Consider the following 45,365-nt stretch of genomic DNA (forward strand, 5'->3'; position numbering starts at 1 on the left):
ATGCGTCGGCATGGCTTGCCGCCGCGTAGGCGTAGGCGCAATTCACTTGCGCCGTCAACGCCGGAGCGGGCGTCTTAAAAGCAATCTGCTCTAAAGAGACGGTGAGTAATGGCCAGAACCGAGAAAGAAAAGATGTTGGCGGGTGATCTTTATTATGGCGGCGATGAAGAGTTGGTCGGGGAAAGAGATTATGCTCGAAATTTAACGTTTGAGTTTAATCATGCAAGACCAACTGAAAAAGAAAAAAAGCAGACTATTCTAAAACAGCTTATAAACGCCAAGGGTGCCTTTTATATCGAAGCACCTTTCAATTGCGATTATGGCTATAACATCCAGGTTGGTGAAAACTTCTATGCCAACTTCGGATGTACCATACTTGACGTGAATATGGTTACAATCGGCGACAATGTCCTGCTAGCGCCAAATGTCCAAATCTATACCGCTTCTCATCCTGTTGACCCCATGGAACGACTTACGGGAAAGGAATTCGCTAAGCCGATTGTCATAGGCAACAATGTCTGGATTGGGGGTGGCGCAATAATCTGTCCTGGGGTGACAATCGGAGATAACGTGACGATAGGTGCAGGGAGCGTCGTGATAAAGGATATACCCGCCAATGTAGTCGCCGCGGGCAATCCGTGCAGAGTCATTAAGAATCTATAGGTTGGGCCTGTTAACACTGGAAGCCATCTCATAGATACCGTCGGAGGAGGACCAGGGCACAGGCGAGGTGGACCAAGCCTTGAAGTTGTCGGCGTGGTACTCCTTCTCGCCTCTGGACCCTCCGCGGCGAGTATCGTATTCCATTGGCCTGGCAGCCAAACCCCTTGAATTCACGGACCCGGAAACTAGGCGGACCCACATGACCCACGGATTCTTCGAAGTCGTCTCCACGGCCCGCTTTCGAGAGATACTGACCTCTTTCCCACCTCTAGGCGCGGAGCATGCCGAGCTTTCAGCCGCCCATGGCCGGGTGCTGGCCAAGGACGTCGCGGCCCGCGAGGATTTGCCTTTGGCGGACCGGTCGTCCATGGACGGCTACGCCGTGCGCGCGGCTGACACCTTCGGCGCGTCCGAGGGCAACCCGGCTTATCTGGAGAGCGCGGGCAGTTTACGCATCGACGCCGTTCCCGATTTTTCCATCCAGTCGGGTGAATGCGCGGCCATCACCACCGGCGGCATCCTGCCCGAGGGCGCCGATGCCGTGGTCATGATCGAGCATACCCAGGAGCTGGGCAGCGGAACCATCGAGATCCGCAAGTCCCTGGCCCCGCACGACAACGTCATGCTGCGCGGCGAGGACGCCAAGGCGGGCGAGACGGCCCTGGCGCGCGGCACGCGTCTGCGCGCCCAGGAGATCGGCTTTCTGGCGGCCTTGGGGATCGATGCGGCCCTGGTGCACCGCAGGCCGCGCGTGGCCGTGCTGTCCACTGGCGACGAGCTGGTGGACATTAGCGCCACGCCGCGAGTGGGTCAGGTGCGCGACGTGAACACCGTCGCGGTCTGCGCCCTGGTGGCCGAGGCCGGAGCCGAACCCGTGGCCCTGGAACGTGTGCCCGACCGGTTGGATGTCATCGTGGATGCACTGCGGCGCGGACTGGCCGAATGCGACATGCTCTTCCTCTCGGGCGGCAGTTCCGTAGGCACGCGCGACCTTACTGTGGAGGCCATCGGCAAACTCCCGAACAGCCAAATCCTCGCGCACGGCGTGCAGGTCAGCCCCGGCAAGCCGACCATCCTGGCCAGCGTGGCCGGCAAGCCCATCTGGGGTCTGCCCGGACAGGTCACCTCGGCCCAGGTGGTCATGCACGCCTTCGGCATGCCTTTCCTGCGTCATCTGGCCGGCGACCCGGCGGCCTTCGACCCAGCGCGCCGCCCCATGCGCCAAGCCGAGCTGGCCCGCAACGTGGCTTCCAAGGCCGGCCGCGAGGACTACCTGCGCGTTAGCCTCCAGCAGCGTCCCGGACAGCCGCCCCTGGCATTGCCAAGGCTGGGCAAGTCCGGCCTGCTCAAGACCATGCTCCAGGCCGAAGGGCTCATCGTCATGGATGCCCGGCTGGAAGGCCTCAAGGCCGGCAGTCTCGTGGACGTCTGGCTGCTGTAGCAGAAAGGCTAAGAGAATCGGGGAGGGCTTTGCCCTCCCCGAACCCCACCCACCAGGGAGCGCGGCCCCCTGGACCCCATATTTCTAAATTGCACCGCGCTCCGCGCCAGCCGGGCGGCAGACGTCCGAGCTTGCGAATAATAGCTTATCTTGGATGAATGCCGGGCCTTGCGGGCATTCATCCAAACATCGCGGGTCCAGGGGGGCGTCACCCCTGGCGGGGTTTCCAAAGGGCCTATCCAGATAAAAGGCCCCTTTGGCCGCCGGAGGCATATCCAGTAAGCTTGCCGCTACAGCACCTTGCAAATTAAATGAAAAATGGGGGTGCAGGGAGCGCCGCTCCCTGCCGGGAGAGAGCCTGAGAGAGGGCAGCGCCCTCTCTCAGTTCAAACGCAAATTGCTCTAAACGGGAAAGCCCCGCCGGATTCTTATCCGGCGGGGCTTTCCGTTATCGGGAGAGGCTTTGCGGTGCGTATTCAGCTAGGCCACGGCCTGCGCGCCCAGGATGGCTTCCAGGTCCTGGTCCGGGGTCGTGATGGGCTTGATGTTGTAGTTCTGCACCAGGAAGTCGACCACGTTGGGCGTAAGGAAGGCCGGCAGCGTGGGCCCGAGCCTGATGTTCGTGATGCCCAGGTGCAGCAGGGTCAGCAAGATGGCCACTGCCTTTTGCTCGTACCAGGACAGGACCATGGACAGGGGCAGCTCGTTGACGCCCACGCCGAAGGCCTTGGACAGGGCCACGGCGATCTGGATGGCCGAGTAGGCGTCGTTGCACTGGCCGATGTCGAGCAGCCTCGGCAGGCCGCCGATGGTGCCCAGGTCCTTGTCGAAGAAGCGGAACTTGCCGCAGGCCAGGGTCAGGATGACCGTATCCTTGGGGGCCTTCTCCACGAACTCGGTGTAGTAGTTGCGGCCGGGCTTGGCGCCGTCGCAGCCGGCCACGAGGAAGAAGTGCCTGATGGCTCCGGACTTGACCGCCTCGATGACCTTGTCGGCCACGCCGAGCACGGCGTTGCGCGCGAAGCCGACCATGACGCCGCCCTTGTCCTGGTCGTCAGTGAAGCCGGGCATTTCCTGGGCGCGCCGGATGACATCCGAGAAATCCTTGTCGCCGCGCGCGTCGGCCGGCACGCTCGGCACGCCGGGCCAGCCCACCAGGCCGGTGGTGAAGATGTTCTTTTCGTATGCGCCCTGCGGCTTCTGGATGCAGTTCGTGGTCATGACAATGGGGCCAGGGAAGGTCGGGAACTCCTTGTGTTGGTTCTGCCAGGCCGTGCCGAAGTGGCCATAGAAGTGCTCGTATTTCTTCAGCTCGGGGTAGCCGTGGGTGGGCAGCATCTCGCCGTGGGTGTAGATGTCGATGCCCTTGCCCTTGGTCTGCTCAAGAAGCATGTGCAGGTCCTTGAGGTCGTGACCCGAGACGAGAATGCACTTGTTCTTGCGGTGGCCGAGCGGGACTTTGGTGGGCGTAGGGTGGCCGTAGGTCCCGGTGTTGCCCGCATCAAGCAGCTCCATGGCCTTGAGGTTGTACTCGCCGACCTTGAGGGACAGGCCGACCCATGCGCCGAGGTCGCGCTGAACGCCGTCCCAGCCTGCTGCCAGAGCTTCGTGCAGGAAGGCGTACAGCCCTTCGTCGCACTGGCCCAGAATCTGGGCGTGGTCGGCGTAGGCGGCCACGCCGCGGATGCCGAAGAGCACCGTGTGCATGAGCGAGGCGATGTCCGCGTTGTCCGTGGGGTAGGACTTGAGGCCGGCGAACTTCTCGCCGTCGGCGACCATGGAAGCGATGCCGCTGGGCAGGGTGTAGGCTGCCGGGCCGCGCTCGAACTTCCCGCCGGCGGTATCGCCGTTGCCGGTCAGCTTGGCGATGCCGTTCTTGAGCATGCCGACCACGCCCGAAGGCGCGAGTTTGGCCTTGAGGCTCTCGCGCTCGCGGATGATGTCGCTGGCGAGATGCTCGAAGTACTCGGGATCGAAATTCACATTGGTCAGGGTCGCGAAGAGGCCCTTGACCGCAAGTTCATCGGCTTCGCGGGTGGGCACACCGGCCTTGCGGGCCTCCACGGCCACGAGGGCCAGGCCGCGCAAACACCAGATCACGAGATCCTGCAAGGCCGCCACGTCGGGCTGTTTGCCGCACACGCCGATCTTGGTGCATCCTTCGCCCTTGGCAGCCTGCTCGCACTGATAACAGAACATGGACATTGGGTCGCTCCTTAAGTTGAAAATCGGGTAGGCCCGCCGGGCCTTTTTTGAGGGCGGGATGCCCGTTCGATTTCGTCGTTGGGTCGACAGTATATTCGGGAGCCTTCCCGGTCCGTGATGCACGTCAAAAAAGGAAGAAAATTGAGCTGAAACGGATAAATTAATTGCCGCCCGCCAGGGAACGGAAAACCCCATCGGATTTTATCCGACGGGGTTTTCCGTTATTCGGGAGAGGACTTAGCCCTCTCTTGTGCGTTTACGGCTAGGCAGCCTTATTGCCCAGGATGGCTTCCAGGTCCTGATCCGGGGTGCTGATGGGCTTGATGTCGTAGTTCTGCACCAGGAAGTTGAGCACGTTGGGAGTGATGAACGCCGGCAGCGAGGGTCCGAGGCGGATGTTCTTGATGCCCAGGGCCAGCAGGGTCAGCAGGATGGCCACGGCCTTCTGCTCGTACCAGGACAGGATCATGGACAGAGGCAACTCGTTGACACCCACGTTGAAGGCCTTGGACAGGGCCACGGCGATCTGGATGGCCGAGTAGGAGTCGTTGCACTGGCCGATGTCGATGAGCCGCGGCAGGCCTCCGATGGTGCCCAGGTCCTTGTCGTAGAAGCGGTACTTGCCGCAGGCCAAGGTCAGGATGACCGTATCCTTGGGGGCCTTCTCCACGAACTCGGTGTAGTAGTTGCGGCCTGGTTTGGCGCCGTCGCAGCCGCCCACCAGGAAGAAGTGCTTGATGGCCCCGGACTTGACCGCGTCGATGATCTTGTCCGCCACGCCGAGCACAGCATCGTGGCCGAAGCCGACCATGACATGGCCGCGATCCTCGTCCTCGGTGAAGCCGGGCAGCTCCAGGGCGCGGTTGATGACCGGCGAGAAGTCCTTGTAGCCCGTGCTATCGGCTTCGATGTGCGTCACGCTGGGCCAGCCCACCAGGCCGGTGGTGAACAGGTTGTGCTCGTAGCTCTGCTGGGCGCGCTGCAGGCAGTTGGTGGTCATGAGGATCGCGCCGGGGAAGGTCGGGAATTCCTTCTGCTGGTTTTGCCAGGCCGTTCCCCAGTTGCCGTAGAAGTGATCAAACTTCTTCAACTCGGGGTAGCCGTGGGTGGGCAGCATCTCGCCGTGGGTATAGATGTCGATGCCCTTGCCCTTGGTCTGCTCCAGCAGCATGTGCAGGTCGCGCAGGTCGTGGCCCGAGATGAGGATGGCCTTGTTCTTGCGGTGGCCTAGCGGCACCTGCGTCGGCACGGGGTTGCCGTAGGCGCCGGTGTTGGCCTTGTCCAGCAGCTCCATGGCCTTGAGGTTCAGCTCGCCGACCTTGAGGGCCAGGCCGACCCACTCCTGAAGCCCGCGCTCCTTGCCGTCCCAGCCTGCGGCCAGGGCCTCGTGGAAGTTCTTGTAGTGCTCCTCGTCCTTCACGCCGAGGATCTGAGCATGGTCGGTGTAGGCTGCCACGCCCTTGAGGCCGAAAAGCACGGTGTGCATGAGCGAGGCGATGTCGGGGTCGTTGGTGGGGTAGTTCTTGAGCCCCTTGCCCTGAGCCTGCCGAATGACGCCTTCGCTGTCCGCAGCAGGCTCGAAAGTGGCCGGTCCTTCGGGCAGCTGCAGGTCGCGGCCCGTGTTTTCGATCATGGCGCGCAGTTCGTCCCGGTAGCGTACGATCTGCCTGATGGCGTTGACGAAGTACTCGGGATCGAAGTTAACGTTGGTCAGCGTGGAAAAGAGCAGTGCCACGGTATACTGGTCGGCCTCGGCAACCACGTTGCCGGTCTTGCGGCCTTCCAGGGCCACAAGGGACAGGCCGCGCAGGACATAGGCCGTAAGGTCCTGCAGATCCGCGACTTCCGGCTGCTTGCCACATACACCGATCTTGGTGCATCCTTCGCCTTTGGCCGCCTGCTCACATTGGTAACAAAACATAAAGGTCGCTCCTTTGGTTGGAAGTCCGGTTGGCCCGCCGGGCCGTCTTTCTCCCCCTTGCGGGGAGGCTCGTTCGATCCCGTCGTTGAGACGACCGTACAGTCGGGAGTCCTCCCAGTCCGTGATGCATATCAAAGAAAGGAGCCAATAGTGAACCAGGACGAAAAAACTCTCCAGCCGCCCGCCGAATTCCCCGTGGGCATGCCGCCACTGGTGGTGATTTTCTTTCTGCTGTTCGCCGTTCTGGTGGGCGGTGTCACGACCTGGTTCTTCCGGGGCGGCATGTATACCTCCGGCGTGGTCATGCTCATCATGTTCATCCCGCTCCTGCTCATCAGCCACTACGTGCTCTATGTGGTGCCGGGTCGGGCGCGGATCATGGCCGGAACCGACGGCGTGCTGGCCATGGCCGATCCTTTCGTGCACAAGGCCATGCTCGCCCAGGAGGTCAAGCAGGCCTTCCTCTCGAATCTCAAGCGCGACCAGGACGTTGCTTTGGTGGAGAAGCAGAGCGGCATGAGCTTCGGCCCCTACCGCGCAGGTCAGTACCTCCTGCCCACGGGCGCCACGGCCATGGTGCTCACTCGGCAGCATCGCGTGCTCTGCCTGTATGACGGCGACACATACCTGATAGTGGGGCCGGCGGACCTGGACGGCCTGGTGGCCAAGGTCGAGGAGATCCTGGGCAGGCCCGTTGCCGAGGTCGGTTGATTGCCCAGGTCAGGGGGCAGTGCTGTTGAGGCAGACTGACCTGTTAACCTGCTGTGAATACCGACCAGAAAACCATGAGAGCCACTAGCCGCTATTACCACAAATTGCCGGCCGCCTTGGGCCTGCTGCCGCTAGTGCTCGTCTGCGTCTGCGCCTCCTGTACCAGGGGTGCCTACACCTACACCCCCCCAGTCCCTCCGGCGGATCTGTCCCCACTATCCATTGTGGTCGCGCACGGCCCGGACGCGACTTGGGAAGCCACCGTGGCCTACCTGTCCGGAAAGTCCTACGACCTTGGCATCGTGGCCAGGGATTCCCGCGTCATTCACGCCAGCTTCACCCCTGCTCAGCCCGACGCGCTCATCGACTGCGGATCGGTGCAGAGCTGGGTGCAGGAATACTGGACCCGGTGCGAATACGATTTCAAGGCGTCGACTAGTCACGTGAAGTACGAGACCATGGACAACAAAAAACTCACCCGCTCCGAACGCACCGCTCAGCTGACTGGCAAGGCGACCGTACTGCTCACGCCCCTGGAAGACGGCCGGACCAGAATAACCGCCTCGGCCTCGTATCAGCTCACGCGTGACTTCTTGCGCAGACAGCAGAAAGATAGCGAGTGGCTGACGACGCTGCTCTCCTAGGCCCGCCTTGAGTTCACCAGCTCCATGGGGGCCAAGGACATCTTAGGCTTTCAGTGCTTCCCCACGCACGCCTTGGAGAGCGAGATACTCGCGGGCATATGCGCCAAGCTCGACTGAAGAAGAGTTGAAGGCACGGGCGCGCCTTGGACGCGCAATTCATTGGCGCACAGCCAAGGCATCTTGAATAGGAGCCGAGAAGGCCTTAGCCCGCCCTGGCCTCGCAAGTCCTTGGCGGTTAGAGAGCGCGCACGCAATGTGCGATGCCTGCTCAACCCCTCATGCGCAAGGGCTTGCGGGCAATTGGGTTTGTTTCGTGATTTCGGGTCCGATGCAGGCCCGGACCTCTCCAAAGATTCTCATCAACAATCCACGCATGACTCCCGCCTTAGCCTCAGAAGCCGGGCGGCGTCTTTTCCCACGGGTAACCCTTCGCCGACATGTCGAAACCGGTCCGGAACAACGCGCGCATGTACTCGGTGTCAAAATTTTCCTGGTGCGGCGCATCGAAGCTCGCCGGGATGAACGCGAGATTGTAGTCCACGCCGTCGCGCTTGCTGGTCAGGTAGATCGTGTACAGATCCCCAATCCCCTGGGTGTGGATGAGCGAGGAGATGGCCCGTTCGCCGATGGTCATGGTCCTGCGCTCGACCGAGGCCCACTCGGGGTCAAGGCGGGCATTGCGGATCACGTAGAGCTTGCGCTCGCGGACCACGTGGTATTTATCGCTTGTCTCCCCCACACGAAGGGAGGGCGGATAGACGAAGACCTGCGACATGGTGCCGCCGTCCACGTGCATCTCCTGGTATTCGTGGCCGTGGGCCTCGACGTCGATCATCACCGGCGGGAAGGCGACAGGGATCGCGGCGGAGGCGATCAGGATGGAACGGAACAGGTCGAGCGCCTTGGAATCGCGACTTGCTGCGATTTTCGTCATGTTCCAAAGCACGGATTGGCGGGCGTCCAGATCCACGGTGGCGACCAGGAGCAGCCTGCCTTTTTCGTACTCTACGGCGATGGCATCCAGCAGCGCCTGGTCCACCGCATTTTCCACAAGCTTCCAGAGCGGTGCATTGTCGGTCAGGGCGTCGCTGGTTATCGCGGCCAGGAACCAGCGTCGAATTGCGACGTCCGAGGGCGATACGGTCGTGTAGAACCGCTTGAGTTCGTCGTCGTATGCCGGCCCAAGGAATGCGAACGGAGCGATGAGCGCTCCGGTGCTTACGCCGGTCACAAGCTTGAATTCCGGCCGGTTGCCGGCGACGGTCCAGCCGTTAAGGAGGCCTGCGCCGAAGGCGCCGTTGTCGCCGCCGCCTGAAATGGCCAGGAACACCGCTGGCGGCATCGCCTCACGGTGTCCACGGGACGCGAGATAGGCCTGCTCGCGATAAAAGGATGCGATGCCTTCGCGTAGGATTTCTTTCTGGTCAATGCCGGAGCGATAGCGAACGTCGGCCATGCCCGGCACGACAGCCTGCGTCGTGAGGTCCTCGGGGACGGCGTTCTTTCTGGCCACTCCGGCGCAGGCCGCGAGTGCGACGACGGCGAGCACGCAGATGATCATGCGATTGAATCGCCGATTCAGCAGCCTCCAGGGCCTTGTCCGCCAGAGGCCAAGAGCGAAGACGCCTTCCGCGCGCATGAGAGGTCCTCCACTATAGGAAGACTATCCGGCGGATTCAGAGGGGTCAATTCCACTTCCGGCGTCGAAAATTATTTTATTATACCAGAAATCGTCCAGGCCCCAAGCATGTCGCCCACCCTTGCGTTTGGGAACTGACAAGGTCGGAGCAGTCCTCTTCTGGTGCGTTGGGCAATCCGAGGTCGAGCGCCACGTTTCCGCCGTGCGGGTGGGAAGGGGTTGCTTTGTGAAGGGCAATCTACCTGGGTGAGAAACCTGGGGTTGCCGGAGTGCTTGGAACTACCCGAGTTCTGGACAGGTAGTCATGCAGGAACAGGCCTTTTTTGCTGAAGAGACCGGGGGATGAAAGCCAAGCCAAAGGTCAAGCTGCACAGCAGGAAGAGCAAATGGCGGAGCGTTGCCCGGCAAAAGCTTATCCTGCGGCCAGCCTTATCAACGACGATGAATCCCTCCGCACGCTTGCCTTTGGTCGCCTGTCGAAACGAAGACTCGGCAGATGCAAAGTAGAGCCAAGGAATAAGAAAACTTGAGACTCCGAAAAAAGCAGACAAAGCGGCGACAATTCTCCCCTCCTCTTGAAAGAGAATGAGAAGTGCAACAATAAAAATGAATACGGGGATGTGAAAGAGAGTTGTTCTCAATAGATCATGCACATTGGCAGCTACTCTTTTCATGAGCAGAGCATTTGCTGGATGACTAGAGCGGTTTGCTAATGACATGCGCGGGCCAAGGAGGCCATCGCCCTCTTGTGGCTGGGATCTGGGGGAGGGAAATGCCATTACCAGACCAACTCTTGCGAAGAGGCTTTAAGACTTTTTCTTTGTAAAAAAGCTTCTGGCTTCGCGTGTTAAAAGCAATCCATAGGCTGTGGCAATAAGCGAATACTGAATAAAGCTAATAATGATTATAGATGTTGAACTATAAAAACCCATGCTCCCCAGGGGAAGCAAGGACATCAGAATATTAGCTAAATTATACACTATCACTAGGATTAGAAGCCAATTAACCATGATTCTTCTTCTGACGTACAGAAAGAAGCAAAAGAGGATTATGGGATCTAGCGAAAGTACGTTGCCCAGAACGCTTGAAGGAGCAAGAAGCAGGAGCGAGGAAAGCTTAACCAAAAAAGCCAGGACTGATCCCCAGGTCAGCCACTTCGCGATACGAATAATACGTGGAAGTTCCGTTTGAATACTGTTCATGATGGATCGACCTACAGAGTACGTATGTCCTTGCTTCGAAATGCTCTGGCTGATTCAGAAACAGCCAGTCCCCGCCTCATGTGCTGCGTGCACATATCCCACCGGCCATTGGGGTTGCTCGACTAATGTCATCCTGCAATAAAGCCAAGAGAATACAAACGCAAGCGGCCCCAGATTTTCGTCCGGGGCCGCTTCGCTTTCAAATTCAAATCGCGGGGTCCAGGGGAATGATTCCCCTGGCGGGGTTTCCAAAGGGCCTATCCAGATAAAGGGCCACTTTGGCCGCCGGAGGCAATCCTACTGCATGGCCTCGGGGAACAGTTCGGCCGCCATTTCGCGCAGCTTGTACTTCTGGATCTTGCCGCTGGCGGTCATGGGGTAGTCCTGCACGAAAGCCACGTACTTGGGTATCTTGTGCCAGGCGATCTTGCCGCGGCAGAAGTCGCGCACGTCCTCGGGGGCCAGGTTCGCGCCTTCCTTGAGGATGATGAACGCGCCGACCTCCTCGCCGTACTTGCGGCTGGGCACGCCCGCCACCTGCACGTCGCGGATGCCCGGCATGGAGTACAGGAACTCCTCGATTTCACGCGGGTAGATGTTCTCGCCGCCGCGAATGATCATGTCCTTGAGCCGGCCGGTGATGGTCACGTAGCCGCGCTCGTCCATGACGCCCAGGTCGCCCGAGTGCAGCCAGCCATGCGCATCGATGGCCTCGGTAGTGGCCTTGGCGTTGTTGTAGTAGCCCTTCATGAGGTTGTAGCCCCGGCAGCAGATCTCGCCCACGGTATTGGGCGGCACGACCTGCCTGGTCTCGGGGTCCATGATGCAGACCTCGATCTCGGGCATGGACTTGCCCACGGTCTCGGTGCGGTCGCGGATGCTGTCGTCCACGCGCGTCTGGGTCATCACCGGCGCGGTCTCGGTCAGGCCGTAGCAGATGGTGATGTCCTTCATGTTCATGCGGTCCATGACCTTCTTCATGACCTCCACCGGGCATGGCGAGCCGGCCATGATGCCCGTGCGCAGGGAGGAGTAGTCGAAGCGCTCGAAGAGCTTGTGCTCCAGCACCGCGATGAACATGGTCGGCACGCCGTACAGGGCCGTGCACTTCTCGGCGTCCACGCTGGCCATGACCTGCAGCGGGTCGAAGGTCTCCAGCAGGACCATGGCCGCGCCGTGATTAACGCAGGCCATGACGCCCAGCACGCAGCCGAAGCAGTGGAACAGCGGCACGGGCAGGCAGACCCGGTCCTTGTGCGTGAACTTCTGATTCTCGCCGATCCAGAAGCCGTTGTTGAGGATCGAGTAGTGCGAGAGCATGACGCCCTTGGGAAAGCCAGTGGTGCCCGAGGTGTACTGCATGTTCACCACATCGTGCGGCGACAGGCTGTCCTGGCGGGCCTTGTATTCCTCGTCGTCGACCATGGAGGCCAGGGACAGGATCTCGGGGATGGAGTACATGCCCCGGTGCTTCTCGGGCCCCAGGAACAGGACCCGCTTGAGGTGCGGGAAGGTCTCGCTTTTCATGAAGCCGCGTTGCTCGGTCTTGAGCTCGGGCACGAGCTCGTAGATCGTCTGCACGTAATCCGTGTCGCGGTAGCCGTCGATGATGAAAAGGTTCTCCGTCTCGGAGTGAGACAGGAGATACTTGATCTCGTTCTGCTTGTAGTTGGTGTTCACCGTGAGCAGCACGGCGCCGACCTTGGCCGTGGCGAACATGAGCGCGACCCAGTAGGGCACGTTGGTGGCCCAGATGGCCACCTTCTCGCCGGGTTCGATGCCCATGGCCATGAGGCCCTTGGCCAGGTCGTCCACAAGCGCGCCGAACTGGCGCCAGGTGAGCCGGAAGTCCCGGTCCACATAGATCACGGCGTCGATGTCGGGGTACTTGGCCACCGTCTCGTCGAGGAGCTGGCCAAGGGTGAGTTCGCGAAGCGCCTTGGTCATGGACGGGCCTCCTTAGTCCGGGAAGTAGAGCACGGCGTAAATCTCCGCCGGCTCGTCGCCGTGACAGCCAACCCAGTGCGGCACCACGGAATTGAGATAGATGGAATCGCCGGCCTCCAGCACGTAGGTCTGCCTGGCGTAGACGACCTCGAGCTTGCCCTTGTGCACCACGATGAACTCCTCGCCTTCGTGGCTGGACAGGCTCTTGTCCGCGGCGGACTCGGGCAGGATCTCGATGAAGAAAGGCTCCATGTGCCGATCGGCCTTGCCCTTGCCCAGGGAGTAGAAGCGCAGGGCCTCGCCATGACGCGGGGTGTGCATTGCCAGCCCCTGCTTGCGCTGGTCCTTGCGCACGACGAGCGGGTCGGTGCTGCCGGCGTCGTCCATGAAGGTGCCGAGGCGCAGGCCTAGAGCGCGCGTTACCTTGAGTAGCGGGCCGAGGGAGGGGTAGAGGTCCTGCTCCTCCAGCGCGTTGATAATGTCCAGGGACAGCCCGGACCTTTGCGCCAGCTCATCGCGGCTCAAGTTCTTGCGTTCGCGATACGTGCGGATGCGCGCGCCAAGCTTCTCGCTCTTCATGCCTGCCTCCGGCCAAGAATTGGGTTGGTGTGGAAAGGAAAAAGTTGGGACGATGAAAGATCGGGTCGTCAGTACTACAAATTCGAACATTTTCCAAGCCGAATACGCGGCAGGTCGCGGCGGGGCAGGCCAAGCCGGTCGTGTCTCTTGCTGCAAGTCTTCCGCCCTTGCCAGGATCAGCCAAGTGGAATACTGAAGCCGAATCCGATTGGGGTGCCCCGTTCCAAGTGGGACGGGGCTGAGATCATACCCATGGAACCTGACGCAGGTCGTGCTGCCGTAGGGAATCGGAGAGCCGAACATTTCGGCCCGTCCTCCGCTACGTTGCCATTCGCATCATGACTATCCCCTGTCAGGCCGATCTCGCCCCGAGGAGAGAGCGTAACCACAAGCCTGGAGGAATTGTCGTGGCCCTCGACGAAGTCATCATCACCGAAGCGATCGCCAGCGAGTACTTTCGCAAGTTCAAGGAGAGCCTTTCGCTCGACGTAGCCATTGTCGGCGGCGGCCCCTCCGGCATGACCGCGGCGCGCAAGCTGGCCCAGGCCGGCTGCAACGTCGCACTGTTCGAGCGCAAGCTGTCGCTCGGCGGCGGCATGTGGGGCGGAGGCATGACCTGGAACATGATCGTGGTTCAGACGGAGAGCAAGCACCTGCTCGAAGAAGTCGGCGTGCCCCTGAAGGAGTACAAGCCCGGCTACTGGGTGGCCGACGCGGTCACCGCCACGACCGCCCTGGCCTCCGCCGCCTGCCTGGCCGGGGCCAAGGTCTTCAACTGCATGAGCGTGGAGGATGTGGTCCTGCGCGAGAGCAATGGAGTTAAGCGCGTCACCGGCTTGGTCATCAACTCCTCGCCCGTGGAGATCGCCGGCCTGCACGTGGATCCCGTGACCATCGCCAGCACCCATGTCATCGAAGCCACGGGCCATGCCGTGGAGGTTCTCAAGAAGCTCGTGCGCAAGAACAGCGTGCGGCTGACGACAGCCTCCGGGGGCATCGAAGGCGAGCAATCCCTGTGGGCCGAGGTGGCCGAGGCGCACACCGTGGACAATACGCGGGAGGTCTTTCCGGGAATCTGGGTGGCGGGCATGGCCGCAAACGCGACGTTCGGGTCCTACCGCATGGGACCCATCTTCGGCGGCATGCTCCTGTCGGGGGAAAAGGTCGCCGCCGAGATCCTCGCCCGCTTGAGGGCAGGGTAGGCCCATGCCCGCGCGTCTCGACCTGCGCCTTTATCTGGTCACCGATCCCGCGGGCTGCATGGGCCGGGATCTCGCTTGGGTTGTGGCCGAAGCGCTGGCCGGGGGCGTCACAATGGTGCAGTTGCGCGAGAAGCAGGCCACGACCCGTGAGTTCCTGGAGCGCGCGTGGCGCATAAAGCCGATCTGCGACGCCGCCGGGGCGCCGCTCATCATCAACGATCGGGTCGATGTGGCCCTGGCGGTCGGCGCGGCCGGCGTGCACCTCGGCAGGCAGGACATGCCCTACGCCGATGCGCGGCGGCTGCTCGGCCCCCGGGCGATCATCGGCCTGACGGTGCACGACATGGCCGAACTCGAAGAAGCCAAAGCCACGGACGCCGACTACTTCGGGCTTGGACCGGTTTTCCCGACGCGCACCAAGCCCGACGCGCCCGCGCCTTGGGACATGGACGAATACGCCAGGGCCAGCGTCCTGGCCGGACGGCCCGTGGTAGCCATCGGCGGCATAGGACCGCATAACGCGCGGATCGTGCTCGCGGCCGGGGCGCACGGGTTGGCCGTTTCATCGGCCATCTGTTCGGCGGATTCTCCCAAATGGGCCGCGATGGAGCTTGCAGCTCTCCATGCCCGTCTCTGGCCGAGCTGATCAGCCTGGTTTTTTCCATTCTCGGCCGCGCTGGACGCGCGCATACGCATCCTGGAGAAGCTGAGACTGATGCGGCTCCAGGATGCGTTTATTTGTGGATCAGGCGTGTCCTGGACCGCGCATTTCAATTGCAGAATGCTCTGGGAGCAACAGGCCAACCATGCGGGCATGACGCCTGCGGGACAGCCTACAGCGTGTTGCGCTTGAAATGGAAAAGCTGGTAAGTGCGGGGAGCGCCGCTCCCTGTCGGGAGAGAGCCCGCGAGAGGAGCGAGCCGCCATGGCGTGGCCTTGGCTGTCCGCTCTGGTCCCGGTCTGTCCGTGCCGGTAACGAAAATGCCGGGAGTTACCGTGGCTTCTCGGCGATGAAGTATTGCACGCGATGGGTCACGGTCACGCGACCCTGGCTGTCGGCCTGTTGTTCGTAGCAGGCCAGCAGGCGGCGCATCTGGGCTGGGCCCAGGGGCCGATGGCCCGGCTGGCCCTGGAATACCGCGCCGATATGCTTGTACGAGCGCAGGGCGGCGCGGGCGGAGTCGTACCCGGCCAGAATGCTTTCCTCCTCGCAATGGAGCACCCTGAGTCCGGCAGCCTTGCCGATGTCATGCGCGGTTTCCGCTTTCCATAAGCGCAGGCCCTGGAAACGTGCCTGAAGCGCCTGGTGGTACGCGGACTCAAGTTCGACGAAAGAGCCTTGGATCAAGAACGCGCAGGCCATGATGCCGCCAGGCGCAAGCGCCTCGCCCCACATGCGCAGCGTGCCGGTCGGATTGCTGAACCACTGGGCGACGCAGCTGCACGCGACCAGATCGGCTCCGCGCACGAGGCAGGCCGGGTCCTCGGCGTCTCCCACGACGAAACGGGCACGGTCGAGGCCGTTCCAGCGCTTGCGGCAGGCCTCGGCCATGCCCTCCGCCAGATCAAGCCCCACCAGCGATGCCTTCGGGTAGCGTTCCAGCAGCAGCGCACTGAGCAGGCCCGTGCCGCAACCCAGGTCAACCATGAGCGCGGGCTCTCGGCGATCCATGCGGTGTGCCAGGCCCGAGGCGATCTCGGCTTGTGCCGTGGCCCAGGCATCATAGTGTTTCGCGGCACCGGAGAAGTTGCGCGCGAGGGCGCTTTTTTTGACGGCCTGATTGCTCATGCCGTGAAGTTCCGGATGAGTCGGGCCAGATCAAGCGGCGCGGTGAAGGGAAGCGCATGGCCGCGATGCTCCAGGATTTCCAGGCTCGCGCCGGGCGCTTGCTCCGCCAATGCCCGAGCACTCTCGACAGGGATGATCGCATCGCGCTCGCCATGGACGAGCAGCGTCGGCACGGCAAGCGTCGCGGACTGGGCGCGCATATCCAGCCTGGCCAAGGCGTCCAGCCCCAGGGTCAATTCGGTGGCCGGGAACTGTCGCGCTTGATCCAGATAGTGCGCTCGAAGCGCTTCGTCGCCATCGGGCGCGAGGCACGCCCCGGCGAAGTCGGAAAGGACCCGCTCTGGATCTCGTGACAGACGTGCTCGCATGGTCCGCAGGGCGCGAGGGTCCGCGCCGGGATAGCCATGGTCGGCGCACATGCGGGCCGTGCCGGATACAAGCACCAGGCCGCGCAGAAGAGCGGGCGACTTCAGCGCCGTGCGCAGCGCGAGGAGCGCTCCCAGCGACCAGCCCACCAGCAGCCAGGGCTCGGAGCGGTTCGACAGGGCTGCCGCTATCGCGGATTCGTCGCGCAGAGCCTCGACCCAGCTAAAGACATGCGTGCAGGAGTCGGGCAATTCGTCGCGGACGCCATCCCAGGCCTGCCCGGTCGCGCCCCAGCCGGGAATGAACAGAATGGGCGGTTTCTCCGTCATGCCAGCCGCATCTCCCGAGCTGCCTGGCCAATGCGGGCCGCTGCCCACTGGAGGTCCGGCAACTCGTGCGCCAGCGTGACCGAAAGGCGCAGGCGCGCCGTGCCGCGCGGCACCGTGGGCGGACGTACGGCGGTCGCCAGCAGACCCTGCTCGCGCAGGCATCGCGCCAGCTCCAGCGCCGCAGTGTTCTCGCCCACGTGCACGGGCAGAATCTGCGAATGGAATTCGGGCAGTTGCAAGCCCTCGGCCAGCAGCAAGCCGTGGAACGCCCGAGCCCGCTCCAAAAGCCGCTCGCCCATGGCCGGGTCCTGCGTGAGGCGCTCGATGGCTCCCAGCGCCGCGCCGGCGCAGGCCGGTGGCAGGGCTGTCGCGAAGATGAAGCTGCGGGCTCGATTGACCAGGAATTCGCGGCCCACGGTCGAGGAGACTATGAAGCCGCCCAGGGTTCCGAGCGCCTTGCCCAGGGTGGCGGCGGTGAAATCCGGCCTTGCCGTCTCGCCCAGAGCCTTGCAGACGCCTCCGCCGCGTCCCCAGATGCCTATGCTATGTGCTTCGTCCACCAGCAGGATGGCCTCGTGCCGCGCCGCCAGTCCGCGAAGGGCTTCAAGCGGTGCCAGGTCGCCATCCATGCTGAAGACGGATTCGGTCACGATGACGCGCCGCCCCCGGCAGGGCGTGGTTTCGAGCAGCCGCGCCAGCGCGGCGGTGTCGTTGTGGGCGAAGCGCTTGACTGTCGCGCCGCTCAGGCGTGCGCCGTCGATGAGGCTGGCGTGGCTGAGGCGGTCGGCGAACACGATGTCCTCGCGCCCGGCCAGCGCGGATACAACGCCGACGTTCATGCCGAAGCCGCTGCTGAACACAAGCGCGGCCTCTCCCCCCACGAGGCTGGCCAAGGCTGATTCCAGCTCTTCGTGCAGCTCCAGCGTGCCGCACATCAGGCGCGAGGAGGTCCCGCCGCAGCCCCAGCGCTCAATGGCCTGGATGGCGCGGTGCTTGACGTGAGGATCGCAGGCCAACCCCAGGTAGTCGTTGGAGGAGAAGTTGAGCAGCGTCCGGCCATCTGGCAGCTCGATGCGCCCGCCCGCTTGAGGCCAGGCCTCCGTGCGCCGGAATAGTCCTTCACTCTTCAGTTGCGCCAGCTCCAGCAAAAAAGAATCCATGCTCATCAATCCTTACGTCTGGCCTTACGCCTGGACGCTCGCGGCGTCCTCCACCTAAATCTCGAAGCCAGACGCGTGTTCACGGGGAACGCGGACAATAGAGCATTTTGCTTTTGAAAATGCTCTGCAAGCCATGCGTCGGCATGGCTTGCCGCCGCGTAGGCGTAGGCGCAATTCACTTGCGCCGTCAACGCCGGAGCGGACGTCTTAAAAGCAATCTGCCCTAAGCTATCCAGGAGGCCTTATCTCGACGGGAAATGTTCTTCAGGCCAAGTACAGTTCTACCCCGGCCTCCTGCACTAGTTTTTTCCAGCGGTCGGGCAGGGGGGCGTTGGTGAAGATGGCCGTGAGTTCCGAGAGGTGCCCCACCCTGACCATGGCGGGACGCCCGAATTTGGAATTGTCCGTCACAAGGTACACGTGCCGGGAGCTTTCGATGATCGTGCGCGCCACGGCTACTTCCCTGTAGTCGTAATCAAGGATGCTGCCGTCCTCGTCTATGCCCGAAATGCCGATGATGCCGTAGTCCACACGGAACTCGCGGATGAACCGCTCGGCGCTCGAACCGACAATCCCGTGGTCGCGGTGACGCACCGTGCCGCCGGCTACCACGACGTCGTTTTCGGGATTGCGGGCGCAGATCGAAGCCACGTTCAGGCTGTTCGTGACGATGCGCAGCTTCTTATGCTCCAGGAGGGCCTTGGCGACCTCCTCGGTCGTCGTGCCGATATTGATGAGTAGGGAGGCTCCCTCTGGAATGTGCTGCGCGCAGAGCTTTCCGATTCTTTGCTTCTCCTCCATGAACATGGCCTTGCGCTGGTCATAGAGGATGTTCTCCGAACCCAGCGGAACACCCGCGCCACCATGGAATCGCTGGATCTTCCCCGCCTCGGCCAGCATGTTGATGTCCTTGCGCATGGTCTGGGGAGTGACCACGAAATGGCGAGAAAGATCTTCGATGGTGGCGAAGCCGCGCTCGGAAATGAAGTCCATGAGCGCCTTGTGTCGTTTTACCCGTTTATCCATGCCGGGTGCTTAACTATTTCACCCGGTCGTGACAAGCGCTGCGCCACATCGGCCTTAAACCTTGCGTTGTACGGTTCAAGCCTTGTGGCAAGCGGGTTGGAATATTGAGGTGCGGGCTTTCCTGAGGCTAAGCGGCATTCAACTCAGTGACCATGAAAATTGTTTCTGCGCTAATCAATTGCTGCTGAAAAGTGGCTTGGGAATCGAAGCGTGGAAGGAAAGCCAGTTCATTTGAGCCCATAGCATAAAAGGTCAGGCCGTGAAGGCCTGCATAAGGATATTTGCTTTTATGAAAGTCATGACATACAAATTCGAAAAGTTTTCGATAGCTGATGCTCGCTTGAAGCCTGCACATGATCAAGGCCAGACCGGTCCAGAGGAAGATAGTGCCAGAGAACCGCGGGATGCAGACAAGCCATACGGAAGAGCCGGTCTCGCACGATCTTGATCTCGAAAGGGACGGGAGCGGCCCGAGGTTCTTCTTCGACAGGCGCGATTACGAACTGCTGCGCATAGTAAAAGATATTTCCCGGCGCAAAGGCACCCCGGCGCACAGAAGGCTTCTCGCGCCATATCTGCATCCCCACGGGATCAAGGAGATGGCTGCCCAGCGAGCGCTGCGCATCGCCTACGCCGTGGCCCACCTCCTCGACTCCCTGGAGATAGGCAAGGCTTCCGATCGCTTGGAGGCCCTGCGCTCCCTGCGCGAGGAGATCCTCTACACGGCGCAGGGGCCGCTGCGCGTCAATGCTTCCCGCGTGCTGATCGAAATCATGAAGAGGCTGCTCCGCAGCCAGGAGGACGATACCAGGCAGCTCGAGCTGGCCCACGATTTCCGGGCCGTGACCACCGGCCGTCCTCGGACGGTGCGCGAGCAGCTCAGGAAGTACCACCTGCTGGAAATGCCGGAGGAGTGGAACCAGGTTTCCTTCGACGACCATGTGCATGACGTCAACACCAAGGGCAGGAAGTCGGCTTCCCACCTGGTCATGGACGCCTGGATCAAGGGTATCCGGCGGCTGACGGTCATCTACTACCACTTCGTCCCGCGAGAGGCCGCCGAGGAGCTTCTGGAAGCCGCGGCGATCATGGACATCAAGGTCAGGATCGGCATCGAGTTCTTCACCCGCCACCAGCAACAGTTCGTCAAGATCATCTGGATACCGCGCGGTCTGACGGATTCCCAGGGCTTCCTGAGCTTTCTCTCCTCACCGGCGGTCCAGGCGTTCATGGATCAGGGGCGTCAGGTCGCCAAGCATCACGAGGCGTATGTGCTCGAGGTGCTCCGCGAGTTCAACCGAACTCATCTGCCGGATATCAACGACACCTTCGGCCTGGATATGCCGCCTATTTGCGAGAAGGACTTCCTCTCGTTCGTCGGCTCGGGCCAGGTCTCCATCTTTCACTTGGGCAAGCTGATCCACGAGCGCCTGCTCCCGCTCATGCGTACGCGCACGGCGGGCCTCCATGCGAGCTACCGTCAGGCGTCCGATGACGAGAAGGCAGGGATGGAGCAACTCGTGCGCAGGATGGACGGCTTCGATGCCCATGAGATCATCGAGCGGCATCTGCGCCCCGAAAGGAATCCAGGCTTGCCGGATCCGGACGCACCCTCCGAGCGCTCGCGGGTCGTTCCCGAACTGCGTACCCTCTCGATCGTGGAGCTGCTCGACCGCCTTTACAGCCTCCATCCCAAGCATCGGGTCGTGCTCGACCTGGACGGCCTGGCTGTCGAGCATGTGCTCGAACTGCTCTACGATTGCAGGGGCAGGATCACCCACCTGGAGATCTTCAACCTCAAGAACAGCGCCCTGGGACGCGAGCCGGACCGCGAGCGCATCCTGCGCCTGCAGGCCGCGCTCCATTCCTCCAACGTCATGAAGCTTAAGCGGTTCATCACCGAACTCATCGCCAAGCCGGACGGATTGGAGGGCGACGGCCCCGGTCGTCGAGGTCACAAAGACAAGCTCGTCGAAATTCTCTACGAGCTTCCTGCCTTCCAGGCTTGTTACAGGGATAAACCCCTAAAGATCAGCATCGGTTCCGACTCCACCGGGCAATCCGGGCGAATGCCCGGAATGGGGCTCGTGGTTAAGGATTCGCTGCCGAGGCACGTGCAGCTTGAACTGGAGCGAGCCAGTGCGCCTCATTGCGGAATACCCGTGGGGGTCACCGCGTACGCTCGGATAACCCGCGTGCCGTTGTCCAGGGCGAATGCCGTCTCTAGCGGCATGAATCGCCTCGTCCGCCGCATTCCTGGACTGAGCGTGCTCGGATATCGGCATAAAACGGATTGGGTCATCGACGATTGCAAGTCTGCCAGCGAGGGAAACATCCATACCCTGGGCGGAGTGCAACGAATGGAAGGGAACGGCCTGCACTTGGTCGCGCCGGAGCGGAAGGAACAGAGCGCGGTCTCCCTCGAATACCTGAATACCGGGCTCAAGATCGGGCTCAAGATACTGGCGGGGTTCTTGGCGGCAAGCCTCACCTTCGCCCTGACCAAGAACGGGTGGCTGCTGGCCTACGGCGGGGCGCTGATCTGGTTCGCCATAACGGGCCTGCGGATCATCATCCAATCGGTGCTCGGGTGCGGCGGCATACACCGCTCATCGCGGCTCAAATGGGAAAGCTACGTGAGCTGGGACAGGCTGGCCGACTCGCTCCTGTTCAGCGGGCTCTCCGTGCCCCTGCTCGATTACATCGTGAAGACCGTCCTCCTCGAACGATCCTTCGGGGTCACCGTCACGACGAGCCCGGTCCTGCTCTATGCGGCCATGTCCCTGGTCAACGGCCTGTACATGGCCGGCCACAACCTCCTGCGCGGCCTGCCGAGGGAGGCGATCGTCGGCAACCTCTTGCGGAGCATCCTGGCCATCCCTCTTGCCTTGGCATGCAGCGGCCTGGCCGGCGAACTGCTGCTTTTGGCCGGCGTCACTGGCGTGGGAGCTGTTCTCCAGCAGTGGGCGGCCGTCATTACGAAGCTGGCCTCGGATTGCGTCGCAGGGGTGATCGAAGGGCTTGCCGACAGGGCCGAGCACCTGCGCATGCGTATTCGGGACTACTCCAGCAAGCTTAAACAGCTGTTTGCCCTCCATGGCCAAGTGGAGGTTCTCTTTCCATTGGAGGACGTCCCCTCTCTGCTGGAATCCAAAGAGTTCATCCAGACCCTTGAGTTCGAGCGAAGCGACCTGCTGAACATCGCCATTGTCAATGCCCTGGACCTTCAATACTTGTGGATGTATCAGCCGTGGTCAAGAAACGTCATCAAGCAGCTCGTGCGGGAAATGGGCGATGATGAGCGCCGGGTCTTTCTTTTTTCCCAGTACGTACTCTCCCAGGAGCGGCAGATCAGCCAGCTCCTGCTCGACGGTTTGGTAGGCAGGAACTTTTCCAAGGCCCTGGCCTTTTATGTTGGATACTGGCGGGAATACCTGAAGAGCATCACTAGGCTTGTGAGCGAGTGCTCGCCTGGGCTTCTTCGACACGAAAAGGTTATGGAATTCAGATAGGAAATCGTGAGCCTCTGTTGCGGGCCGACCTCGGCGTCATGCGCCTTTGTCGGCCTGACGGCACACGACGGCCGCAGGAGCGGCTTACATCACAAGAGTGAAAGCGGAATCCAGGTCGGACGTTTCAGGGAGAGCCTGCGCCAAGAAGGTTCAGCCATCGGGCAACGTCCGGCATAACGATAGGTAATAAGATCAAGATTTTTTGCAACACGGGTGTCCCCCACCTGGCAAGCCAAAATATCGGAGCACAACTTGTCTGCGATCCGCATGGAACATGTCAGCCGTCACTGGGGTTCGGTACTTGCCGTCGACGATATCAGCTTTGAGGTGGAGCAGGGCAGTCTGCTGGTTCTGCTCGGCCCTTCCGGTTGCGGCAAGTCCACAACGCTGCGCCTGATCGCCGGGCTGGAGGAAGTCACCAGCGGCCATATCTTCATCGGCGACAAGCAGGTGACAAACCTTCCGCCCTCCCGGCGCCAATTGGCCATGGTCTTCCAATCCTATGCCCTTTTCCCGCACCTCACGGTCCGGGAGAACATCCTTTTCGGCCTCAAGGTGCGCAAGGTCCCCCAGGCGGAGCGGCGAAAGCGCCTGGCTCGCGCTGTCGATATCCTTGGGCTCGGCAGCCTCCTGGACCGCAAGCCCTCGGCCCTCTCGGGCGGGCAGCAGCAGCGCGTGGCCCTTGGCCGGGCCCTCGTGGCCGAGGCTTCGGTCTGCCTTATGGACGAGCCGCTCTCCAACCTGGATGCGAAACTCCGCCAGGAAATGCGGCGCGAGATTCGGGCGCTGCAGCAGTCGCTTGGAATGACCATGGTCTACGTCACGCACGATCAGGTCGAGGCCATGAGCATGGCCGACCGGATCATTCTTCTGGAGGGTGGGCGCATCGTGCAGAACGGCACCCCGGCGGAGCTGTTCTCGCAGCCCGCGACGGTCTTCACGGCGAACTTCATTGGGACGCCGCCCATGAACCTTCTGGGCCTGTCCAAGTGTTCTTGCGGCATCACGATAGCCGGTTGCGACGAGGCCCGGGTTCCCCAGGCCGACTCTGCGGACCGCATCCTGGGCATCCGGCCCGAGCACTTGTTTTTCGATCCCGAGGGCGGCTGGCACGGGATCGTCGAAACCGTGGAGTATCTCGGATTCGGCTCCGTGGTCACCTGCCGGGTCGGCTCCGAAGCCCTGGCCGTGTCGGTCGAGGGCATGGTGACTCTCGCGCCGGGTTCGCAGGTGACTCTGCGCTATCTGCAGGACAGACTGCACTTCTTCCATAAGCAAACCGGGGAGCGAGTGTAGCAACCCGGTAGGAAACAGGCCGCGCGGACGGGATGACCCACCAGATTCGAAGAGCGCAAGGCCTTAAAAAGAAATGGGTTCTTAGGCTCGGTTATTGCTAAGTCGAAAGGCCCAAGAAGAACGTTTCGATAATCAGGTGAGGAGCGCACGCATTACCGCGGCATTCCCGATTGGGCGCGGCTGTTTCAGACGACCAACTGCCTTTGCTTAACTGGAGGTATGCTATGTTTGGATTGGCCAAGGCTATCAAGTGCTTCCTGCTATCACTTCTTGCCATTTGCTGCCTGTCCGGCGCCGCATTTGCCAAGCAGACGGAACTCGTCTTCTATTTCCCCGTGTCAGTGGGCGGCCCCATCACGAAGATCATCGAGGGCATGACCACTGAGTTCATGAAGCAGCATCCGGACATCAAGGTGACCCCTGTCTACGCGGGCATCTACCGCGACACTCTCACCAAGGCCCTGACGGCCCTGCGTGGCGGAGAGCCGCCCCACGTAGCGGTGCTCCTGTCCACGGACATGTTCACTCTCATCGACGAAAACGCCGTGATTCCCTACGATGACATCCTTTCGCCGGCCGAGATGAGCTTCACCAAGAACTTCTTCCCCGGCTTCATGAGCAACAGCCAGACCGGCGGAAAGACCTGGGGCATTCCGTTCCAGCGTTCGACCATCGTCATGTACTGGAACAAAGAGGCCTTCAAGGCTGCCGGACTTGACCCGAACACGCCGCCCAAGACCTGGGCCGAGCTCGTGTCTTTCGGCAAGAAGCTGACCAAGAAGGATGCCTCGGGCCAAGTCACCCAATGGGGCGTGGCCATTCCCTCCACCGGCTATGCCTACTGGCTGTTCCAGGCCCTGGCCATCCAGAACGGCGCCGAGCTCATGAACCAGGAAGGCACCAAGGTCTTCTTCGACCAGCCCAAGGCCGTGGAGGCTCTCCAGTTCCTCGTGGACCTGGCCTTCAAGCACGAAGTCTCCCCCAAGGGCACGATTGACTGGGCCACCACGCCCCGCGACTTCTTCGAGCGCAGGACCGCCATCATGTGGACCACCACGGGCAACCTGACCAACGTGCGCACCAACGCCAAGTTCGACTTCGGCGTCGGCATGCTCCCGGCCAACGCCCGTCCCGGCTCGCCCACGGGTGGCGGCAACTTCTACATCTTCAAGAAGACCACGCCCGAGCAGCGCAAGGCGGCGGTCACCTTCGTGCAGTGGATGACCACCGCTGATCGTGCCGCCCAGTGGGGCATCGACACCGGCTATGTCGCCGTGCGGCCCGATGCCTGGCAGACCAAGCAGATGAAGGCGTACGTCAAGGGCTTCCCCTACGCCGCCGTCGCCCGCGACCAGCTGGAGTACGGCGTGGCCGAGCTCTCCACGCACGACAACCAGCGCGTGACCAAGGCTCTGGACGACGCCATCCAGGCCGCGGTGAACGGCTCCAAGAAGCCTGCGGACGCCCTCAAGGACGCCCAGAAGGAAGCCGAGCGCATCCTGCGCCGCTACAATAAGTAAGCAGCTTAGTCGGGGGCCGGGCAACCGGCCCCCATTAAGGGATCGTGGAGGGGGTTGTGACCTACTTTGCCAAGATGCGCCATGTGAACGCATGGCTGTTCCTTCTGCCGGCGATGGCCCTGATAGTGGCCTTCACCCACGTGCCGGCAGTGAATACCTTTATCAACAGCTTCTTCTTGGATGGTAGGGGAGGCATGCCCGCCGAGTTCGTGGGGCTCGAGAATTTCCGCTATCTTCTTGAGGACGAGGTTTTCCTCAAGGTGTTGAGAAACAACCTCCTGTTCGCCTCCGGCACGATACCTCTCTCCATCTCCCTGGCCATGGTCATGGCCCTGCTGGTCAATGCCAAACTGCCTGGCCAGGCCTGGCTCCGGCTGTCCTATTTTGTGCCCACGGTGCTCCCGATGATCGCCGTGGCGAACATCTGGCTCTTCTTCTTCACGCCCGAGTACGGCTTGCTGGAACAGGTCCGGAGCTTCCTCGGCTTCTCCGGCGTCAACTGGCTGGGCAGCGAGAGCACGGCCCTGATCTGTATTATCGCAGTGGCGGTATGGAAAGACGCCGGGTTCTTCATGATCTTCTATCTTGCGGCCTTGCAGCAGGTCCCCCCGTCGCTTGGCGAGGCGGCCATGCTGGAGGGCGCATCCCGGTTCTGCTACTACCGCAGGATCGTATTTCCCCTGCTCATGCCCACGACTCTGTTCGTGCTGGTGAATGCCACCATCAACGCCTTCCGCATGGTGGATCACCTTTTCGTGCTGACCCAGGGAGGGCCGAACAACGCCAGCTCCCTGCTGTTGTACTACATCTACGAGGTCAGCTTCAAATACTGGGACACCGGCTACGGCGCGACCTTGACCCTGGTGTTACTGGGATTCCTCGGCCTGGCCTCCATCATTCAGTTCGGCGTCATTGAAAAGCGAGTCCATTACAGATGAGCACCGCGAATATCTACGACGGCAAGGGCATCTATCGCTATCTCGACACCGCAGCGGCCTGGACGCTGGCCATCCTGTGGGGAATGCCACTGCTCTACGCGATCTGGACGGCCTTCCACCCGGCGGAGTTCTCGACAAGCTTCAACCTGATGGCGCCGCTCACGCTCGACAACTTCCGCAAGGCTTGGAACGCCGCGCCTTTCGCGCGCTACTTCGTCAACACGTTCATGCTCGTGACCCTGGTCCTCTCCGCGCAGCTTGTCCTGTGCACCCTGGCGGCCTATGCCTTCGCCAAGTACGATTTCCGGGGCAAGACCATCCTGTTCGCGCTCGTGCTCATGCAGCTCATGATCATGCCCGACGTGCTCATCGTGGAGAACTACCGGACCATGGGCCGCATCGGCATTCTCGACTCCACGCTCTCCATAAGCTTGCCGTACATGGCCTCGGCCTTCGGCATCTTTCTTCTGCGCCAAGCCTTCAAGTCGATTCCCAAGGAACTCGACGATGCCGCAGCGGTCGAAGGCGCGGGTCCCTTGCAGATCCTCTGGCGCGTGTACGTCCCGCTCGGACGGCCCGTCTATCTGGCGTATGCGCTGGTTTCGGTGAGCTATCACTGGAACAACTTCCTGTGGCCGCTCCTCGTAACCAATACCGTCAATTCGCGGCCGCTCACGGTGGGACTGCAGGTCTTCTCCTCCACCGAGCAGGGCGTGGACTGGTCGATCATCACCGCGGCGACGCTGATGACGTCCGGCCCGCTGCTCTTGGGCTTCCTGCTATTCCAGCGGCAGTTCGTGCAGTCGTTCATGCGGGCCGGCATCAAGTAGCGAAAGGCCATGACAATCAAGATCGTCGAGCCGCTTGAGAACCTGGCCAGGTTCCAGGGCGAGCCTGCGCTCGAACGCATCCGCAGCGAATTCCTTTCGGCCGTGGATGTCCCGGTCTGGCTCGAGCTGATCGAGGAATACCTTGTCCTGGAATCACCCAAGACGAGGTACGCCTATCCCTATTTCAAGCCCTGGAGCTTTGCCGCCGCGCCGGGCTCGGGCGCGCACCACGCGCATATCGGCGGGCTGGCCCTGCACGTGCTGCAGGGGCTGTGCAACGCCCGCGCTCTGGCGGACGCCCACGAGACACGGGGGCTGCCGCTTCGCCGGAGTCTGCTCTACACCGCCATCCTGCTCCACGACACCATGAAGCGCTTCATCTACAGGTTCACGGATGAGTGCTGCCTCGAAAAGGCCGAGGACCCGTTCATCGGCAAGCGGGAAGACCATCACTCCTGGCTGTTGCGCGAGCTTCACGCGCGGGGAGTGGACAGGGAGCTGCTTCTGGCCGTCGCGGCCATGCACGGACTGGATGATGTGAGCCTGCAGGACGGAGTGCGGCCCCTGGCCGTGGTGAACCATTACATGTCCATCAGCGGCACGGGCCTGACCATGGCTTCGGAGGAAGTCTCGGCCGAGCACGTCTTCGGCTTTCTCGCCGACTCGGACTGGCCGTGGAGCGGACGGGCCCAGCAGCGATGCGTGGCGGTCGCCGGGCCGCTGGCGCGGCGCTTGGGAGTCACGGAAGCTTACATGCGCCTGTACCTGGGGTCGCGCTTCGGCTTCGAGGCCGTCGACGCCATGGTCGGCACGCACGGGCTGGAGGAAGCGACGGAACTGCTTGCGGAGCGCATGGCCTAGCCGCGTATTCCAGCAGATGCGCATAGGGCCGTATAACCGAGCTTTGTTCAACCGTTCGGCCATATCGATCAAAAACAAAATAAGCCCTGCCAGCGATCGCGCCGGCAGGGCTTTGTATTGTTAAGAGGAAGGCTGGGCCAACCTCGATATGGAATCGGGGCAGCGGCTTAGCGCAGATTGCTTTTAAGACGCCCGCTCCGGCGTTGACGGCGCAAGTGAATTGCGCCTACGCCTACGCGGCGGCAAGCCATGCCGACGCATGGCTTGCAGAGCATTTTGAAAAGCAAATGCTCTAAAGTCCCAACTGCAGCAGGTCCTCGCCCAGGTAGATGCGTTCATTTTCGCCCAGAATGCCGAGCGACAGGCAGATGAGCGTCCACAGATGCACCGTGTGCCATGCTCCATCGAACTGCTCGGACATGTCGTGGATTTGGGCATGGCAGTTGTGGCAAGGCGTGATGCAGTACTGCGCGCCAGTGGCCAGGATCTGCTCGGCCTTGCGCATGCCGTAGGCCCGCCGCTGCTTCTGGAAGCCCCCCTGCAGAGCCCCGCCTCCGCCTCCGCAACAGTAGTTGTTGGACTTGTTCGGATACATCTCCACGAAGTTTTGATCTCCAACCAGGGTACGCACCACGAAACGTAGATCGTTGGCCACTTCGTCGCCAAGCGACTTGCGCACGAGCTGACAGGGATCCTGGACAGTGAATTTGATGCCGCGGTCGTTCCAGGCGGAGTTAACCTTTAATCTGCCCTCGCGTATCCACCGCGCGTAGTAGGTGATGATGCTTTCCAGCCGGAAAGAGGGGGTGATGCCGAAGCGCTGCAGTCCGGACCGGACCGCGTAGAACTCGTGCCCTCACTCGGTGTGGAGCCAGACCTTGCAACCCAGCGTCTCCACGGCCTCGACCTTGGTGCGGAGGATCTTTTCCCAGCCCTCGTCGTCGGCCGCGAACATACAGTAGTTCTCGGCGGCCCAACCGCGGGAGGCATAGGTCCAGTCCGCGCCGACATGGTCGAGGACCTTCCACAGGGGCACCATCTCGTCCGGCTCCACCGCGGGCTCACGGGAGTTCTGGGTAAGGAAGAAGTGCGCGCCCTGGCGGTTCATGGGCGCTTTCAGATTATCGAATCCATCCTGGGTCGAACGGACCTCTTCAAGGACATCATCCACCACGAACTCGAAATCCTGCGGGGACACGCCCATGGCTGAACATGTCGGGGTGCGCAGGGCTTGGTCGCAGGAGCCGACGATGCCTTTGGGGCGCTTGTCGCGCGGCCACCGCGCGCGTGCCTCGTAGACAAGGGCGGGGATGTCGATTTTCGCAGGGCAGACATGCGTGCAGCGGCGGCACAGGGTACACATCCACACCCAGGGAGTCGTGGTCAGGGCCTCGTCCATGCCCAGGACCGCCATGCGCAGGAACTTGCGCGGATCCATGCGCTCCAGGCCAGAGGCTGGACAGCCGGAGGAGCACAGCCCGCACGAAAGGCACATGTCTAGGTTGACTCCGCGCGGCAGCATTTCCGAAGCTATCTGCCTGAACCGGGAGGGTTGGCTGTCGGACATGGGTTCGATGGTGAGATTCATGACTTTTCTCCCTGAGCAAATGCAGTCTGTCGAGGATCTTCATCCCTGGCGTCCGGATCATTACCCGGGGCAAAAAATTTCGCAACTGAAAACCTGAATTGCGAAATCGAAAATTAACGGCTATGTTTGGCCGGTGTGAAGAGACTGGCGCGCGAGGCGCGATCTCGCGTATCCCGCGCCAGACCCGGCATCCATGGGGAGAACCATGAAGACTCAGTGCGACATCTTGCGAACTCAGGTCCTTGTCATCGGCGGCGGCGTGACAGGCGCAGGCATCATGCGCGATCTCGCCTTGCGCGGCATGCATTGCGTGCTCGTGGAAAAGAGGGACGTCAACGCCGGCGCGTCGGGCGGCAACCACGGCCTGCTGCACAGCGGAGCGCGCTATGTCCTGAGCGATCCCATGGCCGCAGCCGAGTGCCGGGAGGAAGGGGATCTGCTCAAGCGGCTCGCGCCGCAGTGCATCGAGGATACCGGCGGGCTCTTCGTGGCCATGCCGGGCGATGACGAGTCCTACGCAGCCGACTTCCCTAATTTGTGCGCCAAGGCAGGCATTGCTGCCAAGTCAATGGCGCCCTCCGAGGCCCTAACCCTGGAATCTGCCCTTTCCGGCGAGCTTGTCGCGGCCTTCCATGTTCCCGACGCCTCCATTGATCCTTTCCGGCTCAGTCTGGAGATGATCGCCCATGCCCGCGAGCTGACGGGTTGCAACTTGCTTCGCGGTATGTGCGTCATCAATTTCGAAATTTTCGACGGACGCATCGTGCGCGCCCACTGCCTTGAGGCGAAAACCGGCCGCAAGCTGATCATCGAGCCGGAGCAGGTCGTGAATGTCGCCGGAGCCTGGTCCGGTAAGGTCGCTGCCCTGGCGGGCGCGCATATCCCCGTGCTCTATTCGAGCGGAACGCTGCTCGTGACCAGCGAGCGAATCGCCCGGCGCGTCATAAACCGGCTGCGTCCGCCCGCGGACGGCGACATCCTTGTGCCGGGCGGCACAGTTTCCATTCTGGGCACCACGAGCGTGCGCATCGCCGACCCGGATATGTGCCGCCCGTCCGCCGCCGAGGTGGACCTGAACATCGAGCAGGGCGCAAGCATGATTCCGGCCCTGCGCTCCATCCGCTACATCCGGGCGTACAGCGGGGTACGCCCGCTGCTCATGGCGAACACCGGCGCAGGCGACGACCGCGCCCAAAGTCGCGGCTTCGCGCTCTTCAACCACGAAGCCGAAGGGCTCACCAACTTTCTGACCGTCACGGGCGGCAAGCTCACGACGTTCCGTCTCATGGCCGAGAAGGCGGCGGACTTGGTGGCGCGGCGTCTCGGCGTTGGCGCGCCCTGTTTGACGCGCAGCGTGCCCTTGCCGGAAATCGGCGGCTGCGAGTGGACTGGGCCGGGACGCTCTCCCCGCGCATGGCTGGCCCGTAAGGAAGAGGATGGACCTTTGCTGTGCGAGTGCGAGATGGTCTCGGCGCATACCGTCGACGAGCTCACGAAGGACTGCCATGTGGATGCGGAAGACCTCGGCATCTCCGCGCTGGGCGTGCGCAGCCGTATCGGCAAGGGTTCATGCCAGGGAGCTTTCTGCGGCCTGCGCGTCACAGCCCATCTGTACGATACCGGCAAGTGCGCCTCCAGGCGCGGCCTTCTGAGCATGCGAGATTTCTTCGCCAATCGCTTCAAGGGGCAAAGGCCTATCCTATGGGGTGCCCAGATGCGGCAGTATGAGCTGGCCGAGGCTCTGCATTGCGGGCTAATCAGCCTGGAGATGCTCCCCTCCCACAAACCGGACGAGGTGCGCTGAACATGTCCCGTGATATCCGTGAATGCGATCTGGTGGTCATCGGCGCCGGCCTGGCTGGCTCGGCCGCAGCCCTCTTCGCCGCCAAGCGTGGATTGAGCGTCGTACAGGCAGGTGGCACCGGCGCCATCGCGTACACGAGCGGGTACTTCGACGTCCTCGGCGCGGTTCCTCCTCGCGGTCCCGAGGGTGGCATCCATCTGGTGGAAAAGCCATTTCAAGGCCTTGATGAGCTGCTGGCTAGCTATCCAAGGCATCCGTACTGGCTGACATCCCCTGGATTAATCAAAGCCGCCCTGGCGGAGTGGATGGATTTCCTCGCCAACCGTGGGCTGCCCTACGTGGCCGAGACGGAAACAAACGTTGTCGCACCATCTCCCGCTGGAACTCTCAAGCACACCTATGCGCTGCCGGAAACCATGTGGCCCTTTGTCAGGCTCCTCAAAGAAAAGCCCGCCTGCCTGCTTGTCGACTTTCATGGTCTCAACGGATTCAGCGCCCGTCAGGTGGCGGCCAACCTGCTGCCCCTCTGGCCTGGCTTGCGTGCGGAGCGCATTCACTTTCCCGGCCACGCAGGAGGAGAAGTCTTCCCCGAAAACGCCGCCCGTTCCCTGGAGTTGCCCAAGCATCGCGAAACCCTGGCCGAGGCCGTTAGGCCCCTGCTAGGCGATGCGACCTGCCTCGGCCTGCCCGCGCTCCTGGGCATGAACGGTTGCGGGGCGGTGTGTGCCGATCTTGAGGAACGTCTCGGCGTGACGGTGTTCGAGATCCCCACCATGCCGCCGTCAGTGCCGGGCATCCGCCTGCGGGAGGCCGTGGAGAACGGTTTGCCTGAGCTTGGGGTCGAACTATACTCCCAGCAGATGGTTCGCCTGGAGAGGATGGAAAGTAGCGGTCTGGAATTCACCATCCATGGTCAATCCATGGAGCGTCGAGTGCGCTGCCGGGGAGTGATATTGGCTTCGGGGCGGTTTCTGGGAGGAGGCTTGGCGAGCACGCAGACCGAGGTGCGGGAGACGATTTTCGACCTACCCGTGGCCCAGCCCGAAGACCGCTCCGGATGGCACCGGCTCGACTATTTCGATCCGCGCGGACACCCTGTCCACCAAAGCGGCATTGAGGTGGATGAACGGTTCCGGCCGCTCGGCGCAGGCGGCAAGCCCGTGTGTCCGACATTGTTCGCGGCTGGTTCGATCCTGGCCCATCAGGATTGGATGCGCATGAAGTGCGGCGCTGGAGTCGCCTTGGCTACCGCCCTCGGCGCGGTGGAGTCGCTCATCGCGGAACTGGGCACGGTCTCGGGTGACCTGGCCACGGTGCCGGCAGGTTGATTGCGGCAGTGAACTTCCGTATTTGAGCGCAACAGCAATTCGATAACACGAGGCCAGCATGCGTGCCCTGAATCTAATGCCCGCGGAAACTCGCCGCGCCATCCGTTTCGTCCTTACGGACATCGACGATACGCTTACTGACAACGGCCGCCTCGGTGCGGAGGCCTATGCGGCTCTTGAGTCGCTCCGCCGCCACGGCATGAAGGTGGTGCCCATCACCGGCAGGCCGGCAGGCTGGTGCGACCATATCGCGCGCATGTGGCCCGTGGACGGGGTGGTGGGCGAGAATGGCGCCTTCTATTTCCATTACGACGAAACCGCCAGGCGGATGGTCCGACGCTATTTCAAAAATGATGATGAGCGCGGGCTCGATGCCGCCCGGCTGGCGGATCTTCGGCTGCGTATCCTGCGCGAGGTGCCCGGTTGCGCCATCTCAGCGGATCAAAACTACCGCGAGGCCGACCTGGCCGTTGATTTCTGCGAGGATGTGGACCCGCTGCCCATGGAGGCGGTGAGGCGCATCCAGGCCCTCTTCGAGCAGGATGGAGCCCAGGCCAAGATCAGCTCCATCCATGTAAACGGCTGGTTCGGCGGCTACGACAAGCTCACGATGACCCGCATATTCTTTCAGGAGGTATTTGGGCACAAGTTGGAAGCAGTGCGGGAGCATGTAGTCTTCGCGGGCGACTCGCCCAATGATGCACCCATGTTCGCATACTTCCCCAACTCGGTTGGCGTGGCCAATGTCCTGGATCTGGAAGCCGAACTGAGCGCCCGCCCAACCTGGATCACGCAGGGCAGGGGCGGTGGCGGCTTCGCCGAGCTCGCGCGGGCTCTTCTCAAGGCCTGACCTGCTGATTCCAATTGCTGTCTAAAGTCTTTCGTGGATGAACCGAGAGAGGACGCTGCCCTCTCTCGGACTCTCTCCCGGCAGGGAGCGGCGCTCCCTGCACCCCCATTGTTTCAACGTCATCCGCAATGTGCTGTAAACAGCCTTGCCGGCAAATCTAGAGCATTTTGCTTTTGAAAATGCTCTGCAAGCCATGCATCAGCATGGCTTGCCGCCGCGTAGGCGTAGGCGCAATTCACTTGCGCCGTATACGCCGGAGCGGGCGTCTTAAAAACAATCTGCTCTAATTGATGCGGCAGGGCCGCATGGCTTGCGAGTCAAACGCCTTTGCAGGTTTGAATTTTTGGGAGTCGCCGTGGCCGCTTCCGAAAAATCGCTGCGATAACGAAAGGCCCTTGCGCTGACGCAAGGGCCTTTCGTGCAATCATGCGCTACAGCAGATGGCAGCTAGCGCTGCATGCGTTGAATGAGTCCGCGAATGTCCGAGGCCAGTGACGCCAACTGGTTTACGGCCTTGGATGATTGATTCATGGCCTCCGCGGTGTCCACCGATATGCGGTTGATCTCCTCGAATGTCTTGCTGATCTGCTCGCTGGCGGAAGACTGCTCCTCCGAGGACGTGGCAATGGCGCGTACCTTGTCCGCGGTGTCCTCGATGAGCGAGACGATCTCCTTGAGCGCTCCCCCTGCCTTTTCCGCAAGCGTGGTGGCCTGATCGACGGACTGGCTGGCGGTCTCCATGGTGTTGATGTTGTCCGTCGTGCCGCCCTGGATCGACTTGATGGCCTGGCCGACCTCCTTGGTCGCGTTCATGGTCTTTTCCGCGAGCTTGCGAACCTCGTCGGCCACGACCGCGAAACCCCGCCCGGCCTCGCCGGCCCTGGCTGCCTCGATGGCCGCATTGAGCGCCAGCAGGTTGGTCTGGTCGGCGATGTCATCAATAACGTTCATGATGGCGCCGATGTCCTCGGCCTGCCTGCCAAGCTTGGACAAGCTTTCCCGCATGGCCGTGGTTTGCGTATGCACCTCGAAAATGGCTTGCATGGCTCGCTCTACCACTTGCGCGCCATCCTGGGCTCTGCCTCGGGCCATGTCTGCTCCGTTGGCTACATCCGAGGCGTTGCGGGCCACCTCGAGAACCGAGGCGTTCATTTGCTCCATGGCCGTAGCGGCTTCGGTGGTTCTGGCGCTCTGATCCCCGGTCCCTCTGCTGGATTGCTCGACCTGCACCGAAAGCTCCTCGGAGGCCGAGGTCAGGTTCTCGATCACTTCCTCAAGCTGGCGCGTGGCTTCGAGAACGCCCTCGCGCCTGGCGGCTTCCGCCCGCAAGTTGGCCTCCTCGGCCTCACGTACGGCCGCATTGGCCCGCACGGTCTCATCCCGGGCTATGCGTGTCTGTGCCCGCGCTTCCTCCAGACCTTTTTCAAGATCCCGGACCATGTCGCGCAAGGCGCTCGCCAACTCGCCAACCTCGTCCTTTCTGTCTATGCGCAGCGTCTCGTCCAGTTTGCCGCCGGCGACCTTTCGCGCGAAATCGACACAAGCCAGGACCGGCTGGAGGATGACGCGCCCCACAAGCACCCAGATGAGGACCATGAATGCCGCGGCGCAAATGGCGGCGATGAGGGTGCTGCGCGTCGTGGCCGAGGAGAGGTGGGCGAGCATGTCCTCCAGGGGCGTCACCATGACGAAGGTCCAGCCTGTCAGGCTGTCCTTCTGCACGACAGCGACCCTGCGCCGGCCGTCCTCGTCATACTCCAGGATATTCCTATCCGTGGCGGCCAGGATTTGGCGCCCCCAGGAGGTCTCGGCGATGTCCTTCTTCATGACCAGGGCCTTGTCGGGGTGAGCCAGGGCCGTGCCGTCCTTGTCCAGGATGAAGATGAAGCCAGTGGAGCCGATCTTGGTCTGAGTGATCGACTTGGTCAGATAGTCCAGGTCGAGCGCTATATTGACTGCGCCTCTGACCGTGTCCCTGGCGTCCACGATTGGTTGGACAAGAGGCACGATGGCAGTGCCCGTGGTCTTGCTGGTGATGGCCGTGGAGATGATGTCGCGTGTTCCAGACATGTACTTCTGGTAGTATGCTCTGTCCTTGAAACTCGTCCCCTCCTGCCCGGAGCTGGAGATTACGAGATTGCCGTTAGTATCCAGTATATTAATGGATTCTATTCCATTCAAAACCTTCTGAGTGAAGGCCATGAAGCTCTCGGCATCGTAAGTTCCATCTCCCTGCACAGCCCTCAGGGCTGAAAAGTCGTTGGCCAGATTGGATGCGGCCTTGAGCTTCTGGGTAATATCATCGCGCATGTCCCGGAGAACTGCATCTCCAAGGAGAGTCATGTCCTCTCGCATCGTGTCATGAAATGCGGATGTCATGCTGAAATGGTTGATCAAAACCAACAACGACATGCCCATGAATATGAGTGTAATCGTCGGAATTAAGAATTTGGACTTGATACGCAGAGCCATTTGCAACCTCCCCCCTGTTGCCGCAAAAAATCAGGATAACCAAGGCACTTGGAGCTAAAAACATTGAAATAATGCCGGCGAAGACATTCAAAAATCGGGCCTGACAACTATCAGCCAAGAGTTGGTTTCATAAGTCCCAGGCAATTCCTACGGAGATTGGAATCGTTCGTATTATCTGAGGCTTTCTGGCTTATGAAGCCACTTTAAAAGGGTGCTCCTGTAGGAACAAGCTGTCTGCGAGGCTGACTCTGCCATAGCAGTAATCAGCTACAATAGTCTGTTCAATAGACTGTTGTGTCGTTGAGATGATCGTAATAGAAAGCAACTTAATAATTTAGGATGAGTCTATAAGCTGTTTGAATCAACCTTTCAGATAGCTGCTTTGATTGAAGCACGCTTAAGGTTTTTAACAGACTATCTTATTAATATATAAGGAAAAAGAACTGACCACGACAAGCATGTAAATGCAGAAGCTGCTTGATAATAACCACTTCGGCCTTTTCTCTTCTGGGTGATCCACATAAAGTTCATTCCGCTGACCGAGGAAAGCAAGGTCATAAAGTAGGGCGGACTTGGCGAGGAGCAGATCGGCGCTCATCGGCAGGCCGAAGCCGCGAGGAAGGACGTGCGTATGAAGCGAGTTCAGGGCAAAGAGAAGAGCGAGGTCCACTTGCCTTGCTCGCTATTCTGCATACGGCGACGCATAGAGGTGGTCTGTAGCCATGTACGGCTCTGACATGGGCCTGTTTGATATCAAGAGGCTCCTTCGCCAGCAGAGTCTGGCCACGACACAACAAACCAATCCGTGGCTTATCGACTCGTCACTGCGCAAGCCCGCCTGGATCAGTATCACTCTTTCAAGGACTTGAGCGGAATCGCTTCCGCGAGGCGCACGCGCACCAGGGCGTTTGCCTTGTTCTCCATCTGGTAAAAGCGAATCAACTTGTCAGGTGGCAGAATTCCACTGAATGTATCCAGATTGTTCTCCTTGATCTCCAAGGCCTTCTTTTCCATGTCGAAGGACTGGCGTATCAATGAAACAGCATCCTGCTTGCCGGTTGTTTTCTGCTCTTCCAGAATGCCGAGTTGCTCTATCAGCCCAAGAAGCCAGGAATTCACCTCATACATCTCGGAATGATAGCGATTGTACGCCGGCCAAAACGACTTGCTCTCTTCCTCGGTCAAGTTCAACTCGGACTGCAGCAGATCCTTGTACTCCGCTTGGTAGATAGTCCTGATCATCTCAACCGCATCATTGATGTTCATCTCTTCGTCGCCTGCAGGGGGGCTTTCTTTGGAAGCAGCCCATGCGCCGACATTAAAGAGGCAGGAAAACAAGGACAGCAGCACCACGATAAGCCAATTTTTCCAATTCATGACTCCCTCCTTTACGACTTTTTATCCTTTTTGGCCTCGCCTTGAGGCAGCTTCTGCTCCAGCGCGGATTCCGCGGCCGCGCCCATGATTCCCATGTCCAAATCCTTGCCCGCTGTGCCACGGTATGATTCGGGGATGTGGATGGTAACCTTGCGCGGAGCGAACTCGATGCCGTTTTTGGCGAATTCATGTTGGATGTGCTTGAAGACTTCCCGCCGCAGGATGAACTGGTCGTGCGGCCTGCTCTTGAACTTGACGCGCAGGATCATCGCCGAATCGTCAATCTCGCGAACGCCTTGCGACTTGACCGGCGCGAGGAACTTGGGTCCGAGCTCCGGGTCCTCGGCCAGCTTTTGGCCGAGCTTCTTCATTACCTTGCGGACCCTCTCCAGGTCCGTGTCGTAGGGCACGCGCAGATCGAGCTTCATGATGGCCCAGTCGCGGCTGTAGTTGGTGATGGCGCCGAGCGAGCCGTAGGGGATGGTCAGCAGCTTGCCGCGCGGATGGCGCAGTTTGAGGGAGCGCACGGAGATGTGCACCACCGTGCCCTTGCTGGCGTCGGCCTCGATGTATTCTCCCAGGCGAAAAGCGTCGTCGAGCAGGAAGAAGACCCCGGAGAGGATGTCCTTGACCAGGGCCTGGGCTCCGAAGCCGATGGCCAGGCCGACGATGCCCGCGCCTGCGAGCAGGGGGCCCACGTCGAGGCCCAGGGCCGAGAGCAGAATGAGCGCCGTGGAGATGAGGATGACGGCGAGGATGAACTTGCGGGCCAAGGTCAGGAGCGTTGTCTTGCGAGAGCCGCCGGTGCCCATCTCTTCCACGTCCTCGCGCTCCTCGCCCTCCTCGCGGGTCTCGTCCGTCAGTCGCCGGTCGATGGCCGAGCGGACCCATTCCCATATGAACCAGCCTAGCACGGCTGTCGCCACGATGCTGAAGACCATCCTGGATATGGCGGCCTCGAAGGAGAAACGCACGCCCCAGATCCACAGCAGCAGGAACACGAAGGCCACGGCCAGCAGGGCTCTCAAGCCGCTCATGAGATGCGCGGCATGTATGCTCAGTAGCGCCAGCCCCTCGGCCTCGGCGGCGGTCTTCTCGGCCAGCGCCGTTTGGATGGTGGTGCGTAGCGCCGTATCGGCCGCGATGAAGGCCGGGATGCAGGCCAGGCTCCACAGCATGGCCCACCGGAGCTCATGTCTGCCCAGCAGCGCGCTTGCCACGTAAGCCACGAGCATGGCGAAGATAAAGGCCGTTGCCGGGATACGCCAATCCCGGAGCCATTTTGTTTTGGAGACTGGCGGTCCGGTGGGAGGCGGTTTTGCCATCCCGCTGGAAATGGCCGGTCTCGGTGAGGTCCAGACCAAGGCCATGAGAATGCCCAAGGAGAGGCACATCTCAAGAATTGTAAGCAGCAGGTAGACTTGGTCGCTCAAGCCGTAGGTGCGCAGCAGCTGTATGAAATTGTAGGAAAAGACCGTCACGACGAAAAAGGCGGTGATCCACGAGAACAGGTGTCGGGCAAAGGGCTGAGAGCAAGGCAATAGCCTGAGGTTTGGCCTGGAGGGCATGAGCAGGAGCCACGCGGCAAGGAGAACGAGGCGCAGCCAGAGCAGCGGGAGCGCATATAACAGGGCCAACCGGCGCGAGAGCCCTGCATCGGGCAGGATCAGGACGATCAGGGTCAGGGCAACGAGCATGAAAACGGCGATTCGGCTTATGTGCACGATGGCCAGGCCGAAGGTGCGCGGCAAAATTAGCAAAGGAACGCCCGCAGGCCCCTTGAGCCATTTCGTCACGGGCCGAAGCAGGCGGGCATAGGCCAGTTCGGCCGCGAAGCCGAGAAGATAAACCACGACAATTGAGCCTACGGCCGCGATCAGCCGGCCGATTCCACCGCTACCCGACATCCTGCCAAGGGCCAGGGAGATTTCCCGCCCTGCACTCTGGAAGCCTGATAGGGCGAAGGCAAAGCGCTGGGTCAGGGTCTGTGCGACGTGTTCAGCTTCGGAAACGCCTTGGGCCAGATGCTGCTCCAGACGGCCAGGGGGCAGGGCGTGTGCCATGCCCTCGACTTCCGTAATGCCTTCTTCCACAAGCCGCTCCACCGTACCCTCCGGCGTTGCGCTTGGAGTGGCGGGAGTCCGTGGCGCTTCTTGCGCTTCCTGCTTTGCCGCGACGGTCGAGGAACCGGTTTGGACCGTCCTTGCCTTGGGCCAGTGTGGCGGAAGCGGACTCGCCGCGGCTGTAAACCCCAGCAGCATTAGTCCCAGCCCCAGCAGGATAATGCTTGTGACTTGCTGGCCCGTTAACCTCATGCCGAAGCTCCCGTTCGGGCGCGGGACCCGCCCGTGCCGCTTGCCTGACCCAATCCTCTGCTGGTCGAAAATCGACACGAGCTCCCACCTTAGGTTCAGCCCTTCAGCGAATGACAGGGACATCGATGCCGGATGTCATCCCTGCCAAAATTACTGGCCAGCCTTCCCTGCGTTGTATCCCTCCTCGTAGGCCTTTTTCTCGGTATCCTTGTGCTTGCCGTAGAGATATCCGCCCGCAAGGCCCGTTGCGCCGCCGATGGCAGCTCCCATCGCCGCGTTTCCGGCAAGAGCCCCGATTGCGGCGCCGCCCGCGGCGCCGGCTGCTCCGCCGGTCACCGTGCGTTGCTCTGTCTCGGACATTCCGGCGCACCCACTGACCATGAGCAGGATGGCCAGGAGCATCGTTACCAGCCTCATCCAGGGAAATGCGACTCGAGTTGCGTGCGTTTTTACTTGCATGGCCATGTCTCCGTCAGGAATCGGAATTCTGTTTCGACAGGCAGCTCATTCATATACTGCGGATGCGCCTTGGCCCACTCGATGAACATGGAAACTACCGCCTCCCGTGAAGGAGGAGGCTCCGGCGGGCAAACCAGCGGTTCTGCGTCCGGGCCAGCAGTAGAGGCTTTGTAATAATGGTAAGCCCCCACAAGATAGCCGTGGCAGAAATGAATAGCCTCCTCATCGAGTTCGTCGCTTTCCGATACAGTGCAGAGATCGATCAGATCTTCAGTTGTCTTGACCAGGAAGTCTTCCTCGGTCACTGCGCTCACTGGTTGGGACAGAACCGATAAAAGCAGGCCAACCGAAAGCAATAGTTTCCAGCACATGCCGTACTTGCCTCCTTTACTTATGATTCTAAGCCGTTCCGTAGTCCCCTAGTCATTTACATATCGACCAAAAGCCAGCCAACGAATAACTGCGGTATGGTTTTCCAGTATAAATCAATTTTACATTACACCTGTACAAGCAGAAGAATAATTATATTTCCCAAGCGAATTAAAAAACTCCTCGGCCTCTTTACGATCGGAAAAAGGCCGAGGAGTGTCTTTATAAATGCCGGTTAAGGCATTGCGGCAGGAACACGTAAACAAAAAAGGACTTGGGATTAAGCCGAAACCCTTAAATTTCATTTGGAGTCCCAAGGGAATTTGAACCACTGTCGCCTGCGTGAAAGCTGAGCTTTTACAGCTTGGGTGTCCTCTGAAGCGTATGGCCTGCCGCACATTTTCGCGTTGATCATTCTCCCGTAAGCACCAAAGCCGAGTCAGCAATTTCGCATGCCATTTACCTTCCGGTTGTTTTCTTCTACAAGGCAGGCCCAGGAAGGCTCTCTCCTGTGATGTTTCGATCGGCAACAACCATCTGTTTTCGCGAGGTGCGCGCATGAAGATCGCCTCCCGGCTGGCCAGGATCAAGCCTTCGGCCACTCTGGCCCTGAACGCCAAGACGCAGGAAATGCGCGCCCAAGGGCGCAATGTCGTATCCCTGGCCGTGGGCGAGCCTGATTTTCCCACTCCCGAGCATATCTGCCGGGCGGCCAAGGAGGCCATCGACGCTGGCTTCACCCGCTATACCGCCGTGCCGGGCATCCCCGAACTGCGCAAGGCCGTGGCCGCCTATTACGCCACGTTCTACGGCGTCGAAGCTCCCATGGAGTCGACCATGGTCTCCAACGGCGGCAAACAGGTGCTCTACAACCTGTTCATGGCCCTGCTGGAGCCAGGCGACGAGGTGCTCGTGCCCACACCCTACTGGGTAAGCTACCCGGCCATGGTCGAGCTGGCCGATGCCAGGCCCGTGTTCGTCAAGGCCGGGGCAGAGGCCTGCTTCAAGATCACGCCCGAGAGCCTGGAGCGAGCACGCACGTCCCGCACGCGCATGCTCATCCTCAATACGCCCTCCAACCCAACGGGCTGCCATTACAGCCAGGCCGAACTGGACGCCATCGCCGAGTGGGCCGTGAACCATGACATATTCATCGTGTCCGACGAGGTTTACGACCGTCTGGTCTATGCTCCGGCACAGCCCAGCTCCCTTGCCGGGCTGTGGAAGCGCTGCCCCGAGCAGGTGGCCATCGTGGGCGCGCTGTCCAAGACCTTCGCCATGACCGGCTGGCGTCTGGGCTTTGTCCTGGCTCATCCTGACCTGATTAAGACGCTGACCAAGATTCAGGGCCAGTCCACTTCCAACGTGTGCTCCATCACCCAGAAAGCCGCATTGGCGGCCCTGACTGGTCCGTGGGATATCGTGGAGGAGATGAAGAAGTCCTTCGTGCGCCGCCGCGACCTGGTCATGGACGTAATCGCCACTTGGCCCGGAGCCATATGCCCCAAGCCTGACGGGGCGTTTTACGTGTTTCCCAACCTGCGCGCGTTCATGACGGGCGATACGCCCGATTCGGCCAGCCTGTGCCAGAAGATTCTGGAGCAGGCCGAGGTGGCCCTCGTTCCGGGCTCCGCCTTCGGCGATGACGACTGCGTGCGTTTCTCCTACGCCTTGGACGATGAGACCCTGGCCCGCTCCATGGACAAGGTGGGCCGAGTGCTTATGAACCGCTGACGGGCAGGGGCGCCGCCGCTCCGGCTCCGATGCACGCAACGGACGTTCGCGCCGGGCATTCCCGTATCACGCGACCGTCAGCGCGCCCCTTAGCCATGACGAATACAGACCAGCACAAGCGCACTGCCCCAGCGGCAAGCCCATTCCAGCTCGTGAAGCTCCTGTCCTGGAGCTTTTTCGTGCTTATCGTGGGCTTCAACCTCATGCTGTCCATCTTCCTGGCCGACTACGCCAGGCATACGTTGATGAAGAAGCAGGAGGAGTTCGCCCTGCTGCTGGCCGAAAACCTGAATCACCAGATATTTCAGCGCTTCACCCTGCCCACGCTCATCGGCTTCGGCCGCATCGAGCTACGCCAGAAGGCGCAATTCGAGCGCTTGGACAAGACCGTCAGATCCACCATCCATAGCTTCCACGTGATCGAAGTGCGCATCTACGACTTCGAGCAGACCGTGGCCTACTCCACGAACGCGGCGCTGGTGGGCCTGGAGGGCCTGGCCGGGCATACGGTCAAGGCCGCCATGGACACCGGCCAGCACAGCTTCGAAGTCATCAACTTCAATCCCACGTACCGGGCCTTCCTGCGCCCGGAACTGGAGAAGGGCAGCGCGATCATGCGCACGGTCTACACCCTGCGCGCCGAGCGCAGGCTGGACACCCCGGAGCGCACCGGCCCCATCATCGGCGTGCTTGAGTTCACCCAGGACATCACCGACGTCTACAGCACGGTCCTCAATTTCCAGCGTATCATCATCCTGTCATCTCTCCTGTCATCCTTGGGCCTGTTCTTCATGCTCCTGCTCATGATCCGCCGCGCCGACCGCCTGGCTGCCCAGCGGACGCGGGAGAAGGAAATGCTTGAGCGCGACCTGCACCAGAGCGAGAAGATGGCCAGCATGGGCCGCATGGTTTCGGGCATCGCCCACGAGATACGCAACCCTCTGGGCATCATCCGCTCCAGCGCCGAGCTGCTGCTTGGCAAATCCCGGCGCGAGGACCCAAAAAGCTCTCATACGCGCATCCTGCAAGCCATCTTCGACGAGTCCAAGCGCCTGTCGCGCACGGTCAACGAATTTCTGGATTACGCCAGGCCCAAGGCCCCCAGGCTGGAGCCCGTGGATGTGACCCAGGTGCTGGACCAGATGGCCGTGTTCCTGGAATCCAAGCTCCAGCAGCAGGAGGTTGAGCTGGCCAGGGAGTACGCGCCCGGAGTCATGATCATGGCCGACCGCGACTTGATCTACCGCGCCTTCTACAACTTGGTGGCCAATGCCCTGGAAGCTCTGAACGGCCCCGGCAAAATCAGGATTTCGGTCAATGCAGCCGCGGGACAAGTTATGGTAAACATCGAGGACAGCGGTACCGGTTTCGCCCCGGAAACCCTGGAGAAGCTGCGCGATCCGTTCTTCACCACCAAGGACTCGGGCACCGGGCTGGGCTTGACCATAGTGGACACCATCCTTGGCGGGCATGGCGCGCAGATGCACCTGGGCAACAATCCCGAGGGCGGCGCCCGCGTGGAGATAATCTTCCCCGCCGCAAAGGCAGGATAGGAGCGCCATGGCCGACACCATTCTGGTCATCGACGACGAGCAGAACTATCTGCTCGTGCTGAGCACGCTGCTGGAAGATCAGGGCTACAACGTCACGGCAATCCCCGATCCCGAGACGGCCCTGGCCTACCTGGAGGAATCCGAGGTGGACGTGGTCATCACGGACATGAAGATGCCCAAGCTCTCGGGCCAGCATGTCCTGGAGCACGTGCGGCGCAACTACCCGCAGGTGCCAGTGCTCATCATGACCGCCTTCGGCTCCATCGAGGCGGCGGTGGAAGCCATGCGCGTCGGCGCTTTCGACTACATCTCCAAGCCCTTCTCCAATGACGAGCTGCTCCTATCCGTGGCCAAGGCCGTGCAATTCGCCCATGCCCGGCAGCAGAACCGGCTGCTGCTGGAGTCCATGAGCAAGCAATTCGGCGTGGGCAACATCATCGGCGGCAGCCGGCCCATGCGCCGGGTGCTGGAGATGATCCAGCGCGCTGGGCCAAGCAGGTCCACGGTGCTCGTCTCCGGCGAGTCGGGCACGGGCAAGGAGCTCGTGGCCCGGGCCATTCACCTGACCTCGCCGCGCAAGGACCAGCCGTTCGTCTCGGTCAACTGCATGGCCCTCAACCCTGGAGTGATGGAAAGCGAGCTGTTCGGCCACGAAAAAGGCTCCTTCACCGGCGCCGTGGCCCGCAAGCGGGGCCGTTTCGAGCTGGCCGACGGCGGCACGCTCTTCCTGGACGAGATAGGCGAGCTGTCGCATGAAACGCAAGTAAAGCTCCTGCGCGTGCTCCAGGAACGGCGCTTCGAGCGCGTGGGCGGTGTGGATCCCATCGAGGTGGATATCCGCGTGGTGGCGGCCACCAACAAGAATCTGCAGAAGGCCGTGAGCGAGGGAATCTTTCGCGAGGACCTCTTCTACAGGCTCAATGTCGTGCATATCGAGATGCCGCCCTTGCGCGAGCGGCGCGAGGACATCCCGCTCCTGGCCATGCACTTCCTGCACAAGTTTTCGCGCGAGAATCAGAAGATCTTCAAGGGCTTCACGCCCGACGCCCTGAACTACTTGCAGGGCTTCGATTGGCCGGGCAACGTTCGCCAGTTGGAGAATGTCATCGAGCGCAGCGTGGTGCTGGCCGACGCGGAGACCATCGGCGTGGAGGACCTGCCCGCCGAGATCAAGGACGAGGAAGCCCAGTACAAGTCGGCCGTGGATATGCTGCCCACGCGCATCAACCTGCCGGACACCCTGGAGAAGATCGAGGCCGCGCTTATCCGCCGCGCCCTGGCCAAATCCGAGTTCGTGCAGGTCAAGGCCGCCGAACTGTTGGGCGTGTCCAAAAGCCTGCTCGCCTACAAGCTCAAGAAGTACAAGATCGTCGTGCATTAGGGCCTGTTAACTCTACTTGTCATTGTCTAATCTCTGGCTAGCTTGTTGGTATGCAAATAACCAGAGAGCAGTATCAACGCATCGCGGATAGCTTCCCTCGGCAGCGGGGCAATGTCTCTCTAGATAACCTGCAAGTTATTAACGCCATTTTGTATGTTCTAGAACAAGGTTGCAAGTGGCGCGGATTGCCTAAGCACTTTGGAAACTGGCATTCCATATATACTCGCATGAACCGTTGGAGCAAAAGCGGTGTTCTAGATAGAATATTTACGCGGCTCCAGGAAGAGCAGATGATCTCAATCAAAGTCACTACGGCATCCCTGGACAGCACAAGCGTCAAAGTGCACCCAGATG

36 protein-coding genes and 1 riboswitch are annotated in these 45,365 nt (G+C 61.2%); of the genes, 19 read left to right on the forward strand and 17 right to left on the reverse strand.

Annotated elements, in window-relative coordinates; all coding sequences use genetic code 11:
• Positions 1-108 precede the first annotated feature (108 nt).
• Positions 109-663 carry a sugar O-acetyltransferase gene (locus H585_RS0115690; protein WP_027368517.1) on the forward strand — a complete coding sequence of 185 codons (555 nt, stop codon included), beginning with the start codon at positions 109-111 and terminating at the stop codon, positions 661-663.
• A gap of 199 nt (positions 664-862) precedes the next feature.
• Complete coding sequence (locus H585_RS0115695) at positions 863-2,104, forward strand: molybdopterin molybdotransferase MoeA (RefSeq protein ID WP_027368518.1); 1,242 nt, start codon at positions 863-865, stop codon at positions 2,102-2,104.
• 480 nt (positions 2,105-2,584) lie between these two features.
• On the opposite strand, the gene hcp (H585_RS0115700) is transcribed toward H585_RS0115695, so the two are convergent.
• On the reverse strand, positions 2,585-4,309 hold the full coding sequence (gene hcp, locus H585_RS0115700; protein WP_034628277.1) for a hydroxylamine reductase: 1,725 nt from the start codon (positions 4,307-4,309) through the stop codon (positions 2,585-2,587).
• Positions 4,310-4,571: 262 nt separating this feature from the next.
• The gene (hcp, locus tag H585_RS0115705) at positions 4,572-6,230 is read right to left on the reverse strand and encodes a hydroxylamine reductase (RefSeq protein WP_027368520.1); all 1,659 of its coding nucleotides are present in this window, start codon (positions 6,228-6,230) and stop codon (positions 4,572-4,574) included.
• 150 nt (positions 6,231-6,380) lie between these two features.
• Between hcp (H585_RS0115705) and H585_RS0115710 the strand changes: the two genes are divergently transcribed.
• Both H585_RS0115710 and H585_RS21660 read left to right on the forward strand, forming a co-directional pair.
• Complete coding sequence (locus H585_RS0115710; RefSeq protein ID WP_027368521.1) at positions 6,381-6,941, forward strand: hypothetical protein; 561 nt, start codon at positions 6,381-6,383, stop codon at positions 6,939-6,941.
• A gap of 74 nt (positions 6,942-7,015) precedes the next feature.
• Complete coding sequence (locus H585_RS21660; protein WP_244432575.1) at positions 7,016-7,585, forward strand: hypothetical protein; 570 nt, start codon at positions 7,016-7,018, stop codon at positions 7,583-7,585.
• A gap of 391 nt (positions 7,586-7,976) precedes the next feature.
• On the opposite strand, the gene H585_RS0115720 is transcribed toward H585_RS21660, so the two are convergent.
• The 4 genes from H585_RS0115720 to H585_RS0115740 all read right to left on the reverse strand — a co-directional run bounded on the left by H585_RS0115720 (position 7,977) and on the right by H585_RS0115740 (position 12,952).
• Positions 7,977-9,224, reverse strand: a complete 1,248-nt coding sequence (locus H585_RS0115720; RefSeq protein ID WP_027368522.1) for a patatin-like phospholipase family protein — start codon at positions 9,222-9,224, stop codon at positions 7,977-7,979.
• A 302-nt stretch (positions 9,225-9,526) separates the two neighbouring features.
• Positions 9,527-9,943: an RDD family protein gene (locus H585_RS0115725; protein ID WP_161628433.1), complete on the reverse strand. Its 417-nt coding sequence runs from the start codon at positions 9,941-9,943 to the stop codon at positions 9,527-9,529.
• A 780-nt stretch (positions 9,944-10,723) separates the two neighbouring features.
• Positions 10,724-12,373: an AMP-binding protein gene (locus H585_RS0115735; RefSeq protein WP_027368525.1), complete on the reverse strand. Its 1,650-nt coding sequence runs from the start codon at positions 12,371-12,373 to the stop codon at positions 10,724-10,726.
• Positions 12,374-12,385: 12 nt separating this feature from the next.
• Entirely contained in the window at positions 12,386-12,952 is a 567-nt protein-coding gene (locus H585_RS0115740; protein ID WP_027368526.1) for a cupin domain-containing protein, read from the reverse strand.
• A gap of 199 nt (positions 12,953-13,151) precedes the next feature.
• Positions 13,152-13,255, forward strand: a riboswitch (TPP riboswitch).
• Positions 13,256-13,359: 104 nt separating this feature from the next.
• Here H585_RS0115740 and H585_RS0115745 point away from each other — a divergent pair.
• Positions 13,360-14,154, forward strand: a complete 795-nt coding sequence (locus H585_RS0115745; RefSeq protein ID WP_027368527.1) for a sulfide-dependent adenosine diphosphate thiazole synthase — start codon at positions 13,360-13,362, stop codon at positions 14,152-14,154.
• Between the two features lie 4 nt (positions 14,155-14,158).
• Positions 14,159-14,800 carry a thiamine phosphate synthase gene (gene thiE / locus H585_RS0115750; RefSeq protein ID WP_027368528.1) on the forward strand — a complete coding sequence of 214 codons (642 nt, stop codon included), beginning with the start codon at positions 14,159-14,161 and terminating at the stop codon, positions 14,798-14,800.
• 345 nt (positions 14,801-15,145) lie between these two features.
• On the opposite strand, the gene H585_RS0115755 is transcribed toward thiE, so the two are convergent.
• The 4 genes from H585_RS0115755 to H585_RS0115770 form a co-directional block, all read right to left on the reverse strand.
• Positions 15,146-15,943 carry a methyltransferase domain-containing protein gene (locus tag H585_RS0115755; RefSeq protein WP_027368529.1) on the reverse strand — a complete coding sequence of 266 codons (798 nt, stop codon included), beginning with the start codon at positions 15,941-15,943 and terminating at the stop codon, positions 15,146-15,148.
• Positions 15,940-16,638, reverse strand: a complete 699-nt coding sequence (locus tag H585_RS0115760) for an alpha/beta fold hydrolase (RefSeq protein ID WP_027368530.1) — start codon at positions 16,636-16,638, stop codon at positions 15,940-15,942. Before H585_RS0115760 ends, H585_RS0115755 begins: the two co-directional genes overlap by 4 nt.
• Positions 16,635-17,798, reverse strand: coding sequence for an aminotransferase class I/II-fold pyridoxal phosphate-dependent enzyme (locus tag H585_RS0115765; protein WP_027368531.1), 1,164 nt, complete (start codon positions 17,796-17,798; stop codon positions 16,635-16,637). Before H585_RS0115765 ends, H585_RS0115760 begins: the two co-directional genes overlap by 4 nt.
• 264 nt (positions 17,799-18,062) lie before the next feature.
• Positions 18,063-18,824, reverse strand: a complete 762-nt coding sequence (locus tag H585_RS0115770) for a DeoR/GlpR family DNA-binding transcription regulator (protein WP_027368532.1) — start codon at positions 18,822-18,824, stop codon at positions 18,063-18,065.
• A 404-nt stretch (positions 18,825-19,228) separates the two neighbouring features.
• On the opposite strand from H585_RS0115770, the gene H585_RS21665 reads away from it, so the two are divergent.
• The 6 genes from H585_RS21665 to H585_RS0115800 all read left to right on the forward strand — a co-directional run bounded on the left by H585_RS21665 (position 19,229) and on the right by H585_RS0115800 (position 27,781).
• Positions 19,229-22,336 (forward strand): hypothetical protein, encoded by a 3,108-nt coding sequence (locus tag H585_RS21665; protein WP_244432576.1) that lies wholly within the window; start codon positions 19,229-19,231, stop codon positions 22,334-22,336.
• Between the two features lie 252 nt (positions 22,337-22,588).
• A complete protein-coding gene (locus H585_RS0115780; protein WP_027368533.1) occupies positions 22,589-23,632 on the forward strand; it encodes an ABC transporter ATP-binding protein in 1,044 nt (347 codons plus the stop codon).
• A gap of 224 nt (positions 23,633-23,856) precedes the next feature.
• Complete coding sequence (locus H585_RS0115785; protein ID WP_027368534.1) at positions 23,857-25,152, forward strand: ABC transporter substrate-binding protein; 1,296 nt, start codon at positions 23,857-23,859, stop codon at positions 25,150-25,152.
• A gap of 74 nt (positions 25,153-25,226) precedes the next feature.
• Positions 25,227-26,090: a carbohydrate ABC transporter permease gene (locus H585_RS0115790; RefSeq protein ID WP_034628286.1), complete on the forward strand. Its 864-nt coding sequence runs from the start codon at positions 25,227-25,229 to the stop codon at positions 26,088-26,090.
• Entirely contained in the window at positions 26,087-26,920 is an 834-nt protein-coding gene (locus H585_RS0115795; RefSeq protein ID WP_014259148.1) for a carbohydrate ABC transporter permease, read from the forward strand. The genes H585_RS0115790 and H585_RS0115795 overlap by 4 nt, the downstream gene beginning before the upstream one ends.
• A gap of 9 nt (positions 26,921-26,929) precedes the next feature.
• A complete protein-coding gene (locus H585_RS0115800; RefSeq protein ID WP_027368535.1) occupies positions 26,930-27,781 on the forward strand; it encodes an HD domain-containing protein in 852 nt (283 codons plus the stop codon).
• A gap of 292 nt (positions 27,782-28,073) precedes the next feature.
• Here the strand turns inward: H585_RS0115800 and H585_RS22700 are convergent, their stop codons facing one another.
• On the reverse strand, positions 28,074-29,369 hold the full coding sequence (locus H585_RS22700) for a (Fe-S)-binding protein (protein WP_081678700.1): 1,296 nt from the start codon (positions 29,367-29,369) through the stop codon (positions 28,074-28,076).
• A gap of 205 nt (positions 29,370-29,574) precedes the next feature.
• On the opposite strand from H585_RS22700, the gene H585_RS0115815 reads away from it, so the two are divergent.
• From H585_RS0115815 to H585_RS0115825, 3 genes are read left to right on the forward strand one after another with little or no spacing between them, the layout of a single operon-like run.
• The gene (locus H585_RS0115815; RefSeq protein ID WP_081678701.1) at positions 29,575-31,173 is read left to right on the forward strand and encodes an FAD-dependent oxidoreductase; all 1,599 of its coding nucleotides are present in this window, start codon (positions 29,575-29,577) and stop codon (positions 31,171-31,173) included.
• Positions 31,174-31,175: 2 nt separating this feature from the next.
• Positions 31,176-32,501 carry a glycerol-3-phosphate dehydrogenase subunit GlpB gene (glpB, locus tag H585_RS0115820; RefSeq protein ID WP_027368539.1) on the forward strand — a complete coding sequence of 442 codons (1,326 nt, stop codon included), beginning with the start codon at positions 31,176-31,178 and terminating at the stop codon, positions 32,499-32,501.
• 58 nt (positions 32,502-32,559) lie between these two features.
• A complete protein-coding gene (locus H585_RS0115825) occupies positions 32,560-33,351 on the forward strand; it encodes an HAD-IIB family hydrolase (protein WP_027368540.1) in 792 nt (263 codons plus the stop codon).
• Between the two features lie 447 nt (positions 33,352-33,798).
• Here H585_RS0115825 and H585_RS0115830 read toward each other — a convergent pair whose 3' ends face one another.
• The 6 genes from H585_RS0115830 to H585_RS23135 form a co-directional block, all read right to left on the reverse strand.
• A complete protein-coding gene (locus H585_RS0115830; RefSeq protein WP_027368541.1) occupies positions 33,799-35,823 on the reverse strand; it encodes a methyl-accepting chemotaxis protein in 2,025 nt (674 codons plus the stop codon).
• 849 nt (positions 35,824-36,672) lie between these two features.
• Entirely contained in the window at positions 36,673-37,200 is a 528-nt protein-coding gene (locus H585_RS0115840) for a hypothetical protein (RefSeq protein WP_027368543.1), read from the reverse strand.
• An 11-nt stretch (positions 37,201-37,211) separates the two neighbouring features.
• Positions 37,212-39,293, reverse strand: a complete 2,082-nt coding sequence (locus tag H585_RS0115845) for a mechanosensitive ion channel family protein (protein ID WP_244432579.1) — start codon at positions 39,291-39,293, stop codon at positions 37,212-37,214.
• 372 nt (positions 39,294-39,665) lie between these two features.
• A complete protein-coding gene (locus H585_RS0115850; RefSeq protein ID WP_027368545.1) occupies positions 39,666-39,974 on the reverse strand; it encodes a YMGG-like glycine zipper-containing protein in 309 nt (102 codons plus the stop codon).
• Positions 39,965-40,345 (reverse strand): Rap1a/Tai family immunity protein, encoded by a 381-nt coding sequence (locus H585_RS0115855; RefSeq protein WP_027368546.1) that lies wholly within the window; start codon positions 40,343-40,345, stop codon positions 39,965-39,967. Before H585_RS0115855 ends, H585_RS0115850 begins: the two co-directional genes overlap by 10 nt.
• Before the next feature lie 120 nt (positions 40,346-40,465).
• Positions 40,466-40,903 carry a hypothetical protein gene (locus H585_RS23135; protein WP_138708207.1) on the reverse strand — a complete coding sequence of 146 codons (438 nt, stop codon included), beginning with the start codon at positions 40,901-40,903 and terminating at the stop codon, positions 40,466-40,468.
• Between H585_RS23135 and H585_RS0115860 the strand changes: the two genes are divergently transcribed.
• From H585_RS0115860 to H585_RS22705, 4 genes are all read left to right on the forward strand, one after another.
• Positions 40,902-42,077 (forward strand): pyridoxal phosphate-dependent aminotransferase, encoded by a 1,176-nt coding sequence (locus tag H585_RS0115860; RefSeq protein WP_027368547.1) that lies wholly within the window; start codon positions 40,902-40,904, stop codon positions 42,075-42,077. The two genes, H585_RS23135 and H585_RS0115860, sit on opposite strands and share 2 nt — an antisense overlap.
• A 95-nt stretch (positions 42,078-42,172) precedes the next feature.
• The gene (locus tag H585_RS0115865; RefSeq protein WP_027368548.1) at positions 42,173-43,630 is read left to right on the forward strand and encodes an ATP-binding protein; all 1,458 of its coding nucleotides are present in this window, start codon (positions 42,173-42,175) and stop codon (positions 43,628-43,630) included.
• A gap of 7 nt (positions 43,631-43,637) precedes the next feature.
• Positions 43,638-45,011 carry a sigma-54-dependent transcriptional regulator gene (locus H585_RS0115870; protein ID WP_014259135.1) on the forward strand — a complete coding sequence of 458 codons (1,374 nt, stop codon included), beginning with the start codon at positions 43,638-43,640 and terminating at the stop codon, positions 45,009-45,011.
• 50 nt (positions 45,012-45,061) lie between these two features.
• Positions 45,062-45,365, forward strand: a 304-nt coding sequence (locus tag H585_RS22705; RefSeq protein WP_081678692.1) for a transposase, incomplete at its 3' end; no start/stop codon positions are given.

The organism is Desulfocurvibacter africanus subsp. africanus DSM 2603 (assembly GCF_000422545.1).
Lineage (GTDB): Bacteria > Desulfobacterota > Desulfovibrionia > Desulfovibrionales > Desulfovibrionaceae > Desulfocurvibacter > Desulfocurvibacter africanus.

Bases quoted from the DNA above. Each gene is read 5' to 3' on its own strand.
- H585_RS0115690 (WP_027368517.1), top strand. From the start codon at position 109: ATGGCCAGAACCGAGAAAGAAAAGATGTTGGCGGGTGATCTTTATTAT.
- H585_RS0115695 (WP_027368518.1), top strand. From the start codon at position 863: ATGACCCACGGATTCTTCGAAGTCGTCTCCACGGCCCGCTTTCGAGAG.
- hcp (WP_034628277.1), bottom strand. From the start codon at position 4,309: ATGTCCATGTTCTGTTATCAGTGCGAGCAGGCTGCCAAGGGCGAAGGA.
- hcp (WP_027368520.1), bottom strand. From the start codon at position 6,230: ATGTTTTGTTACCAATGTGAGCAGGCGGCCAAAGGCGAAGGATGCACC.
- H585_RS21660 (WP_244432575.1), top strand. From the start codon at position 7,016: ATGAGAGCCACTAGCCGCTATTACCACAAATTGCCGGCCGCCTTGGGC.
- H585_RS0115720 (WP_027368522.1), bottom strand. From the start codon at position 9,224: ATGCGCGCGGAAGGCGTCTTCGCTCTTGGCCTCTGGCGGACAAGGCCC.
- H585_RS0115725 (WP_161628433.1), bottom strand. From the start codon at position 9,943: ATGTCATTAGCAAACCGCTCTAGTCATCCAGCAAATGCTCTGCTCATG.
- H585_RS0115735 (WP_027368525.1), bottom strand. From the start codon at position 12,373: ATGACCAAGGCGCTTCGCGAACTCACCCTTGGCCAGCTCCTCGACGAG.
- H585_RS0115740 (WP_027368526.1), bottom strand. From the start codon at position 12,952: ATGAAGAGCGAGAAGCTTGGCGCGCGCATCCGCACGTATCGCGAACGC.
- thiE (WP_027368528.1), top strand. From the start codon at position 14,159: ATGCCCGCGCGTCTCGACCTGCGCCTTTATCTGGTCACCGATCCCGCG.
- H585_RS0115755 (WP_027368529.1), bottom strand. From the start codon at position 15,943: ATGAGCAATCAGGCCGTCAAAAAAAGCGCCCTCGCGCGCAACTTCTCC.
- H585_RS0115760 (WP_027368530.1), bottom strand. From the start codon at position 16,638: ATGACGGAGAAACCGCCCATTCTGTTCATTCCCGGCTGGGGCGCGACC.
- H585_RS0115765 (WP_027368531.1), bottom strand. From the start codon at position 17,798: ATGGATTCTTTTTTGCTGGAGCTGGCGCAACTGAAGAGTGAAGGACTA.
- H585_RS0115770 (WP_027368532.1), bottom strand. From the start codon at position 18,824: ATGGATAAACGGGTAAAACGACACAAGGCGCTCATGGACTTCATTTCC.
- H585_RS21665 (WP_244432576.1), top strand. From the start codon at position 19,229: ATGCAGACAAGCCATACGGAAGAGCCGGTCTCGCACGATCTTGATCTC.
- H585_RS0115785 (WP_027368534.1), top strand. From the start codon at position 23,857: ATGTTTGGATTGGCCAAGGCTATCAAGTGCTTCCTGCTATCACTTCTT.
- H585_RS0115790 (WP_034628286.1), top strand. From the start codon at position 25,227: ATGCGCCATGTGAACGCATGGCTGTTCCTTCTGCCGGCGATGGCCCTG.
- H585_RS0115795 (WP_014259148.1), top strand. From the start codon at position 26,087: ATGAGCACCGCGAATATCTACGACGGCAAGGGCATCTATCGCTATCTC.
- H585_RS0115800 (WP_027368535.1), top strand. From the start codon at position 26,930: ATGACAATCAAGATCGTCGAGCCGCTTGAGAACCTGGCCAGGTTCCAG.
- H585_RS0115815 (WP_081678701.1), top strand. From the start codon at position 29,575: ATGAAGACTCAGTGCGACATCTTGCGAACTCAGGTCCTTGTCATCGGC.
- glpB (WP_027368539.1), top strand. From the start codon at position 31,176: ATGTCCCGTGATATCCGTGAATGCGATCTGGTGGTCATCGGCGCCGGC.
- H585_RS0115825 (WP_027368540.1), top strand. From the start codon at position 32,560: ATGCGTGCCCTGAATCTAATGCCCGCGGAAACTCGCCGCGCCATCCGT.
- H585_RS0115830 (WP_027368541.1), bottom strand. From the start codon at position 35,823: ATGGCTCTGCGTATCAAGTCCAAATTCTTAATTCCGACGATTACACTC.
- H585_RS0115840 (WP_027368543.1), bottom strand. From the start codon at position 37,200: ATGAATTGGAAAAATTGGCTTATCGTGGTGCTGCTGTCCTTGTTTTCC.
- H585_RS0115850 (WP_027368545.1), bottom strand. From the start codon at position 39,974: ATGCAAGTAAAAACGCACGCAACTCGAGTCGCATTTCCCTGGATGAGG.
- H585_RS0115855 (WP_027368546.1), bottom strand. From the start codon at position 40,345: ATGTGCTGGAAACTATTGCTTTCGGTTGGCCTGCTTTTATCGGTTCTG.
- H585_RS0115860 (WP_027368547.1), top strand. From the start codon at position 40,902: ATGAAGATCGCCTCCCGGCTGGCCAGGATCAAGCCTTCGGCCACTCTG.
- H585_RS23135 (WP_138708207.1), bottom strand. From the start codon at position 40,903: ATGCGCGCACCTCGCGAAAACAGATGGTTGTTGCCGATCGAAACATCA.
- H585_RS0115865 (WP_027368548.1), top strand. From the start codon at position 42,173: ATGACGAATACAGACCAGCACAAGCGCACTGCCCCAGCGGCAAGCCCA.
- H585_RS0115870 (WP_014259135.1), top strand. From the start codon at position 43,638: ATGGCCGACACCATTCTGGTCATCGACGACGAGCAGAACTATCTGCTC.